The organism is Mesorhizobium sp. M0854, from assembly GCF_040319815.1.
Taxonomy (GTDB): domain Bacteria; phylum Pseudomonadota; class Alphaproteobacteria; order Rhizobiales; family Rhizobiaceae; genus Mesorhizobium.
Window position 1 is genome coordinate 55,261 of the sequence record NZ_JAMYOL010000018.1, and the last position, 41,435, is coordinate 96,695.

39 protein-coding genes (1 of these 39 running past the window's edge) are annotated in these 41,435 nt (G+C 62.7%); 23 read left to right on the top strand and 16 right to left on the bottom strand.

What is annotated here, in order from left to right; all coding sequences use genetic code 11:
- On the top strand, positions 1-24 hold the end of the coding sequence (locus NKH99_RS23290; protein ID WP_352470658.1) for an antitoxin Xre/MbcA/ParS toxin-binding domain-containing protein. It extends 348 nt beyond the left edge of the window; the window shows 24 of its 372 coding nt (coding positions 349-372); its start codon lies off the left edge, out of view; its stop codon occupies positions 22-24.
- Positions 25-78: 54 nt separating this feature from the next.
- Here NKH99_RS23290 and NKH99_RS23295 read toward each other — a convergent pair whose 3' ends face one another.
- The 4 genes from NKH99_RS23295 to NKH99_RS23310 form a co-directional block, all read right to left on the bottom strand.
- Positions 79-468, bottom strand: coding sequence for a type II toxin-antitoxin system VapC family toxin (locus NKH99_RS23295; RefSeq protein WP_023674128.1), 390 nt, complete (start codon positions 466-468; stop codon positions 79-81).
- Entirely contained in the window at positions 455-730 is a 276-nt protein-coding gene (locus tag NKH99_RS23300) for an AbrB/MazE/SpoVT family DNA-binding domain-containing protein (RefSeq protein ID WP_352449889.1), read from the bottom strand. The genes NKH99_RS23295 and NKH99_RS23300 overlap by 14 nt, the downstream gene beginning before the upstream one ends.
- Positions 731-881: 151 nt before the next feature.
- Positions 882-2,294: a metalloprotease TldD gene (tldD, locus tag NKH99_RS23305; protein WP_352501957.1), complete on the bottom strand. Its 1,413-nt coding sequence runs from the start codon at positions 2,292-2,294 to the stop codon at positions 882-884.
- Between the two features lie 127 nt (positions 2,295-2,421).
- Positions 2,422-2,946 (bottom strand): invasion associated locus B family protein, encoded by a 525-nt coding sequence (locus NKH99_RS23310; protein WP_352449887.1) that lies wholly within the window; start codon positions 2,944-2,946, stop codon positions 2,422-2,424.
- Between the two features lie 372 nt (positions 2,947-3,318).
- Here NKH99_RS23310 and coxB point away from each other — a divergent pair, with 372 nt between their 5' ends.
- The 11 genes from coxB (at position 3,319) to rnhA (ending at position 12,432) form a co-directional block, all read left to right on the top strand.
- The gene (coxB, locus tag NKH99_RS23315; protein ID WP_353015787.1) at positions 3,319-4,197 is read left to right on the top strand and encodes a cytochrome c oxidase subunit II; all 879 of its coding nucleotides are present in this window, start codon (positions 3,319-3,321) and stop codon (positions 4,195-4,197) included.
- A 38-nt stretch (positions 4,198-4,235) separates the two neighbouring features.
- Entirely contained in the window at positions 4,236-5,888 is a 1,653-nt protein-coding gene (gene ctaD / locus NKH99_RS23320; protein ID WP_352470655.1) for a cytochrome c oxidase subunit I, read from the top strand.
- A gap of 75 nt (positions 5,889-5,963) precedes the next feature.
- Complete coding sequence (locus NKH99_RS23325; RefSeq protein WP_353015789.1) at positions 5,964-6,908, top strand: heme o synthase; 945 nt, start codon at positions 5,964-5,966, stop codon at positions 6,906-6,908.
- Entirely contained in the window at positions 6,905-7,072 is a 168-nt protein-coding gene (locus NKH99_RS23330; RefSeq protein WP_023674135.1) for a cytochrome c oxidase system small membrane protein, read from the top strand. Before NKH99_RS23325 ends, NKH99_RS23330 begins: the two co-directional genes overlap by 4 nt.
- A 7-nt stretch (positions 7,073-7,079) precedes the next feature.
- Positions 7,080-7,712, top strand: coding sequence for a cytochrome c oxidase assembly protein (locus tag NKH99_RS23335; protein ID WP_352593359.1), 633 nt, complete (start codon positions 7,080-7,082; stop codon positions 7,710-7,712).
- 1 nt (position 7,713) lies between these two features.
- Complete coding sequence (locus NKH99_RS23340; protein WP_352449883.1) at positions 7,714-8,595, top strand: cytochrome c oxidase subunit 3; 882 nt, start codon at positions 7,714-7,716, stop codon at positions 8,593-8,595.
- Between the two features lie 82 nt (positions 8,596-8,677).
- Positions 8,678-9,064: a DUF983 domain-containing protein gene (locus NKH99_RS23345; RefSeq protein WP_352470653.1), complete on the top strand. Its 387-nt coding sequence runs from the start codon at positions 8,678-8,680 to the stop codon at positions 9,062-9,064.
- A complete protein-coding gene (locus tag NKH99_RS23350; protein ID WP_352501955.1) occupies positions 9,061-9,816 on the top strand; it encodes an SURF1 family protein in 756 nt (251 codons plus the stop codon). Before NKH99_RS23345 ends, NKH99_RS23350 begins: the two co-directional genes overlap by 4 nt.
- A gap of 107 nt (positions 9,817-9,923) precedes the next feature.
- A complete protein-coding gene (gene ispH / locus NKH99_RS23355) occupies positions 9,924-10,928 on the top strand; it encodes a 4-hydroxy-3-methylbut-2-enyl diphosphate reductase (protein WP_254818458.1) in 1,005 nt (334 codons plus the stop codon).
- A 5-nt stretch (positions 10,929-10,933) separates the two neighbouring features.
- Positions 10,934-11,896 (top strand): homoserine kinase, encoded by a 963-nt coding sequence (locus NKH99_RS23360; protein ID WP_353015791.1) that lies wholly within the window; start codon positions 10,934-10,936, stop codon positions 11,894-11,896.
- Positions 11,893-12,432, top strand: a complete 540-nt coding sequence (gene rnhA, locus NKH99_RS23365; protein ID WP_352768720.1) for a ribonuclease HI — start codon at positions 11,893-11,895, stop codon at positions 12,430-12,432. The genes NKH99_RS23360 and rnhA overlap by 4 nt, the downstream gene beginning before the upstream one ends.
- Positions 12,433-12,450: 18 nt before the next feature.
- On the opposite strand, the gene NKH99_RS23370 is transcribed toward rnhA, so the two are convergent.
- From NKH99_RS23370 to NKH99_RS23380, 3 genes are all read right to left on the bottom strand, one after another.
- Positions 12,451-12,930: a DUF2938 domain-containing protein gene (locus tag NKH99_RS23370; RefSeq protein WP_352768730.1), complete on the bottom strand. Its 480-nt coding sequence runs from the start codon at positions 12,928-12,930 to the stop codon at positions 12,451-12,453.
- Between the two features lie 130 nt (positions 12,931-13,060).
- Complete coding sequence (locus NKH99_RS23375) at positions 13,061-13,561, bottom strand: peroxiredoxin (RefSeq protein WP_353015794.1); 501 nt, start codon at positions 13,559-13,561, stop codon at positions 13,061-13,063.
- 82 nt (positions 13,562-13,643) lie between these two features.
- Positions 13,644-14,450 carry a protein-disulfide reductase DsbD domain-containing protein gene (locus NKH99_RS23380; protein WP_352456894.1) on the bottom strand — a complete coding sequence of 269 codons (807 nt, stop codon included), beginning with the start codon at positions 14,448-14,450 and terminating at the stop codon, positions 13,644-13,646.
- Positions 14,451-14,597: 147 nt separating this feature from the next.
- On the opposite strand from NKH99_RS23380, the gene NKH99_RS23385 reads away from it, so the two are divergent.
- Positions 14,598-15,206, top strand: a complete 609-nt coding sequence (locus NKH99_RS23385) for a YqgE/AlgH family protein (protein ID WP_031211061.1) — start codon at positions 14,598-14,600, stop codon at positions 15,204-15,206.
- 23 nt (positions 15,207-15,229) lie between these two features.
- Here the strand turns inward: NKH99_RS23385 and NKH99_RS23390 are convergent, their stop codons facing one another.
- Genes NKH99_RS23390 through thrC form a run of 4 tightly spaced genes read right to left on the bottom strand, consistent with a single transcriptional unit; the run spans position 15,230 to position 21,437 of the window.
- Positions 15,230-18,118, bottom strand: coding sequence for an EAL domain-containing protein (locus tag NKH99_RS23390; protein WP_352470648.1), 2,889 nt, complete (start codon positions 18,116-18,118; stop codon positions 15,230-15,232).
- A 2-nt stretch (positions 18,119-18,120) separates the two neighbouring features.
- Entirely contained in the window at positions 18,121-18,717 is a 597-nt protein-coding gene (locus tag NKH99_RS23395; RefSeq protein WP_352470647.1) for a GNAT family N-acetyltransferase, read from the bottom strand.
- A gap of 15 nt (positions 18,718-18,732) precedes the next feature.
- A complete protein-coding gene (locus tag NKH99_RS23400; protein ID WP_353015796.1) occupies positions 18,733-20,025 on the bottom strand; it encodes a M16 family metallopeptidase in 1,293 nt (430 codons plus the stop codon).
- Positions 20,026-20,039: 14 nt separating this feature from the next.
- Complete coding sequence (gene thrC, locus NKH99_RS23405) at positions 20,040-21,437, bottom strand: threonine synthase (RefSeq protein ID WP_352501950.1); 1,398 nt, start codon at positions 21,435-21,437, stop codon at positions 20,040-20,042.
- Positions 21,438-21,565: 128 nt separating this feature from the next.
- Here thrC and NKH99_RS23410 point away from each other — a divergent pair, with 128 nt between their 5' ends.
- Positions 21,566-22,264 carry a hypothetical protein gene (locus tag NKH99_RS23410; protein ID WP_352830703.1) on the top strand — a complete coding sequence of 233 codons (699 nt, stop codon included), beginning with the start codon at positions 21,566-21,568 and terminating at the stop codon, positions 22,262-22,264.
- 38 nt (positions 22,265-22,302) lie between these two features.
- Here NKH99_RS23410 and NKH99_RS23415 read toward each other — a convergent pair whose 3' ends face one another.
- Complete coding sequence (locus NKH99_RS23415) at positions 22,303-22,992, bottom strand: HAD family hydrolase (RefSeq protein ID WP_353015798.1); 690 nt, start codon at positions 22,990-22,992, stop codon at positions 22,303-22,305.
- 180 nt (positions 22,993-23,172) lie between these two features.
- On the opposite strand from NKH99_RS23415, the gene NKH99_RS23420 reads away from it, so the two are divergent.
- On the top strand, positions 23,173-24,306 hold the full coding sequence (locus NKH99_RS23420; protein WP_353015800.1) for a site-specific DNA-methyltransferase: 1,134 nt from the start codon (positions 23,173-23,175) through the stop codon (positions 24,304-24,306).
- 66 nt (positions 24,307-24,372) lie between these two features.
- On the opposite strand, the gene NKH99_RS23425 is transcribed toward NKH99_RS23420, so the two are convergent.
- Both NKH99_RS23425 and mutY read right to left on the bottom strand, forming a co-directional pair.
- Entirely contained in the window at positions 24,373-24,984 is a 612-nt protein-coding gene (locus NKH99_RS23425) for an HAD family hydrolase (protein ID WP_352788280.1), read from the bottom strand.
- 11 nt (positions 24,985-24,995) lie between these two features.
- Complete coding sequence (gene mutY / locus NKH99_RS23430; RefSeq protein WP_353015802.1) at positions 24,996-26,108, bottom strand: A/G-specific adenine glycosylase; 1,113 nt, start codon at positions 26,106-26,108, stop codon at positions 24,996-24,998.
- 49 nt (positions 26,109-26,157) lie between these two features.
- Between mutY and NKH99_RS23435 the strand changes: the two genes are divergently transcribed.
- The 8 genes from NKH99_RS23435 to nadE all read left to right on the top strand — a co-directional run bounded on the left by NKH99_RS23435 (position 26,158) and on the right by nadE (position 37,164).
- Positions 26,158-26,658 carry a DUF721 domain-containing protein gene (locus tag NKH99_RS23435; RefSeq protein ID WP_023674157.1) on the top strand — a complete coding sequence of 167 codons (501 nt, stop codon included), beginning with the start codon at positions 26,158-26,160 and terminating at the stop codon, positions 26,656-26,658.
- A gap of 129 nt (positions 26,659-26,787) precedes the next feature.
- Entirely contained in the window at positions 26,788-27,513 is a 726-nt protein-coding gene (locus tag NKH99_RS23440) for a DsbA family protein (RefSeq protein ID WP_023674158.1), read from the top strand.
- 117 nt (positions 27,514-27,630) lie between these two features.
- Positions 27,631-31,089: a chromosome segregation protein SMC gene (gene smc / locus NKH99_RS23445; RefSeq protein WP_352969318.1), complete on the top strand. Its 3,459-nt coding sequence runs from the start codon at positions 27,631-27,633 to the stop codon at positions 31,087-31,089.
- Between the two features lie 109 nt (positions 31,090-31,198).
- Positions 31,199-32,170, top strand: a complete 972-nt coding sequence (locus tag NKH99_RS23450) for an NAD-dependent epimerase/dehydratase family protein (protein WP_352470637.1) — start codon at positions 31,199-31,201, stop codon at positions 32,168-32,170.
- 184 nt (positions 32,171-32,354) lie between these two features.
- Positions 32,355-34,292 carry an asparagine synthase (glutamine-hydrolyzing) gene (gene asnB / locus NKH99_RS23455; RefSeq protein ID WP_353015806.1) on the top strand — a complete coding sequence of 646 codons (1,938 nt, stop codon included), beginning with the start codon at positions 32,355-32,357 and terminating at the stop codon, positions 34,290-34,292.
- 19 nt (positions 34,293-34,311) lie between these two features.
- Entirely contained in the window at positions 34,312-34,575 is a 264-nt protein-coding gene (locus NKH99_RS23460; RefSeq protein WP_352470706.1) for an acyl carrier protein, read from the top strand.
- 22 nt (positions 34,576-34,597) lie between these two features.
- Positions 34,598-36,160, top strand: a complete 1,563-nt coding sequence (locus tag NKH99_RS23465) for a class I adenylate-forming enzyme family protein (protein WP_353015808.1) — start codon at positions 34,598-34,600, stop codon at positions 36,158-36,160.
- Complete coding sequence (nadE, locus tag NKH99_RS23470; protein WP_353015810.1) at positions 36,157-37,164, top strand: NAD(+) synthase; 1,008 nt, start codon at positions 36,157-36,159, stop codon at positions 37,162-37,164. The genes NKH99_RS23465 and nadE overlap by 4 nt, the downstream gene beginning before the upstream one ends.
- Positions 37,165-37,444: 280 nt before the next feature.
- Here the strand turns inward: nadE and NKH99_RS23475 are convergent, their stop codons facing one another.
- Both NKH99_RS23475 and NKH99_RS23480 read right to left on the bottom strand, forming a co-directional pair.
- Positions 37,445-39,913, bottom strand: a complete 2,469-nt coding sequence (locus NKH99_RS23475) for an adenylate/guanylate cyclase domain-containing protein (protein ID WP_353015816.1) — start codon at positions 39,911-39,913, stop codon at positions 37,445-37,447.
- 81 nt (positions 39,914-39,994) lie between these two features.
- Complete coding sequence (locus tag NKH99_RS23480; protein WP_352969311.1) at positions 39,995-41,089, bottom strand: branched-chain amino acid ABC transporter substrate-binding protein; 1,095 nt, start codon at positions 41,087-41,089, stop codon at positions 39,995-39,997.
- Positions 41,090-41,435 lie beyond the last annotated feature (346 nt).

Here is a 41,435-nt window from a genome sequence, read left to right on the forward strand (position 1 = left end):
GTCCGCTCCGGCATCTATGCCTGAAACCAGGCTGACCCTGTGGCGCGCTTTTGTGCCGCGCTGGGCCGCTGTGAGCTGCTATGCTTCTTGCACGCGTTCGTATCCGGCCGCCTTCGCGGCCCTGACGAACTTGCGGTCAAAAGTCGCGAAGCCGGCGCAGTGAGCGGACTTGCCCAGATGCAGCGCATCAGCGAAATCCAACCCCTGTTCCGAGAGGTCGAGCGCGGACGACACGACCGCCCCGTCTTCCACCTCTACCGTGGGAAGCCCGCTAAACACCCGTAGCGTACGGGCGATTTCAAGCGGCGCAAAACCGTAGGCGCTGCGCAACACCCATTCGACTTCCAGCATCACCGTGACGGCGACAAAGACCGGCTGGCTATCGATCAGCGCCCGGGCGCGGGAAGACTGCGACGGGTGATCGCCCGTCAGGTAGCGGACGATCAGGTTGGTATCAATTGCGAGCATGGCGCCGCCGCGCTTCGGCGAGCACGCCCGCGTCCATTTCCTCCAACGTCTTCGGCCTGCCACTATAGCGCAGCGATCCAAACACGTCCTCTGGCCGTGTCTCGGCGAAGACTGGCGCAGGCTTCAGTAGCACGCCCTCCGGGGTATCCTCGACCAGAAGGCGTGTGCCGGCATGCCATTCCCTCCGTTTCCGGATCGCGCTGGGCAGGATGACCTGTCCCTTGGTCGAGACCGTAGTTACGAGCTTCTTTGCGGCAGCCATCTGCGCACGTCCTTAGGTGTAAGACGAATGTAAGATAGTCGAAGCTCTCCGCAAATTCAAGGCGCAAGCTACTCCTACTTAAAGCGATGACAAGGCAGTGGGCGACGGGGATTGGTTGTTCCGGAGCGGCGATAATTCGGCGTCAACTCCATCAAACCCTGGTGCCGCCGACTGTCATCTGGTTCATCCTGAGATGCGGCTGGCCGACGCCGACCGGCACGCCCTGTCCGGCCTTGCCACACATGCCGATGCCGGTGTCGAGCTTCATGTCGTTGCCGATCATCGCCACACGATGCATGGCATCCGGCCCGTTGCCGATCAGCATGGCGCCCTTGATCGGTTGCGTCACCTTGCCGTTCTCGATCATGTAGGCTTCGGTGCAGCCGAACACGAACTTGCCCGAAGTGATGTCAACCTGGCCGCCACCGAACGACACGGCATAGATGCCGTTCTTGACCGAGGCGATGATCTCGTCCGGCTCCATGTCGCCCGCTGTCATGTAGGTGTTGGTCATGCGCGGCATAGGCTCGTGCGCGTAACCTTGGCGTCGCCCGTTGCCGGTGGCTTTCATGCCCATCAGCCGGGCGTTCTGGCGGTCCTGCATGTAGCCGACCAGCTTGCCATCGTCGATCAGCACGTTATGGGCCGATGGCGTGCCCTCATCGTCGACGGTAAGCGAGCCACGCCGCTCGGGCAGGGTGCCGTCGTCAACGACGGTGACGCCTTTCGCCGCCACCTGCTGGCCAAGCAGGCCGGCAAAGGCCGACGTCTTCTTGCGGTTGAAATCGCCCTCCAGCCCGTGGCCGACGGCCTCGTGCAACATGACGCCCGGCCAGCCGCTCGACAGCACGATGTCGAAAGTGCCGGCAGGTGCTGGAACCGCTTCGAGATTGACCAGCGCTTGCCGCAATGCCTCCTTGGCCGCGTGCCGCCAGCTGTCCTCGATCAGGAATTCACCAAAATCCTTGCGGCCTCCCATGCCGTAGGAGCCGCTCTCCTGGCGGTCGCCGTCGCCGACCACCACCGACACGTTGATCCTGACCAGCGGACGGATGTCGCGCACCATCTGGCCGTCGGCGCGCATGATCTCGACATGCTGCCAGGAGGCGGCGAGCGACGCCGTCACCTGCCTGACGCGCGGATCCTCGGCCCGCAGCCATGCATCGATTTCCTGAAGCAGCTTGGCCTTGGCCTCGAAGGAAGGCGAGGGGATAGGGTTTCCGTCGCCGTAGAGGTGGCGGTTGGTGCGGGCAGGCGCTGCGGCAAGCGTGCCGGAATAGCCGCTCTTCACCGTCGAAACGGCATCGGCGGCGCGCAGCAGCGAGGCTTCGGAGAGATCGCTGGAATGGGCGTAGCCGCTGGCTTCGCCGGCGACGGCGCGCAGGCCGAAACCCTGGTCGGTGTTGAAATTCGCGGTCTTCAGCTTGCCATTGTCGAACATCAGCGATTCGCTTTCGCTATATTCGAGAAACAGTTCGCCGTCGTCGGCGCCGTTAATAGTCTCGGCAACGATTTGCTTGATGCGATCGTCGGAAATGTCAAATTGGCCGATCAGGCTGTTCATGGCAGGTCCATTCGCAGGAGGATTGTTTCCCACGATGTAGGCGCGAAGGCCCGCACAGACAATCTGAAATGAGATTTGCCGTGACCTCGGCCGGTCAACATCACTGGATCGTGCTACAAGACCAGTCTCAAGGCAGGGCGGCGAAGCCGTCGGCGAAACCCTTGAGGTCGACGGGAATGCCGATGCCCTCTTCCGGCGTCTGGAAGACGATGAAGGTGGCGGACGTACCGGTCTTCAGCGTGTCGAGCAGCGGCTTTTCCAGGATGACCTCGGCATAGCAGCCGTCCTGGAAACAGCGCACGAAATAGGCGCGGCCGATATCCTTGCCGTCGACATTGAGGCCGAGGCCGTTGGGCAACAGCACGCCGAGCGGCGCCAGCACACGCAGGATTTCGGCCTTGTTGTCGGCTGTGCGCAGCACGACGACGGAAAGACCCATTTCCGGACGGTCCTCGGCGACGACGTTCTGCATCATCACGCATTGTTCGGATGTAGCACCGGCGGGCGTATCGCAGATGATCGACCACGCCCCATGCGTCGACTTCACCGTGCCGCTTGGCTGCGCGGCATTGGCCAGGCCGGCACCGGACAAGCCTATTGCGGCGGCAACAAAGATGACCTTCGCCAAGGTTCTCGAAAGCCAAGGGTTCATGACGGCTCCATTGCGAATCACGGCACTTTAAGCCGCACTAAACCCAAGTAAAGGACGAGACCCCGGCGATCTGCCCCGACACAGGCGACAATGCGCTTTTCAGTGCCAATTTCGCCCTAATTGCGACGGCTCCGCACGCCGCGCGGCTCATTCTACCCGGATGCCGCTCTGGTGATTCGCGGCGAGCCGTCACCGCACGAAGCCAGCGCCGCGCTTGCGCGCAAAAATGCCGCACGGGTTCCGGCGCTCCTTTCTTGCGGAGGCAAATAGAGTATGGTTTGAACCAGCCTTGAATTGTCCGGGATTCCCGTCCCGGCCATTGTTCGACATTCTTGCGGTCCGATCGCGAGGAACTGGGAGATGACGAGGGCGATGAAAAAATTCCTGGCAACCGCCAAAATCGTAGCTAGTGCCGCCGCCATGTTGTTTGCCGCTGCATCCGCTCATGCAGCCCAGCCCCAACCTTGGGAAACCAGTTTTCAGCCTCCGGCGACCGACATTATGCGGCAGATCGAGTGGTTCGGGAACTACTCGTTCGCGTTCATCATTGTGATCACCGCCTTGGTGCTTTTCCTGATTGCCTACTGCATTTTGCGGTTCCGGGCGAGCGTCAACCCGACGCCGTCGCGCACCAGCCACAACACGCTGATCGAGGTCATCTGGACTGTCGGTCCCGTCGTCATCCTGCTCTGTCTCGCCATTCCCTCGTTCCAACTGCTGACCGCGCAATACACGCCGCCGGAAGAAGCCAAGCTGACCGTCAAGGCGACCGGCAATCAGTGGAACTGGGACTACGAATACCAGGTCGACAACACGCTTTCCTTTAATTCCGCGATCCTTCAGGATGCTGACAGGGCTGCTGCCGGCAAGGAAGATCGCGCCGCGTATCCGCGCCTGCTCGCCGTCGACAATGAGATGGTGGTGCCGGTCAGCACCATGACCCGCGTGCTGGTGACGGCGACCGACGTCATTCACGCCTTTGCCATGCCGTCCTTCGGCATCAAGACCGACGCGGTGCCGGGCCGCATCAACGAGGTCTGGTTCAAGGCCGACAAGGAAGGCCTCTATTACGGCCAGTGCTCGGAACTCTGCGGCAAGGACCACGCCTTCATGCCGATCGCCATTCGCGTCGTCTCCGATGCACAATACAAGACCTGGCTGGCGGCAGCCAAAACCGACCTTCCCGGCGCCAACAAGGCGCTGATGGCCGAGGTCGATGGCACGAACAAGGTAGCGGCCGCCGGCAATTGATGCCGCGACCAGAAAAGATTCAGGGAACGGAGCCGACCATGGCGCACGCTGCAGCTCACGACGACCACGACCACAAGCCGTATCATGGCTGGGTCCGGTGGGTGTATTCGACCAACCACAAGGACATCGGTACGCTTTATCTGATCTTCGCGATCATGGCGGGCTGCATCGGTGGCGCCTTGTCGGTCGTCATGCGCATGGAATTGCAGGAGCCGGGCATCCAGATATTCACTGGCCTGGCGCAGATGGTCTACGGCATGAATGGCGACGCCGCCATCGACGGGGGCAAGAGCATGTACAATGCTTTCACCACCGCGCATGCGCTGATCATGATCTTCTTCATGGTGATGCCGGCGCTGATCGGCGGCTTTGCCAACTGGATGGTGCCGATCATGATCGGCGCGCCGGATATGGCCTTCCCGCGCATGAACAACGTCTCGTTCTGGCTGCTGCCGCCGGCTTTCATCCTGCTGATTTTCTCGGCCTTCGTCCCGAGTGCGCCCGGCGCCTACGGCGTCGGCGGCGGCTGGACGCTTTATCCGCCATTGTCGACATCGGGCCAGCCCGGACCGGCCATGGACCTGGCGATCCTGTCAATCCACATCGCCGGCGCCTCCTCGATTCTTGGCGCCATCAACTTCATCACCACCATCTTCAACATGCGCGCGCCCGGCATGACCATGCACAAGATGCCGCTTTTCGCCTGGTCTGTGCTGATTACCGCCTTCCTGCTGCTGCTGTCGCTTCCGGTGCTGGCCGGCGGCATCACCATGCTGTTGACCGACCGCAATTTCGGCACCACCTTCTTCGCCCCGGACGGTGGCGGCGATCCGATCCTGTTCCAGCACCTGTTCTGGTTCTTCGGCCATCCGGAGGTCTACATTCTGATCCTGCCGGGTTTCGGTATCATCAGCCATATCATCTCGACCTTTTCGAGGAAGCCGGTGTTCGGCTATCTCGGCATGGCCTATGCGATGGTAGCCATCGGCGCGGTGGGCTTCATCGTCTGGGCCCACCACATGTACACGACGGGCCTATCGCTCGACACCCAGCGCTATTTCGTCTTCGCCACCATGGTCATCGCGGTGCCGACGGGTGTGAAGATCTTCTCGTGGATCGCCACTATGTGGGGCGGGTCGATTTCGCTCAAGACCCCGATGCTGTGGGCGATCGGCTTCATCTTCCTGTTCACTGTTGGCGGCGTCACCGGCGTGCAGCTGGCCAATGCCGGCCTCGACCGCCCGCTGCACGACACCTATTTCGTGGTCGCGCACTTCCACTACGTGCTGTCGCTGGGCGCGGTCTTCGCGATCTTCGCCGGCTGGTACTACTGGTTCCCGAAAATGACCGGCTACATGTATTCGCCGGTGATCGCGAACACCCACTTCTGGGTCACTTTCGTCGGCGTCAACCTGGTCTTTTTCCCGCAGCACTTCCTCGGTCTTTCCGGTATGCCGCGTCGCTATATCGACTATCCGGATGCCTTCGCCGGCTGGAATATGGTGTCGTCCTACGGCTCGTACATCTCGGCTATCGGCGTCGTCATCTTCCTGTTCGGCGTCTTCGAGGCGTTCCAGAAGAAGCGGGTCGCCGGCGCCAATCCTTGGGGCGAGGGTGCGACCACGCTGGAATGGCAGCTGCCTTCGCCGCCGCCGTTCCACCAGTGGGAACAGTTGCCGAAGATCAAGTAGGCGGTTGCCTCCTTAATACGGAACCGCCGGCCGGCCGGCGGTTTTTGCCAACGGAATGATGGACTTTAAGTACGCATGGCCCTTGCCGAAGACAGACTGATTGACGAGCCCGGCTTCCGCATGTCGGAAGCGACGGCGGGCGATTTCTTCGCCCTGCTGAAGCCGCGCGTCATGTCGCTGGTGGTGTTCACTGCGTTTGTCGGCATGGTCGCCGCCCCGGTGACCATCAATCCGCTGCTGGCGGTGATCGCGATCCTGGCTATTGCCATCGGCGCCGGCGCCTCCGGTGCGCTCAACATGTGGTATGACGCAGACATCGATGCGGTGATGACGCGCACCGCCGGCCGTCCCGTGCCGGCCGGCCGCATCCGGCCAGGCGAGGCATTGAGTTTCGGGCTCGTGCTGTCGGTTCTGTCGGTGATGACGCTCGGCGTGCTGGTCAACTGGTTGGCAGCATCGCTTCTGGCCTTCACCATCTTTTTCTATGCCGTCATCTATACGATGTGGCTGAAGCGCTGGACGCCGCAGAACATCGTCATCGGCGGGGCTGCCGGTGCCATTCCGCCGGTCATAGGCTGGGCGGCGGTAACCGGATCGGTCAGCCTCGAAAGCTTGGTGCTGTTCCTGGTCATCTTCCTGTGGACGCCACCGCATTTCTGGGCGCTCGCGCTGTTCAAGTCGGATGACTACGCCAAGGCAGGCATTCCGATGATGCCGAATGTCGCCGGCCAGGCCTCGACCAGACGCCAGATCTTTGCCTATGCGCTGGTCCTCGCGCCGGTTGGCGTGCTGCCCTGGGTTCTCGGGTTCACCACGCCGGTCTATGGCATCGTTGCATTGCTGCTCGGCGCCGGCTTCGTCTGGTATGCGTGGAGGGTGCTGCAAATGGCCGATGACGACCGGGCGATGAAGCCGGCCAAGGCCTTGTTCGGCTATTCGCTGCTCTATCTCTTCGCCGTCTTCGCCGCCTACCTTGGCGATTGTGTCGTCGCGCGCGCGCTGACCATTGGTGGAGCATGAGCATGGCCGAAAAGAAGCTTGAACTGGTCACGTTGACCGAACGTCAGCAGAAGGCCCGCCGCAATCGCTCGGCCGCAATCGGTTTCGCGCTGGCGGCGCTGGTCGTCATATTCTACGTCGCGACCATCGTGAAATTTGGTCACAGTTTCCCCGGCTCGATGTGAGCTTAACATGACCAGGCAAACAGTCACCGATCCTAAGAAGAAGAATACGAACCGCGTCGTCGCCGGCGTCTGCATCGCGTTCTTCGGCGGCATGATCGGCATGGCCTACGCCGCGGTGCCGCTCTACGCGATGTTCTGCCAGGCGACAGGCTACGGCGGCACCGTCAAACGGGCGACCCAGCAATATGCCGATCGGGTGCTCGATCGCGACATCACCATCCGCTTCGACGCCAACACCGCCGGCGTTCCCTGGCAATTCCAGCCGGTCGCCCGCTCGATCACCATCAAGATCGGCGAAACCGCCGAGGCGCATTTCAGCGCGACCAACAAATTCAGCCGTCCCATCACTGGACGCGCCACCTTCAACGTGCAGCCGGAACTGGCCGGACCTTACTTCAACAAGGTCGAGTGTTTCTGCTTCACCGACACGACGCTGAAGCCGGGCGAGACACTGGACATGCCGGTCGTCTTCTATGTCGATCCCGACATCGTCAACGCGCCGGAATTGAAGGATCTGACGACGATTACCCTGTCCTACACGATGTTCCCGGTCGACAAGACCAAGCCGGTCGCATCATCGGTGCCGGCCGACGGCCGCCGCAACAAGATTTCAGATACCGAAGCAAGCCTCGGGGGTTGATATGGCAGACGCACACGCAAAACCACAACATGACTACCACCTCGTCGACCCGAGCCCGTGGCCGTTCCTGGGCTCCGTCGGGGCGCTGGTGACCGCGTTCGGCGGCGTCTGTTACATGCAATACCTCAAGGGCGGCGATTTCCCGATCTTCGGTTTCAATGTCGCCAATCCATGGCTGTTCTTCATCGGCCTGCTGATCGTCATCTACACGATGTTCGCCTGGTGGTCGGATACGATCAAGGAGGCGCATGAGGGACACCACACCCGTGTCGTGTCGCTGCATCTGCGCTACGGCATGATCATGTTCATCGCCTCCGAGGTGATGTTCTTCGTCGCCTGGTTCTGGGCCTTCTTCGACGCCAGCCTGTTTCCGGGCGAGGTCCATCAATACGCCCGTACCGCCTTCACTGGCGGCGTCTGGCCGCCCAAGGGCCTCGAAGTTCTCGACCCCTTCCATCTGCCGCTCTACAACACCGTCATCCTGCTTCTGTCGGGTACCACGGTGACCTGGGCGCACCACTCGCTCATCCACGGCGACCGCAAGGGCCTGATCAATGGGTTGGTGCTGACCGTCGGCCTCGGCATGCTGTTCACCATGGTGCAGGCCTACGAGTACATGCACGCGCCGTTCGGCTTCAGGGATTCGATCTACGGCGCCACCTTCTTCATGGCGACCGGCTTCCATGGTTTCCACGTCATCATCGGCACGATCTTCCTGTTGGTCTGCCTGATCCGCGCCATAAAGGGCGACTTCACGCCCAAGCAGCATTTCGGCTTCGAGGCCGCCGCCTGGTACTGGCACTTCGTCGACGTGGTGTGGCTGTTCCTGTTTGCCTCGATCTACGTCTGGGCATCGAACGGCGCGATGATCGAACCGCACTGAGATCGAACTGAGGAAATCGACAAGGCGGCTGCGGCGACGTGGCCGCCTTATCTTTTGCGGCAAATGCTCCTAGGATGATCCCATGAGCGACGACAAGGCGATCTGGCCACCAATCGATCCGATCTCGGCCGGCTTGCATGGCCGCTGCCCCCGCTGTGGCGAGGGCAAGCTGTTCTCCGGGTTCCTCACGGTCGGCAATCGCTGCACCAATTGCGGCCTCGATTATTCTTTCGCCGATGCTGGTGACGGGCCGGCGGTGTTCGTTATCCTGATCATCGGCTTCATCGTCGTCGGCCTGGCGTTGTGGATGGAGGTGACGCTCAATCCACCGCTTTGGCTGCACCTGCTGCTGTGGATTCCGCTGACGCTGGTGCTTTGCCTGGCGGCGCTCCGGCTGATCAAGGGCGTGCTGCTGACGCTGCAATACCGCAACAAGGCGGCCGAGGGCCGGCTGGACCGCGGCGAATGAGCGAGGCATCAGGTTCGGTGGCCGGCCGGTCGCGGCCCAAGCGCGCATTGGCGCTCGGCCTGGGTATCGTCGTGTTTTTGATCCTGCTGGCGCTCGGCACCTGGCAGGTTCAGCGCCTGCACTGGAAAGAGGGCCTTCTCCAGACGATCGACCAGCGCACGCATTCGGCGCCCGTGCCATTGGCCGAGGTCGAAAAGCGGTTTGCTGCCGCCGGCGACGTGGACTACACGCCGGTGATAGTGACCGGCACTTTCCTGCATCAAGACGAGCGGCATTTCCTCGCCACCTGGGAAGGCCAGTCCGGTTTCGACGTTTTCACGCCGCTGCAGCTCGACGATGGCCGTTTCGTGCTGATCAACCGCGGCTTCGTGCCCTACGATTTCAAGGATCCAGCCAAGCGGCCGCAGGGGCAGGTAACGGGCAAAGTGACGGTGACGGGGCTCGCCCGCAACCCGCTGCCGGCCAAGCCCTCGATGATGCTTCCCGACAATGACCCGCAGAAGAACATCTTCTACTGGAAGGACCGTGACGCGATGGCCTCGAGCGCCGGCCTGCCGACAGGTGCGGCGCTGGTGCCGATCTTCATCGATGCGAACGCCACGCCCAACCCCGGCGGGCTGCCGGTTGGCGGTGTCACCGTCATCGACCTGCCGAACAGCCATCTGCAATATGCGATAACCTGGTACGGCCTTGCCGCCGCCCTTGCCGGCGTCCTGATCTCCTGGCTCCGCCGCCCGGCGAAAGACCAATGATCGCCGCCACTACCCTTGACAGGGCAGGGCCGCGCACCTCATTTCGCGCCTTGAGCTCAGAAGTCATAGTCCGATCAACCGGCCCACAATCAGCGTAAGATGCAATCATGCTTCACACAAAGCCGCCGCTGACCATCCGGCTCTGCCAGCCCCGCGGTTTCTGTGCGGGCGTTGACCGTGCCATCCAGATCGTCGTGCTGGCGCTGAAGAAATACGGCGCGCCGGTCTATGTCCGCCACGAGATCGTGCACAACCGCTACGTCGTCGAAGGGCTGCAAAGCCTCGGCGCGGTGTTCATCGAGGAGCTCTCCGAGATCCCGCCCGAGCATCGCCAGAGCCCGGTCGTCTTTTCGGCGCATGGCGTGCCGAAATCGGTGCCGGCCGACGCCCAGTCCCGCAACCTGTTCTATCTCGACGCGACTTGCCCGCTGGTCTCGAAAGTCCACAAGCAGGCGATGCGCCATCAGCGGCTTGGCCGCCACGTGCTCTTGATCGGCCATGCCGGGCATCCGGAGGTGATCGGCACAATGGGCCAGTTGCCGGACGGCGCGGTAACTCTGATCGAGACCGAGGCCGACGCCGCAAGCTTCGTGCCCGCAGACCCACAAGCGCTCGGCTTCGTCACCCAGACGACGCTGTCGGTCGAGGATACCGCCGGTATCATCCGCGCCCTGCAGCAGCGTTTTCCCGAGCTGCACGCGCCGGCGGCGGAATCGATCTGTTATGCCACCACCAATCGCCAGGAAGCGGTCAAGGAAACAGCGGCCGGCGCCGATCTCTTCCTGGTTGTCGGCGCACCTAACTCGTCCAACTCGCGGCGCCTGGTCGAAGTGGCCGAGCGCGCCGGCGCCTCGATGTCGCTTCTCGTGCAGCGCGCCTCCGAAATTCCGTGGAATGAGATTGCCGGCATTTCGACGCTCGGCCTGTCGGCGGGCGCCTCGGCGCCGGAGATCATCGTCGACGAGATCGTCGATGCGTTCAGGCAGCGCTTCGACGTGACCATCGAGCTGGCCGTGACGGCGACGGAGACGGAGGACTTTCCGGTGATGCGGGTGTTGCGCGATGTCGAACTGACGGCTGCCGACATGGCCTTCGTCAACGGGGCCGCGTAGCAACGATGGCGGTTTACACCGACGTCAACGAGGGCGAGCTCGGCGCATTCCTCAGGAACTATCCGGTCGGCGACCTCTTGTCCTACAAGGGCATCGCCGAAGGCACCGAAAACTCGAATTTTCTGCTGCACACCAGCAGCGGCTCCTACATCCTGACGCTTTACGAGAAGCGCGTCGACAAGGCTGACCTGCCGTTCTTTCTCGGCCTCATGGCCCACCTCGCCAGAAAGGGCATTTCGTGTCCGCTCCCGGTCACCGCACATGATGGCGGCGTGATCGGAACACTTGCCGGCCGGCCGGCGGTCATCATCACCTTTCTCGAAGGCCTGTCGCTGCGGCGGCCGACGGCTGCACATTGCGGCGAGGTCGGCAAGGCGCTGGCGGCACTGCATCTCGCCGGCGCGGATTTTCCGATGACCCGCCCCAACGCCCTTGCCATCGATGGCTGGCGCAAGCTGTGGAATGCCGCCCGCGCCCGCGCCGACGAGGTCGAGCCGGGACTGGCGGCCGAGGTCGATGCCGATTTCGCCGATTTCGAGCGGAACTGGCCGAACGGTCTGCCGCAAGGCATCATCCATGCTGATCTTTTCCCGGACAATGTGTTTTTCCTCGGCGAGAAACTGTCCGGGCTGATCGACTTCTATTTCGCCTGCAACGACCTCTATGCCTATGACGTTGCCACGTGCCTGAACGCCTGGTGCTTCGAGAAGGATTTTTCCTTCAATCTGACCAAGGGCACGGCGCTGCTTGCCGGCTACCAAAGCGTGCGGCCGTTGAGCAGTGACGAGAAAGCTGCGCTGCGGATGCTGGCGCGCGGTTCGGCGCTGCGCTTCATGCTGACCCGGCTCTACGACTGGCTGACGGTCCCGGACGGCGGCCTGGTGATGAAACGCGACCCGACCGAGTATATCCGCCGGATGCGCTTCCACCGGGCGATCAACTCTCCTTCCGAATATGGACTGACATGACCAAGCGCGTTGAAATCTTCACCGATGGTGCCTGTTCGGGCAATCCCGGGCCTGGCGGCTGGGGCGCAATCCTGCGCTTCAACGGCGCAATCAAGGAGCTCCATGGTGGCGAGGCTCTGACCACCAACAACCGCATGGAGTTGTTGGCGGCCATCTCGGCGCTCAATGCGCTCAAGGAGCCTTGCGTCGTCGATCTTTATACCGACAGTAACTACGTCAAGGACGGTATTTTCGGCTGGATCGACGGCTGGAAGCGCAACGGCTGGAAGACCGCCGCCAGGCAGCCGGTGAAGAATGCCGAGCTGTGGCAGCAGCTCGACGCTGCGCGCAACCGCCACCAGGTCACCTGGCATTGGGTCAAGGGCCATGCCGGCCATCCCGAGAACGAGCGCGCCGACGAATTGGCGCGGCTCGGCATGGCGCCATTCAAGACGAAGTCGGCGAAACCCGTGCTCGCGTCCGTGCCGCCGGAGGAAGGCACCCGCTCCAGGCAATCGGCGGCCAAGAAGGTTCGGCGCTCGACCCAGAGTTATTGATCCGGTTGAACTGGCGTGTCAGCGGATCAGAAGGGCGGTGCCGAACAGTCCGATGGCAAACACCGTATGCGATACAAGATTGAGGGCGCGGACCTGCATCGGATTGGGCCGCTTCGAAGCGGCCCAGCCGGCGCCCATGCCGGGCGCCAGCAGAAACCACCCGGCGCCGACGGTGACGATGCCGAGCATAAAAGCCGGCAGGAAGGTCGGCGCGGTGAGCCAGGCCGTTCCGGCCAGCACGACCAGTATGACGCCGTAGACGATGCCGACAGCATAATGAAAGGCCCACCCAAGTACTGATTCATGCGGGTAGGGCGAGGCCTCGCCAATGTCGTCATGGAAGACCTTGCCTTCCCTGAGATGCCAGACCCAGCGGCCGACCAGCCCCCAGTTCGGCCGCGGCTGAGCAAACGCCTTGTTCAGGAAAATCGCCCAGAGATCCATAAGCGCGGTTGCGCCGATGCCGATCGCGACGCTGCGCCAGACGATGTCAGACATAATCGAGGTCCCCAGAAGCAAGCAGTCCCGAAGGGCCGACGCATGGTCCCGAAAACCGGGTCGGCTTTCGGAAGGATCATGCGCCGATGCAAAAGTCAGCGTCCTTTGGACGCCCTTTGCCGTGCCTGGCCTAGGCTGTCGCCAGGACGGAAAGCTGTCCGAGAATGTGAGCCGCACCGGATTCGTCGACGCCGGGCTTTGTCTCGACATTGAGTGCGGTGACCTTGCCGTCATCGACGATCATCGAAAAACGCTTCGAGCGTAGCCCCATGCCGCCGCTGGAGAGGTCGGCGTCGAGCCCGACGGATTTGGCGAAATCGCCATTGCCATCGGCAAGATAAAGGATTTTGCCTTCACCGCCGCTGAAGCGGGCCCAGGCCCCCATAACGTGAACATCGTTGACCGAGACAACGGCGATAGTGTCGACGCCGCGCGCCAGGATGCTGTCGTAATTGTCCAGGTAGCCGGGCAGATGATTGTTGCTGCAGGTCGGCGTGAAGGCGCCCGGAACGCCAAACAGCACGACCTTCTTTCCTGAGAATAGCTCGCCCGTCGTTATCGGCTTTGCACCGTCGGCGGTCATTGTCTTGAAGGTCGCATCGGGCAGTTTGTCGCCAACGGAGATCGTCATGATGGTCCTCGCTTGGAAATGGAAGGGAGTGTCCTTGCGATAGCGAATTAAGGCGCGCCCGGCAACCGTCCAGACGTTGGCATCACGGGAATGGCAACAGGCCTTCGACCGCGCCTGCGGCACTTGTCAGTGTGTAGTGCAGGCCGCCATCGGTTGGCGTTGTCGACGGCCTGTCGAGGATCGGCACAGTAAAGATCAGCTTGCCATCCTTTTCGCTGCGTGCCGGGGCACCGAACATGTAGTCGCGTTCGCCGGCAACGAAGAAGTCGGCGCCCTCGGGGCTGCCCGGAAAGCTCGCTTCGACAATCAGCGTTTCGTGGTCGCCCGGCAGTACGTTTATGCCGAAATCGGGCGTTGCCGTGGCGGGCAGGGTGGCAAGGCCTGCCTTGACCAGTGCCGCGTCCTCGGCGTTGTCCGGATCGGCGCCGGGATCGACGGTCAGCCTTGTCTGCACCGGGATGCAGATGGTTTCGCAGATGCCGAGGAAAATGTCCGCATCGATGACGGCCGGCTGGCCGGGCGCGGCAAGCGTGAACGTCACCGGCAACGAAACGGGGTGGTCGTAGCCGGCCCATTTGCCGTAGCCGTCGTCGTGGCGCTGCGGCGGCGGAAACGAAAGCGTCGCGTCGGCAATGTTGGTGCTGGCCGAGACGTCGATCTGTGGCGGCACGCCCGCATCGCCCGGATCGCGCCAATAGGTCTTCCAGCCGGGCTTCAGCGCAATGTCGAGGACGCCCTGGAGACGCCCGGCCTCATCGGCCTTGCCGCTCGTCACCAGCCGCACCCTGCCGCCTTCGCTGTTGTACCAGGCCGATGAGGAGGCTGAGGCGGGGAGGCCGGTCGCCGATCCAATGGCTACGCCAAGCAGCAGGATTTTCAAGCTTTGCATGGCAATGATTTGATCGTCTGTTGATGGCCGCACAATGATTTCATGACGCCGCCGGCATCATATTTGCGTGACCTTCGATTTACGAGCCTGATCAAATCGGGCGCCGCCCATCTTTTCGACGCCCCGGAAACGCGTTACGCTGTGGCCATGGATTTGTTGCGCCATAAAAGGACGGCCGCAGGACCCGGCTTTCTCGACGATCAGTTCCTGATTGCCATGCCCGGCATGAAGGATGACCGCTTCACGCGCTCTGTCATCTACATTTGCGCGCACAGCGACGAAGGCGCGATGGGGCTGATCATCAACCAGACGCAGCAGATGCTGTTTCCGGACCTGCTCGTGCAACTCGGCATCATGAACGAGCTGGAGGCAATTCGCCTGCCGCCACCGGCGCGCGACTTCGTCGTGCGCAATGGCGGACCGGTGGATCGTAGCCGCGGCTTCGTTCTGCATTCGGGCGACTACCGGGTGGAATCCTCGCTCGCCGTGTCCGACGATGTCTGTCTGACCGCGACCGTCGACATATTGCGCGCCATCTCCTCCGGCCGCGGACCCCGGCGGGCTCTGATGGCGCTTGGCTATGCCGGCTGGGGTGCGGGCCAGCTTGAAAACGAGATCGTCGAGAATGGCTGGCTGACTTGCCCGGCAAGTGCCGAGCTTCTGTTCGACGCCGACATCGATCGCAAATATGACCGGATCCTCGCCTCGATCGGCATTGATCTCGCGCATCTCAGCCTGGCTGCCGGTCACGCCTGAACCTCATTACGTCCTGAAACTTGTCACGCTTGGGTCAACGGATACTGTTCCTTCAGCGTCTTCAGCACCTGGTCGCCCGGCATCGGCGCGCCGAACATGAAGCTCTGCACGTACTCGCAGCCCATCTGCCGCAACTCCAGCGCATCGCTCTCGTCCGAAATGCCTTCGGCGACAACCGACAGGCCGAGTTCATGCGCCATATTGACCATGGATTTGAGCAGCACCGCACGTTTCGGCGTCGCGTCGTCGACGAAGCTCTTGTCGATCTTGATGGTGTCGAATGGAAAGCGCGTCAGATAGGCCAGCGATGAATAGCCGGTGCCGAAATCATCCAGCGACAGGCCGATGCCAAGCTGCTTCAGCTTGGTCAGCACATGGGCGGTCTGCTCGGGATTGTCCATCACCAGCGATTCGGTGAGTTCGAGCCGGAAGCAGCGCGGTTTCAGGTTGGCTCGCGCGATCACCGAGCGGACGTCGCTGACCAGGTCGCGGCGGATGAGCTGACGGCTGGACAGATTGACCGAGACCGACAGCGGCGCATCGCCGATCTGCTTTTGCCATCCCGCCAGGTCTTCGGCAGCCTGTTGCATGGCGAACAGCCCAAGCTGCACGATCAGGCCGCAGTTTTCGGCGACCGGAATGAAATCAGCCGGCGGGATCATGCCGCGACGCGGATGGTCCCAGCGCAGCAGCGCTTCGAAGCCTGCGACGCTGCCGTCCTCCAGCCGCACGATCGGCTGGTAGGCAAGCGTGAATTCGCGTCGTTCGATGGCGCGGCGCAGATCGGACTCGAACTGCAGCCGGTCGGTGCCGACGGTGCGGAAGGCGGGACGGAATGGCTCGATCCGGTCGCCGCCGAAGCGCTTGGCCTGATGCATGGCAAGCTCGGCATCCTTGACCATGTCCTCGGCTGAGGTCTGCGTGGCGGTCCAGGTGATCAGCCCGATCGAGGCGGTCAGCACGATCTCGCGCTTGGCGAAGGTGATCGGGTTGTTGATGGCGTGCTTGATGGCATCGGCAATGCCCGCGATGCGAGCCGGATCCTGCTCCGACAAAAGCATCAGCGCGAACTGGTCGCCGGCAAAGCGCGACAGCGAATCCTTCGGCTTGAGCAGCCGGTGCAGCCGCCGCGCGATGGTCAAAAGGATGGTATCGCCGGCCGAGATGCCGAGCCCGTCATTGACCTGCTTGAAGCGGTCGATGTCGATGACGAAGACGGTCGGGCGCACCTTCTCTTCGGTGCGGGCGATCGAAATGATCGCCTCCAGCCGGTTCATGAACAACTCGCGGTTGGGCAGGCCGGTGAGATTGTCATGTACGGCGTCATGCAGCAGCCGTTCCTCGGACTTCTTCTGCTCCGTCACGTCGACCATGGTGCCGACGCAGCGGATGACCTCGCCGTCCGAGCCGATCACCGGCCGGGCGCGCAGCGAAAACCAGTGATAGTGCCCGTCGGCGCCGCGCAGGCGGAAGTTTTGCGACACCCGGCCGCGCCGGTGCTCGAGCACCACGTCGAGCGTCGTGCGAAACGTGTCGCGGTCGTCGGCATGCAGCACCGGCAGCCAGTTGCGGGCGGGCCCGCCGAGACTGTTGGGGGCAAGGCCGAGCTGAATGCTGACGTCGGGACGAGTGACGACGCGGTCGCGCAGCACGTCCCAGTCCCACACGGTATCGCCCGATCCGGCAACCGCCAGCGCCTGCCGCTCGAGATCGGAGAACAGGCCCTGATGCAGGGCGCCGCCGGCAAAAGCGTGCTGCATCACCGTGAAGCCGATCAGCAGGATGATGAGGATCAGCCCGCCGCCCAGCGCCGGCTGGGCGATATCGTTGTCCAGCATGCCGGTGATTGCCATCCACGATCCGCATAGCCACAGCAGAACCATCACCCAACTGGGCACCAGCATGATGGCGCGGTCGTAACCGCGGATACCGAGGAAGATGATCAGGCCGAGCCCGGTCAGCGCGGTGGCGGCGAAGGACAGCCTGGCAATGCCGGCGGCAACCGCCGGATCGATGATGGCGACACCGGCGATCAGCACCAGCCCGAGAATCCAGACCAGCGCGCCGTAGCTGAAATGGCCGTGCCACCGGTTGAGGTTGAGATAGGCAAACAGGAACACCACGAAGGTCGCCGCGAGCGCCACCTCCGTTCCGGCGCGCCACATCTGCTCATTGCCCGGTGAGATCTCTATGATCTTGTTGAGAAAGCCGAAATCGACGCAGATATAGGCAAGCACCGCCCAGGCTAGGGCCGCCGTTGCCGGGAACATCGAGGTCCCCTTGACGACGAAAAGAATGGTCAGGAACAGCGCCAGCAGGCCGGCAATGCCGATGACGATGCCACGAAACAGCGTGTAGGAATTGACCGAGTCCTTGTAGGATTCAGGGTCCCACAGATAGACCTGCGGCAGCTTGGGCGAGGCGAGCTCGGCGATGAAGGTAATCACCGTTCCCGGGTTCAGCGTGACCCGGAAGACGTCGGCGTCGGGGCTGGTCTGGCGGTCGAGCGCAAAGCCTTCGCTGGGCGTGATCGCGGCGATACGGGTCGAGCCGAGATCCGGCCAGAACAGGCCGGAATTTACCAGCCGGAAATGCGGTGCGACAATCAGCCTGTCGAGCTGCTGGTCGGTGGTATTGGCCAGCGCGAACACCGCCCAGTCACCGCTCGAGCGCGCATCATTTGCCTCGACCTCGATGCGCCGCACGATGCCGTCCGGGCCTGGCGCGGTCGACACCTGAAAATTCTCGCCCTGGTTCCGGTAGATCAAGACGGCCCCCGAAAGATCGAGCGCAACGTCGTCGCGGGCGATCTTGATCGGTTCTACGGCAAAGGCCGAGGACGCCGCGCAGAGCGTGACGATTGCCGCCAGCATAAAGGCAAGCAGCGACCCCTTGCGCAGAAAATTCGTCAAAATCAGCCCTTTGTTCCAACGCCCGGCGGATCGTCCGCGATTCGGGCGTATAGGTAATGGTCCTGCCAGATGCCGTTGATCCTGAGATAGGATCGTAGCAGTCCTTCGCGCCGGAATCCGGCTTTTTCAAGCACGCGGATCGACCGGGCGTTGTCGGGAATACAGGCAGCTTCGATCCGGTGCAATCGCAGCGTTTCGAAGGCGAAACGCGTCACCACTCTTACGGCATCGGTCATCAGGCCGCGTCCGCTGAAGCGCTCGCCGATCCAGTAGCCGATATGGCCGCTTTGGGCGACCCCGTGGCGGATATTGCCGAGGGTGATACCGCCGGCCAGCTTGCCGCTGCTTTTCTCGAAGATGAAGAAGGCGATCGCCGTCCCCTGCGCGTAGTCCTCGCGGTAGCGCCCGATACGATGCCGCCACGCCGTGCGGTCGAGTTCGTCAGGGGTCCATCGCGGCTCCCACGGCTCAAGGAAGGCGCGGCTTTCACTGCGCAGCACCGACCACTCGCGATAGTCGTTGGTCAGCGGTACGCGCAGCGTGACAAGCTCGCCCTTCAGTGCCGGCAGGTCGCGGCGAAAGAAAGGGAGCGCGAACACGAGGCTCGAGTAGGCTTAGACGGCGAGCTTGCGGGCAGTGGTCTGCGTGCCCGAAAGCGAATCGAGGATCGCCTCATAGGGCGCGAGCGTACCCACCGGCCCGACGGCTGTAAGCGTCGGCTTGGTCGAAAAAAGCCGCGACGACAGGTCCGTCAGCCGCTCGACCGTCAGCGCCGACAGCCGCTCCATCAACTCTTCCTTGGCGATCGGCCTGCCGAACAGAAGCAACTGCCTGGCGATCTGCGAGGCGCGGCTGGCCGGGCTCTCGGCCGACATGATCAGCCCGGCGCGGTACTGCGCACGCGCCCGGTCGAGCTCCTCCTGCAGGATGGTTTCACCGGCCTTTTGCAGCTCGTCGATGATCACAGGCACCAGCTCGGCAATATCGCTTTGTCCGGTCGCCGCATGGACCCCGAAGACGCCGGTGTCAGAAAAACCCCAATGGAAGGCATAGACCGAATAGCACAGGCCGCGTTTTTCGCGCACTTCCTGGAAAAGTCGCGACGACATGCCGCCGCCCAGGATCATCGACAGGACCTGGGAGGCATAGAAATCGCGGACGTGATAGGCGCGGCCCTCGAAACCCAGCACGATCTGCGCGTCCATCAGGTCGCGGTCCTCGCGAAAATCGCCGCCGACATACTGCGCATATTGCGGGATGGTGCCGTCGGCCTTGCCGCGGAAGCTGCCGAGACGCTTTTCGACCTCGCGCACGAAATCGTCGTGCTTGATATCGCCGGCCGCCACCATCACCATGTTCTCGGCGCCGTACTGTCGTTCGATGAAGTCGTGCAACTGCTTCGAAGTGAAGGATTTGACGGTTTCCGGCGTGCCAAGAATCGAGCGGCCGATAGTCTGGTGGCGGAAGGCGGTCTCGGTAAAGTGATCGAAAACGACGTCGTCGGGCGTATCGTGCGCGGCGCCGATCTCCTGCAGAATCACATGCTGCTCTCGTTCCAACTCCTGCGGATCGAATTCGGATTCCTGCAGGATGTCGGAAAGGATATCGACGGCCAGCGGCACGTCGTCGCTCAGAACCCTTGCATAATAGGAGGTCGTCTCGACGCTGGTGGCGGCATTGATCTCGCCGCCGACGTCCTCGATCTCCGAGGCAATCTCGAAGGCGCTTCGCCGACTGGTGCCCTTGAAAGCCATGTGCTCGAGCAAGTGCGCCATTCCGTGCTCTTCGTCACGCTCGTTGCGTGCGCCCGACTTGACCCAGGCGCCAAGGGCAACAGATTCGAGGCTTGGAAGGGTTTCGGTGGCGACTGTCAGGCCGTTCGACAGACGGCTTACCTCAACACCCATATGGCAATTACTCCCTAACGCGCCGCCCGCGTGTGGCGGCCGACATAATCTTCCACCATTTTCAGGTCGGATGGAAGTACCGTGTATTTTTCCTCGGCACTCATCAACCCGCCTAGCCATGCAGGCAGGGCAGGCGACACGCCGCTGGCGGCTTCGACGGCGGCGGGAAACTTTGCCGGGTGCGCAGTGCCCAGCACCACCATCGGCACCTCACCCGCAGCCTTGCCGGCGGCCACATGCACGGCCGCGGCGGTATGCGGGTCGAGCAGATAGCCGCTCGCCGCAAGTGTGGTGCGGATGGTGGCGGCGACCTCGTCCATGGTGGCGCGGCCGGCGTCGAATTCGGAGCGGATCTTGGCGATTTCGCCGGCCTCGATGGTGAAGGCGCCGGACTGCTTGAGCCCGTTCATGTAGCGCCGCACGGCCGAGGCATCGCGGCCGGACGCTTCGAACAGCAAGCGTTCGAAGTTCGAAGACACCTGGATGTCCATCGAGGGGGACGTGGTCGAAAAGACCCCCTTCATGCGGTATTCGCCGGTTGCCAGCGTGCGCGCCAGAATATCGTTGTCGTTGGTGGCGATGATCAGCCGTTCGATCGGCAGCCCCATCTTCTTGGCGGCATAGCCGGCGAAGATGTCGCCGAAATTGCCGGTCGGCACGGTGAAGGAAACCGGCCTGTCGGGCGCGCCGAGCGACAGCGCGGAGGAGAAATAATAGACGATCTGGGCCATGATGCGGGCCCAGTTGATCGAGTTGACGCCGGACAGCGATACCCGGTCACGAAAACCGTGGTCGTTGAACATGTCCTTTACCAGGCTCTGGCAGTCGTCGAAATTGCCTTCGATCGCCAACGCATGGACGTTTGCGGCGGTCGAGGTCGTCATCTGCCGCTGCTGTACCGGCGAGACGCGGCCGTGCGGGAAAAGCACGAAGATGTCGGTGCGGTTGCGCCCGGCAAAGGCATCGATGGCGGCCCCTCCGGTGTCGCCGGAGGTGGCGCCGACAATGGTGGCGCGCTGGTCACGCTCGGCCAGCACATGGTCCATCAGCCGTGCAAGAAGCTGCATCGCCACGTCCTTGAAAGCGAGCGTCGGGCCGTGGAAGAGCTCGAGCACGAAGCTGTTCGGCCCGGTCTGCACCAGCGGGCAGACGGCCTCATGGCGGAAGGTTGCATAGGCTTCGCGCACCAGCCGTTCGAACACCGGCGCCGCGATCTCGCCGCCGAGGAACGGCGACAGCACGCGGATGGCAAGATCGGGATAGGCAAGGCCGCGCATGGCGCGGATCTCGGCTGCGGAAAAATGCGGCCAGGCGCTCGGCAGGTAGAGCCCGCCGTCGCGCGCCAGTCCGGCCAGCACCGCGTCGGAAAATCCAAGCGCGGGCGCTTCCCCGCGGGTACTCACATATTGCATCGTCACGTTTCCATTGCTGCCGGGAATTTTCGCCCGCCGCGAGGTGGTGGATTTCTGCGCTGGATCAGTCGCATTTTTGCCGCGCGGTTGATATACGTCACCGGCTTTGCGAGAGGGAAGTGCAGTTCATGGCGTTTCATTCATTCAACGGTCGTTTTGTCGCGGGTGTGGCGCTCACCGGCTTTATGCTTGCCGCCGCAGGTTGCCAATCGAGCGACAATGGAATTCTCGGCTTCGGCAAAAAGGATGCGACGCCGCCACCGCCACCCGATCCAAAGGTGCTTTCCAGCCAGTTGCAGGCCTATTGCCCGAAAGTGACGTTGCGTGACGGCACCGCCTTCTTCAATACCTACGCCAAGAGCGGTCCGAAGCCGAAGAAAAAACCCGATGTTGCCGCCGAGGAAGCCGCCCAGCCGGCAGTGGACGCGGCAGGCGTCGATCAGCCGGACGATTCCGCCAAGATCATCTATCAGGCTTCGATCACCGATGTGACCCGCGACTGCAGCCGCGCCAACGGCTCCTTGTCGATGAAGATAGCCGTCGCAGGCAAGGTCGTGCCTGGCCCGATGTTCACCCCCGGGACCATCACCATGCCGATCCGCATCGCGGTGATGCACGGCACCGAAGTTCTCTATTCGCAGCTTCACTCCTATCAGGTCCAGGTTACCGATCCTTCAAGTGCCACGCAGTTCGTCTTCACCGATTCCAACGTCGTCGTTCCGGAGCCGACGGCGAAGGACTACCAGGCATATGCCGGGTATGACGAGGGCGCTCCGAAAGTAGCGACAGACAAGCCGAGGAAGAAGAAAGCCGCCGCGACCAACTAAGCCGCTGCATTCGTGCCACGGCGGTTGGAGGCGGCCTCTCAGGCGTCCGCCGACCATTCCGACAGCGCGGCGATCACGCTTTTCAGCTCCGCCCAGCGGCGGATGACCGTTTCCGCGCCGGCCTCGGTCAGCGCATCGGCGTGGCCGGGATAGCTGTGCGCCGCGCCGGTGAAGCCGATGACGCGCATTCCCGCCGTCTTGGCGCCGGTGACGCCATGCACCGAATCCTCGATGACAAAGGTGTTCGCAGGATCGGCCTTGAGCTTTTCCGCGGCGAACCGAAACACGTCCGGCGCCGGCTTGGTTTTCCCGGTCGGGGTTTCCAGCGAGGAAAAGATACGGCCGGCAAAGAACGGCAAAAGCTGCACCTTCTCCAGCATGAATTCGATTCGCTCCGAACGCGAATTCGAACAGACGCAGCGCGGCACTGCTACCGCGGCGACAGCCTCGTGCGCCCCGTCGATGGCACGCACGTCGCTGCGCAGCCGACGATCGACCAGCTGTTCCTCCTTGTCGATCAGCGAGGCCTGGAACGGGATCCGGGACTTTTCCTCGACCTGCATCATGATGTCCTTGAAAGTCAACCCGGCATACACCTCGGAAATCTCCTCGGCCGATATCTCGTAGCCGGCCGAGGTCAACAGCTCGGCATCGATCCGCGCGGCGATGATTTCGGAATCGACGAGCACCCCGTCGCAATCGAAGATGACAAGGTCTGGCTGGGGCATGGTGATCCGGAAAGCGGGATGAGGGGAATGCCGAGGGCCCCTTGGTCCAAACGGCTCAGGCGGCGCGGCATACACCAACAGGCCGGGCTTCGCAAATTCGGCGGGCTGCTTCACTGAATATTTACGCTGATCGGTAACCATAACGGACAGTAAACAGTAACGCGTGCCTTGGGTGTCACAATGTCTGCCGTGCGTCTTCTCGACGAGCTTTCCGATGCTCCCCAGCAATCCGAGTGGCTGGATACGATCCTGAAGGGCGACTGCGTCGCCGCGCTCGAACGGCTGCCGGAAAAGTCGATCGACGTGATCTTCGCCGATCCGCCCTATAATTTGCAGCTCGATGGCGATCTGCACCGGCCCGACCAATCCAAGGTCGATGCCGTCGACGACCATTGGGACCAGTTCGACAGTTTTGAGGCCTACGACGCCTTCACCCGCGCCTGGCTGCTGGCGGCGCGCCGTGTGTTGAAGCCCAACGGCACGATCTGGGTTATCGGCTCCTACCACAATATTTTCAGGGTCGGGGCAAAGATGCAGGACCTGGGCTTCTGGATCCTCAACGACGTCGTCTGGCGCAAGACCAATCCAATGCCCAATTTCCGTGGCCGCCGTTTCCAGAACGCGCATGAGACGATGATCTGGGCATCGCGCGACCAGAAGGGCAAGGGCTACACTTTCAACTACGAGGCGCTGAAGGCATCGAACGACGACGTCCAGATGCGCTCGGACTGGCTGTTTCCGATCTGCACCGGCGGCGAGCGCCTGAAGAACGACAATGGTGACAAATTGCATCCGACGCAGAAGCCGGAAGCGTTGCTTGCCCGCGTCATGACGGCATCGACCAGGCCGGGCGACATCGTGCTCGACCCGTTCTTCGGCTCAGGTACCACCGGGGCTGTCGCCAAGCGGCTTGGCCGCCACTTCGTCGGCATCGAGCGCGAACAAACCTATATCGATGCCGCCATGGAACGTATCGATGCGGTCCGGCCGCTGGAAGGCGCCAATTTGACGGTACTGACCGGCAAGCGCGCTGAGCCGCGCGTCGCCTTCGTCACCCTTCTCGACAATGGCCTGGTGGCGCCAGGCGCCACGCTCTACGATGCCAAGAAGCGCTGGGCGGCAAAAGTGCGCGCCGACGGCACGCTGGCGATCGGCGACAGTGCCGGGTCGATCCACAAGGTCGGCGCCGAGGTGCAGGGGCTGGACGCCTGCAACGGCTGGACCTTCTGGCATTATGAGCGCAGCGGCGGCCTGACCCCGATCGACGAGCTTCGCCGCATTGCTCGCCTGGGCATGGAACGGGCAGGGGCCTGAAGCTCCTGAACTTTCGGCAAATCGCGTTAAAGCGACGTCTCAATCAGTCTTTCGAAGTGATTCAAATCACACCTTGATCCCAAGCCGCTCAAGGTCTGCCTTAAGCGTCTGGGCGTCGGTGAACAGCACCGATTGCCAGCCCGCCGCCTTGGCGCCGTCGACGTTCTTCTGGCTGTCGTCGATAAACAGTGTGGCTGACGGTTCGAGGCTGAACGCGGCGACGTGGTGGTCATAGATGGCGCGGTCCGGCTTGATCTGGCGGATGTCGCCGGAAACGGTGACGCCGCGCGGCCGATTGAGGAAATCGAAGCGCTCGCGGGCCTCGGCGAGCGTATCCGCAGCGAAATTGGTGAGCATCGTCACGTCATGGCCGCTGTCGATTAGGCCGATCATGATGGCGACGCTGTCCTCATAGGCGTGAGGCACCATCTCGTGCCAGTGCCGGCGGAAATTGCGGATATTTTCGGCGTGCTCGGGATATTGCGCGATCGCCAGCGCTTCGGCCTCTTCCCAACTGCGGCCGCGATCCTGCTCGATGTTCCAATCATGCGTGCAGACATTGTCGAAGAACCATTTCCGTTCGTCGGGATCGGGGATCAAGCGACTGAAGGGCAGGTCCGGATCATAGTGGATCAGCACTTTGCCGATATCGAAAACGATGTGGCGGATTTCAGTCATTCTTCTCTCTTTCAACGCGGCCGCTGCTTTTTCGTCGCGCCCGGTATCGCCGCTTCGATTACCTTTTTCATGACGCTCGGCAGCGCTTCCCCGGAAATTTCATGGGCCAGCGACCAGAAATGCCCGACCGGGGCGGCACTGTCGGTGTCCGCCTTGAACACGTCGAGTTCAAGCGCAAAATGGGTGAAGACATGGCCGATGCGTCCGGCCTGCCGCCAGTTGCCGGGGAAGGGGGCTGCCGCTTCCGTGGTGGCGCCGTCTATGCGCGCCGTCCAGCCGGTCGTCGGCACCTCAGTCATGCCGCCGAGCAGGCCTTTGTCCGCGCGCTTGCGCAGAAGGATGGCGCCGTCGCGCCTGACGGCAACGAAGGCGGCACCGCGGCGTAAGGGTCTTTCGGCCTTGGGCAGGCGGACCGGAAAGCGTTCGGGGTCGCCCGAGGTCGTGGCGCTGCAGCCCTCGCGAACGGGGCACAGCATGCAGCGGGGCTGGCGCGGCGTGCAGATCGTCGCGCCCAGGTCCATCATCGCCTGCGCGAAGTCGCCGGGCCTTGTCGGGGGAACCATGCGTTCGACCTGGCCGCGTATCTCGCCCTTGGCTTCGCCCAGCGGCGTGGCGATCGAAAACAGCCGTGAGACGACCCGTTCGACATTGCCGTCGACGACCGCGGCTGGTCGGTCGAAGGCGATCGCTGCGATCGCCGCCGCCGTATAGGCGCCGATGCCGGGCAGTTCCTTCAAGCCGGACTCGCTGTCCGGAAAGCGGCCGCCTTGCCGCGCGACGAGATCGGCACAGGCTTTGAGGTTACGGGCGCGGGAGTAATAGCCGAGCCCGGCCCAGGCCTTCATGACGTCTTCGGTCGGTGCCGCCGCCAGCGCCTGGATCGTTGGCCATTTCTCTGCGAACGCCCGGAAATAGGATTTTACCGCCTCGACCGTGGTTTGCTGCAGCATCACCTCGGAAAGCCAGACCAGATAGGGATCGGGCCGCGCCCCGCCCGCCAGCGCGCGCGGCGAAACGCGCCAGGGCAGGTCGCGGTGATGCGCGTCGTACCAGCCAAGCAGCCGGGAGGCGATCTCGACATTGTCTCCGGATACGGCCTTGCGGATCTGGTCGTGCAGTGCCATTGATCGAGGGTCGGCCCTAATCCATTGGTGCTGAAGCTGGAGAACGCACATGGCAGGGAAAAGGCCCTTCGGCAATCCCGTTCCGGTGAGCGATCTCGCAACCGAGATCCTCGACCCGGTGCTGCGCAAACGGGCCGGTATGTCGATCGGACTGGTCCAGTCATGGGAAGAAATTGCCGGGCCGCGGCTTGCCGGCCGCTCGCGCCCGGAAAAGATCCAGTGGCCGCGCCGCATGCATGAGGACGATCCTTTCGAACCGGCGGTGCTGGTGATTGCCTGCGAGGGTGTAGCGGCACTGCATCTGCAGCACGAGACCGGCGAGATCATCAACCGGGTCAATGCCTTCCTCGGTTTCAATGCGATCGGTCGGATCAGGATCGTGCAGAAGCCGGTAATGGCGGGCAAGGACAAGCCGAAACCCAGTTTGCGGCCATTGACTGCGGCCGAGAAAGCGAAGCTGTCGGGCACCGTTGGTTTGATCGAGGACGGCGGGCTGCGCGCCTCGCTAGAGCGGCTTGGCGCCACCATTCTCGGTCAAAAGAAACCGTGATCTCGCGCTATCGTGATGGTATGCCCGGATTTGGCGATTGGAATAGGGGCGGTAATGCCTTAATTCGCGCCAACTCTCGCTTTTTGTAGACTTTGCATTGCAAAATCCAACTATTGCCAGGTGATTCGTATGATCCGTTCCTTGTCCCGCAGAAACCTTTTGACTTCGCTGGCCGCAATACCAGCGGTGGCGCTGCTTGCCGCCTGCAGCGACTCGGGCGAGAAAGCCGAGGCGCAGGATGTGAAGCCTGCGGCTCCGGAACCTGCGAAGCCGGCCGCTCCGGCCGCCGCGGCGGCGCCGGAGGCTCAGGGCACGGTCGATATGGCGGCACTGCTGAAGCCCGGCGCATTGCCCGACATGCAGCTCGGCAAGGACGATGCAAAGGTCACTATCGTCGAATATGCATCGATGACCTGCCCGCATTGCGCGCATTTCGCCGAGACCACTTTTCCGGAGCTGAAGACGAAATATATCGATACCGGCAAGGCCCGTTACATACTGCGCGAGTTTCCGTTCGATCCCAGCGCCGAGGCCGGTTTCATGCTGGCGCGCTGCTCCAAGGACAACTATTTCCCGATGGTCGACGTGCTGTTCAGGCAGCAGGCGAACTGGGTTGGTGTGAACAATACCAAGGACGCACTGCTGCAAATCGCCAAGCTTGCCGGTTTTACACAGGAGTCCTTCGAGGCCTGCTTGACGGACCAGAAACTTCTGGACGATGTGAGATCCGTCCAGAAGCGTGGCGCCGACGAATTCAAGGTCGATTCCACACCGACCTTTTTCATCAACGGAAAGACCTACAAAGGGGCGATGTCGATTGCGGAAATGTCGGCCATCATCGACCCTCTGCTCTGACGTTTCGGCAGCGCCGAAGCGGCGTCGCTTCGGCGTGCGCACTTCTTTGTCTTGCCGCGGGGTCTCCTTGCAAAACCGCGGAACAGCGTTGCGAAACTTGGCTATGGGCCGGCGCGAATGAAGTTCTCGCGCCTTCGCCTGCTCGGCTTCAAATCCTTCGTCGAACCCGGCGAGTTCGTCATCGAACGCGGCCTGACCGGCGTCGTCGGGCCGAACGGCTGCGGCAAGTCGAACTTGGTCGAGGCGCTGCGCTGGGTTATGGGCGAAAGCTCCTACAAGAACATGCGTGCGTCCGGCATGGACGACGTCATCTTTTCCGGCTCGGGAACGCGTCCGGCCCGCAACACCGCCGAAGTCACGCTGTTCCTCGACAATAGCGACCGCACCGCGCCGTCCGCCTTCAACGACGCCGATGAGTTGCAGGTCTCGCGCCGCATCGAGCGCGAGGCCGGCTCGCTCTACCGCATCAACGGCAAGGAGGCTCGCGCCAAGGACGTTCAGCTGCTGTTCGCCGACCAGTCGACCGGCGCCCGCTCGCCCTCGATGGTCGGCCAGGGCCGCATAGGCGAGCTGATCCAGGCAAAGCCGCAGGCGCGCCGCGCGCTGCTGGAAGAGGCGGCCGGAATTTCCGGCCTGCATACGCGCCGCCACGAAGCCGAGCTGCGGCTGAAGGCGGCGGAACAGAACCTCGAAAGGCTGGACGACGTCGTCGGCGAGCTGGAAAGCCAGATCGAAAGCCTGAAACGCCAGGCCCGCCAGGCCTCGCGCTTCAAGAACCTGTCGGCCGACATCCGCAAGGCCGAAGCGACGCTGCTGCATCTGCGCTGGACGCTGGCCAAGACGCAGGAAGGCGAAGCGCGTTCGGCGCTGGCGATTGCCACCGCGCTGGTCGGCGACCGTGCCGCCGCCCAGATGGCTGCCGCCAGGGAACAAGGTATCAACGCCCACCGGCTGCCGGACTTGCGCGATGCGGAAGCCGCTGCCGCCGCCGCCTTCCAGCGTCTGTCGATCGCCAAGGCGCAGATCGAGGAAGAGGCGGGCCGCATCCGCGCCCGCCAGGCAGAGCTCGACCGCCGACTGCAACAGCTCGATGGCGACCTTGCCCGCGAGGAGCGCATGGTCCGCGATAATGCGGATATCCTCGAACGCCTCGCCGCCGAAGAAGCCGCGCTCAATGCCGAAAACGCCGGCGCCGCCGAGCGCGAAGCCAGCACCCGCGCGGCTTTCGAGCAGGCGGCATCGACGCTTGCCTCGAGCGAGGCCAGGCTCGCCGCGCTGACCGCCGAACGGGCGGAGGCTGCCGCCTCGCGCAACCAGATCGAACGGACGCTGCGCGACACCGCTGAGCGCCGCGACCGCTTTGCCCGCCAGCTTGCCGATGTCGACCGCGAACTGTCGGAGATCGTCTCCAGGGTCGCCGGCCTGCCCGATCCCGCCGAGAAGCGGCTACTGGTCGATCAGGCGCTGGCGCTGCTCGAAAAGGCCGAGGCAGCCGCCATTGCCGCCGAACAGGCGGTCGCCGAGGCGCGTGCAGACGAAAGTGCTGCCCGCCCACCGGTTCAGGACACAAAGGCCGAGCTGGCGCGGATCGAAACCGAGGCACGCACGCTGGCCAAGATCCTCAACGCCGCCAGCGGCGATCTATTTCCCTCGGTGCTGGAGCAGATCAGCGTCGAGCGTGGCTACGAGACGGCGCTGGGTGCGGCGCTTGGCGAAGATCTCGACGTGCCGCTCGACCGCAGTGCGCCGGTGCATTGGGGCCAGAGCGAAATCCAGCCTGCCGACGCCGCATTGCCCGAAGGCATAAGGAGCCTCGCCAGCGTTGTGCGTGCGCCGGCACAGCTGGCCCGCAGGCTGGCCCAGATCGGCATTGTCGAAGCCGCCGACGGAAGACGGCTGCAGACGCTGCTTGCTCCCGGTCAACGGCTGGTCAGCCGCGAAGGCGCGCTCTGGCGTTGGGACGGCTTCACCGCCAGCGCCGATGCCCCGACCGCCGCCGCGCAGCGGCTGGCGCAGAAAAACCGGCTGGCCGAGCTCGATGCCGAAGCAGTCCATGCCACGCGCGCCCTGCGCGAAGCTGAACAAGCCCTTGCCCGGGCCGAACAGGCGCGTGCCCAGGCGAGCGAGGCCGAACGCAACGCCCGACAGGCCGGACGCGACGCCCAGCACGGGCTCGACGCTGCCCGCGATACGCTGGCCGAGGCCGAAAAAGCCGGCGGCGAGCTGTCGAGCCGGCGTGCCGCACTTGACGAGGCGCGCGCACGCATTGTCGACAGCCATGAGGAAACGGCGGCGGCATTCGTCGAGGCGGAAATGCTGCTGCAATACGCGCCCGATCTCGGCGACCTGCAGTTGCAGCTCGAGCAGTCGGCGGCCAATGTCGCCCGCGACCGCGCCGCCCTTGCCGATGCGCGTGCCGTTCACGAGGGCCTGAGGCGGGAAGCCGAGGCACGTGCGCGTCGGCTCGATGCCATCGGCGCGGAACGGCGCAACTGGATGGAGCGCGCCGAAAACGCCTCGACACAGATCGCGGCGCTCGGCGAACGCAAGGCGGAGGCCGAGGCCGAGCGCGAGCAACTGGCCGACGCCCCCGACGAGATCGACGCCAAGCGGCGCGCCCTGCTGTCGCAACTCGCCGAGGCCGAAAGCCTGCGCAAGGCAGCGGGCGACCGCTTGCAGGAAGCGGAGAACCGCCAGTCCGAGCTGGACAAGGCTGCGACTGCTGCCATCCAGTCGCTGGCCGAGGCGCGCGAATCCCGCGTTCGCGCCGAAGAGCGGCTGACCGCCGCCGACGAGCGTCGGCTGGAAGTCGAGGCGCGCATCCAGGAAACGCTGAACACGCCGCCGCATCTGGTGATCCGCCACACCGGCCTCGAACCCGACAGCCCGATGCCCGAAATGGCCGAGATCGAGCGTCAGCTCGACCGGCTGAAGGTCGAACGCGAACGGCTCGGTGCCGTCAATCTGCGCGCCGAGGAGGAGCAGAAGGAACTGTCGGACCGGCTGGAGACCATCGTCTCCGAGCGCGACGACATCATCGAGGCGATCCGCAAGCTGCGGCAGGCGATCCATAGCCTGAACCGCGAAGGCCGCGAGCGGCTGCTCGCCGCCTTCGAGGTGGTTAACGGCCATTTTCAACGGCTGTTTTCGCATCTGTTCGGCGGCGGCACCGCCGAGCTGCAACTGATCGAGTCCGACGATCCGCTCGAAGCGGGGCTCGAGATCCTGGCGCGTCCGCCCGGCAAGAAGCCGCAGACGATGACGCTGCTGTCCGGCGGCGAGCAGGCGTTGACGGCGATGTCGCTGATCTTCGCCGTGTTCCTGACCAACCCGGCGCCGATCTGCGTGCTCGACGAAGTCGACGCGCCGCTCGATGACCACAATGTCGAGCGTTTCTGCAATCTGATGGACGAAATGGCCGCAACCACCGAAACGCGCTTCGTCATCATCACACACAACCCGATCACCATGGCGCGCATGGACCGGCTGTTTGGGGTGACCATGGCCGAGCAAGGCGTCAGCCAACTGGTGTCGGTTGACCTGCAGGCGGCCGAAGCCATGCGCGAGGCAAGCTGACGCATCAGCTTAATGGTGGTCTCCACCTCGGCTTTCGACTATAGCACGACAAAATGGGCCGGATCTGCCGCTCCAGATACCGGCCCGGCTATGCGCGTGGAGAAGCTTGTTGCCTATACTTGTCACCGGAGCCGCGGGGTTCATTGGCAGCCACGTTTGCCACCATCTGCTCGACCGGGGAGAAGCGGTCGTCGGCGTCGACAACATGAACGACTATTACGACCTGGCGCTCAAAAAGGGGCGGCTTGCCGGCCTTCTGCCCCATAAGGATTTTTCGTTCCACCAGATCGATATTGCCGAACAGGGCGCGCTTGCAGCCGCTTTGGCCGGGCAAGGCATCGTTAGGATCGTGCACCTTGCCGCGCAGGCGGGCGTGCGCCACTCACTCGACAATCCGCGGCTCTATATCCGCTCCAATGTCATGGGCCACCTCGAAGTGCTCGAATTCTGTCGCGCCGAACCGGCATTCGAGCATCTGGTCTATGCCTCGTCGAGCTCGGTGTATGGCGGCAACCGCAGCGTGCCGTTCAGCGAAGCCGATCAGGTCGACAAGCCCGTTTCGCTTTACGCCGCCACCAAGAAAACCGATGAGTTGATGAGCCACACCTACGCCCATCTGTTCGGCATACCGCAGACCGGCCTGCGGTTTTTCACGGTCTACGGTCCCTGGGGCCGTCCCGACATGGCCTATTGGATGTTCACCCAGGCGATGCTCAAGGGCAAGCCGATCCGGGTCTTCAACAATGGCGAAATGTGGCGCGATTTCACCTACATAGACGATGTTGTGAAGGCGGTTGTCGCCGTGCTCGACAAGCCGCCGGCGGCTGACGTTCCGCCGAACAGGCTCTACAATGTCGGCAACAACCGGCCGGTGCGTCTGGGCGACTTCATCGACATTCTGGAAAGGCTGCTCAAGGTCAAGGCAATCCGCCACAACGAGCCGATGCAGGCGAGCGACGTCGAGAAGACTTACGCCGACATGACCGCGCTGGAGCGGGATTTCGGCTTCAGGCCTAGCGTTTCGATAGAGGACGGGCTGAAGAAGTTTGTCGACTGGTACCGGCCGTACTCGAAGCAGTGATTTGCACCGCTCGCCGTGATGCCGTCAAGCTGACATCTGAAGTGGGGCGCAAGTCGGTCCGCAAAAGCATCATTTTGTCCTAACATCCTGTTAACCACATGCTCGCTGAAACGTATCCGATTAACCTTTGAGGCGCTTATGACCGCTATGTTTCGTGGCTTGCTGTTCAGTATGAGCTGTGTGGATGTGCGGATTCGGGGGCTATTTCGGTTCAGTCCGGGATGCGGAAGCTTTGCTTGCGCGCATGACGTCTGCGATCGCCCATCGCGGGCCGGATGAACAAGGGAAATTCGTAGCGCCCGAGGCTGGACTTGGGCATGCGCGGCTGTCGGTGATTGGGATTGGTGATGGCCAGCAGCCGATGTCCGACGAAACCGGCAATTTGACGGTTGCGTTCAACGGCGAGATCTTCAACTACGTGGAATTGCGCGAAGGGCTGCTGGCCAAGGGCCGACGCTTCCGCACCTCGAGCGATACCGAAGTTCTCCTGCAGCTTTATGACGAGATGGGCGAAGACTGTCTGTCGCTCCTGAACGGTGATTTCGCCTTCGCGATTTGGGATAACCGGCGGCGGCGGATGGTGCTTGCAAGAGACCGCATGGGTGTTCGGCCGCTGTTCTACACCAGCAAGGACGGGGTGCTCTACTTTGCGTCGGAGATAAAGGCCCTGCTGACGGTACCCGGCGTCTCGGCCGAAATCGATCCGATTGCACTCGACCAGATCTTTACGCTGTGGGCGCCGATCGCTCCCCGCACGGCTTTCCGCAACATCCACGAGCTGGAGCCGGCAAGCGTGATGATCGCGACACAGGGGCAAGTCACGGTCAAACCATATTGGCACCTAGACTACCCGTATCCGGATAGGCCATCGAAGATCACCAATGAGGACGACGCGGCCGAGGAACTGCAGGCCCTGTTGACCGACGCGGTGAGGCTTCGCATGCGCGCCGACGTGCCGGTCGGTTCTTACCTTTCGGGCGGGCTCGATTCATCCCTCGTTTCGGCACTCGCGGCCGGCATGACTCCTCTTAAGCTGCAGACATTTTCCGTGACGTTCGACAGCGCCGAGCATGACGAAAGCGCCTTCCAGACCGAAATGGCGTCAGCACTTGGCACGCGCCATCGAACCATTGCGTGTCGTGCCGGCGATATCGCCGGTGTGTTTCCCGAAGTCATCCGCTTTACCGAGCGGCCGATCATCCGCACGGCCCCAGCCCCCCTCTATCAACTGTCCGGCCTCGTTCGCCAGGCCGGTTTGAAAGTAGTGCTGACAGGCGAAGGCGCCGACGAGCTCTTTGCCGGCTATGATGTCTTCAAGGAAGCGCGGGTTCGCCGTTTCTGCGCGCGACAGCCGGCATCGCGCATAAGGCCACAACTGTTCCGCAAGCTTTATCCCTATCTGCCGGGCCTGCAACAGCAGTCCGTGGAATACCTGGCTGCGTTCTTCGGAACCGGCAGCGCTGCCCTGGACGATCCGCTGTTCTCGCATCGGCCGCGTTTCAAGACCACATCAGCGGCGAAGATGTTCTTTTCCGGTGACCTGCGCGCGACATTGAAGGGGTATGACGCGGCCGAGGACCTGGCCAGCCGGTTGCCTGAGGCGTTTTCCCGGTGGCATCCGCTGCATCAGGCGCAATATCTAGAAACCCGCTTCCTCCTGCCGGGCTACATCCTCTCCAGCCAGGGCGATCGCATGGCCATGGCGCACGGTATCGAAGGGCGGTTCCCCTTCCTTGACCATCGCTTGGTGGAGTTTGCGACAAGACTTCCGCCGGAGATGAAGCTGAAGGGACTGGTGGAAAAACACATATTGCGCAAAGCTGCCAAGCACCTGCTTCCGACGGCCATCCGCGATCGCACCAAACAGCCTTACCGGGCGCCGGAAGCCCGCTCCTTCGTGGGAGCCGGAGAATTGGACTACGTACGCGACTCGCTGAGCGAGGCGAGTATCGCCTCCGGAGGACTATTCAACGCCAAGGCGGTGGCGAACCTGCACGAGAAATGCCGCTTGCAGCCAGCGTCCGGATTCCGCGACAATGCGGCTTTCGTCGGCATTTTGTCGGCGCAACTGTGGCAGAAGATTTTCACCGGCGAAAAGGTCGGTGAAGCACGAGCGGCCTGAGAAATCGAGGGAATGAAAAATCATGGTAGCAATCAAGGACAAGGTCAAAACCTTTATCGTCGACAACTTCCTGTTCGGCGACACGTCCTACGAGCTTGCAGACACCGCATCACTGATCGAGAACGGCATCATCGACTCGACGGCCGTGTTGGAGCTAGTGGCATTCATAGAGGATGATTTTGGCATAGCCATGGTCGATGCCGACATCGTACCGGCCAATCTGGATTCGATTGACCGTATCTCAGCCTTCGTCAAGGCAAAAGCAGAAGCGCTGGCAGCATAGGCGCCATCGGTGAGGAGCGTCCGTGCGGATCGAACATTTTCTGACGGCGAAGGCCGCTGCCCATCCAGCCAAAACGGCATTGATCACCGAGCACAAAAGGCTGTGCTACAAAGAGCTGGACGATCTCTCGAGCCGCTTGGCCGCCGCCCTTTTTTTGAATGGCGTCAGGCGCGACGACCGGGTGCTGATCTTCATGGACAATTGCTGGGAGGCTGCGGTTTCGATTTTCGCAGTTCTTAAAGCAGGCGCGACTTTCAGTCCGATCAACGCATCCACCAAGGCCGAAAAGCTAGCCTACATCATCGCCGATTGCGATGCCGCCGCGATCCTCACGCAAGCAAGACTGATGCCCGTGGTCGCCGAGGCGTCCGGATCCTCCGGCAAGACGTCCTCCGGCAAGACCGGCATCTTCGTGGCTTCCACCGTTGCTGCCGATAGCCAATGCCCGGCAGGGGCCACATCCCTGGCGGAGTGCTTGACGGTCCAAGTCAGGGAGATTGACCATCGCGGCGTTGACGTCGATCTTGCGATGCTGATCTACACCTCGGGCTCGACCGGCCGGCCCAAGGGTGTGATGATGACGCACCGCAATTGCGACGCGGCGGCCGACTCCATCACCAACTACCTGCGCAACTCGCCCGACGACATCATCTTGAATGTTCTGCCCCTCGCTTTCGACTACGGCCTCTATCAATTGCTGATGGCCGTCAGGCTCGGCGCCACGCTCGTGCTCGAGAAGTCCTTCGCTTTTCCCCAGGCGGTCTTTGAACGCATCCGCCAGGAAGGCGTCACCGGGCTTCCGCTCGTGCCCACGATGGCAGCGATGATTCTGCAGATGAGGGACCTGGCGCCGGGCTTCCTGCCCAGCCTTCGCTATATTTCCAACACGGCGGCTGCCTTGCCGCCGCCTCACATAGAACGCCTTCAGTTCCTTTTCCCCGGTGTCAGGCTCTATTCGATGTATGGCCTGACGGAATGCAAGCGCTGCACCTATCTGCCGCCCGAGGAGCTCGAGCGCCGGCCGGGCTCGGTCGGAATAGCCATTCCGAACACCGAAGCCTTTGTCGTCGACGACGAGGGGCAACGGGTGCCGCCGGGCGTAGCGGGTGAGCTGGTCATTCGCGGGCCGCACATCATGCAGGGTTATTGGCGAAACGAAGCTGCGACGGCACGAGCCCTGCGCCCGGGTCCGAACCCTTGGGAGAAGGTTCTCTACACCGGCGATCTTTTCAGGGCCGATGAGGAAGGCTTTCTTTATTTCGTCGGCCGCAAGGACGACATCATAAAGTCGCGGGGAGAGAAGGTGGCGCCCAAGGAAGTGGAAGCCGTGCTTCACGCTCATCCGGGCATCGCGGAAGCGGTGGTTGTCGGTGTGCCGGATCCCGTGCTCGGGCATGCGATCGGCGCAGTTATAGTACGGTCCGACCCGGCGCTTACCGAAAAGGATATCATACGTCACTGTGCACGCCACCTTGAGGACTTCATGGTCCCCAAGGTCGTCGAGTTCCGCCGCGAGCTGCCGAAGACCGATACCGGCAAGGTCAGCCGTCGGCTTGCGGCAGAAACCATGGAGGCCGCGCAATGAATGTTCGCCCGACCGAGGATGCGCGGACCTTTCTGGCGCAGGCTCTGGCAATCGACCTGATCACCGAAACGGACCGTATCGTAACGGCCTTGCGCCAGCAGTTGCGCGGGCTTCGCAAGCGGGGCCTTGTGCTCGGTCTTTCGGGCGGGATCGATTCGAGCGTGTCGGTCGCGTTGGCGGTACGAGCCGTTGGCCCCAAGAATGTGCTTTGCCTGTTCATGCCGGAAAGCGATTCCGATCCTGAAAGTCTGCGGCTCGGCCGCCTCGTCGCCGAAACTTTCGGTGTCGAGGCTGTGACGGAGGATATCGGGCCGATCCTGCGCGCAATGGGCTGCTACAGGCGTCGCGACGCCTTCATCCGCGAATTGGTCCCGGAATACGGCGAAGGCTGGGCTTCGAAGATCGTGATCGCGAACGCCCTTGAGGGCGGGGGCTACAATATCTCGTCCCTGGTGGTGCAAGACCCGGAGGGCAAGCAGACGAAACTGAGAATGCCGCTGCCTGTCTATCTCGGCGTCGTCGCCGCTACCAATATGAAGCAGCGCACCCGCAAGCAGATTGAATACTATCATGCGGATCGCCTGAACTTCGCCGTTCTTGGAACCCCGAACCGGCTGGAATACGATCAGGGTTTCTTCGTGAAGAACGGTGACGGCGCCGCGGACGTCAAGCCGATTGCCCACCTCTATAAAACACAGGTCTATGCGCTTGCGGCCCATCTCGGTATTCCGGAAGAAATCCGCAACCGGCCTCCGACCACCGATACCTACTCGCTGGCGCAGACCCAGGAGGAGTTCTACTTCTCGCTTCCCTATGACCGTATGGATCTTTGCCTTTACGGTCTCAACAACGGCGTGGCGGCTGAGGTGGTGGGGCAGGCGGCGGGGTTGGCCGCCTCACAAGTGGAACACGTCTGGGCCGATATCATCGCCAAACGCAAGGCGACGCGTTATCTGCACATGCGTCCGCAACTCGTCGAGGAAGTCGAAGAACTCGGTACCTGACCTGCTTCGAGACCGGCCACGTCCCAGGCCGCCGTCATGGCCGAGATGGGCGGGAAGTTGCCGTTCGTCTCATCTGCGAGAACGAGCACGTTGCGCCATATCCGGACCCGTGCCAGTGATGCCGTGAATGTTAAGTCTCGGCTCCGATGCCGACGTTCCGCCCGAGTTCGAAGACTGACCGCGACCGTTCTGCGGCCTTCGCATCGACAGCGCCAATGAGCGGCGTCCCACATCCCACTCCTTGTGTCCATTGGGAGGGGTCGTTGTGGACCAAGCCCTACTACCCAGGCTTGTGACGAAGCCGATCCAGCGCGTCTCGAAGTGCATTGGCGGCATCGCCACGCTCGTCAGGGGACATCAGCTCAGGTTCAAGTTCCAACCTGAAGTGCGGCAGCTCGGTTCGAACAGCACGACGAGCGGCCGCCAAATTGGCCTTCAGATCGATGACGCGGTAGGTGGCGACGGGATAGGCGATCCCCTTGACCTGGACTTGCCCCAGTTCTTCACAGTCGATTGCGTCCTTCACTTGCGCAAACGTCTCGTAGGAAATGAGGATTGTCCCCGGCGGCGCCTCCTGCTCCAGGCGCGAGGCGAGATTCACGGCGCCGCCGATTATCGTGTAGTCCATCCGGTCCTCGCTGCCGAAGTTACCGACGGTGCAGTAGTCGGTATGGATGCCGATGCGACACCGCAGCGGTGTTTCGATCCCCATGTCCCGCCAGACTTCGGCAAGCTCGCCAATCCGCTTTTGCATTGCAAGTGCCATCTGCGCGCAAGCCAGCGCGTCCTCCTTGACGCCGCGAGTCTCGGGATCGCCGAAAAACATCAGGATCGCGTCGCCGACATATTTGTCGATCGTAGCGCCGTGATCCGAAGCAATTTTCGACATTTCCGTCAGATAGTGATTGAGGAGTTGGGTGAGATCCTCGGATTCCATTTTGTCAGTGGTCTCGGTAAAGCCCGCGATATCGGAGAAGCATATTGTCAGTTTCTTCCGCTGGCTGGCGATCCTGACCTCCTGGCGGCCGGTGAATATCGAGCGATACACTTGGGGCGCCAGATACTTCGCCAGCTTGCTGGAAAGCGCCTCCAGAATCACGGATTTCTCGGCGAGGTTCTCCTCCCTTTGCTTCAGCTCAGTGATATCCGAATAGACGGCGACCGTGCCGCCGGCGCTGATCCGCCGCTCGCTGATCATGACCCATCGCCCGTCGCCTCGCCGCTGCACCCAAGGTTCGCCAGGGTTGCGGTGCCGCGAGAGGCGCTCGGCGACCCACTCCTCGACCCGCCCCTCGGCGTCCCTGATGTAGCCGCGCTCAGCGGATCGGCGAATGATTTGCTCGAATGTCGTGCCGGGCGTCAGTTCGGTCTCCAGACCGGTGTAGAGCAATTCGCGGTAGCGGCTGTTGCTGAGGACGAGCCGGTCCTCCCCGTCGTACAGAGCGAATCCTTCGGAGATGCTTTCGATGGCATCGATGAGCCGCTGACGAGCTTCCGCAACGTCGCGCAGGTTCTTTTCCTCGACCTCGACAGCAGTATCCCGGAAAAGTCTCAGCGCTTTGGCCATACGCCCGATTTCGTCGCTGCCCGCGGCTGGCAGCGGCGCACGAAGGTTGCCCCCCGCAATCGCGAGCATGCCCTGGCTCACGGCCCCCAGTCGGGCGAGGAGGCTGCGGTCGACATAGAGCCAGACAACCAGAACCGAACTCAGGAGGCTGAGGAAGGCGGAGCCGAGCACAACCGCGGTGCCGTAGCGCTGGACGAGCGCGGCTTCGCGACCGGACGCAGCGATCTCCTGGTCTGCCGTGGCGACCAGCCGATCGACGCCAGCGGTGAGATTGCGCGACAGTCGATTGTTCTCGGCCAGAAGCCTTTCGCCCTGTGCCAGGACAGCAAACTCGTCCTCCCGCGCCTTGGGGATGCTGTCCTCGCCGTCGGTCAAGCCCTTGAACTCATCGACACGCTGCCGAAAGCGGGTCCGCAGCTTTTCGTCGATCTCCGTGGAGACCTTTTCAAGAGCAGTGAGCGAACGGCGTAGCGGAAAAAGGATCAACGCCAGGTCGCCCGGCGTCGGCGCGTTCGCGACCTTCACCAGCGCGTCGTTGACTGCCGAGATCTCCAGCTGCGCCTTCTGCTGGGGGATGTAGGCCGCAATCGCCTGGACCAGGTCGGCCATCGCCGCTGCGCGTCGATCGGGCGACAGCGACGTGTCGGCCGCGACCGCCCGCCATTGCGGCAGCCTGGAATCCATCACTAGGATGCCGGTGGCGACAAGGCGCTGGCTTCCGGTTGTCGTCGCGGCGAGGCGGTTCAGGAGCTCCTCCTTGCGGGCGACCACGTCGAGCCGGGCGACAACAAGAGAGTCGAGCTCCTTCAGGTTGCGCCTCAGAACAATCGCGGCTTCCTCAATCTCGGCCAAAGGCACTGTGCCCAACGTGGCATCCCGGAGGTCCGTGCGCAGGGCCTCGAGGCGGGACATCTCGAGCGCGACGGCAGCCGAGACCTCGCTGTGCTGAGCCCTGCTTGTCGCTGCCAGCACCGATGGCGCGGCAGCAGCGACCCGTTCGGCTTGGCGCGACAGCTGGAGGGAGGCGAGCGCCGACGGCACTCGATCCGTGGTAATTCGGTCCACGACGTCGCCAACCTGGAGGAAGGCATAAAGCGCCGCAGCGGTTGCCAGCACCGCAAGGGCGCTGATCCCGAAAAAGGCGAGCAACAGCCGGCCGCGTATGCCGAGGCGTTCAAGCATCTCGGCGAGTCGGAACAGTCCGGCCACACTGGTCTGCATCAGACTAGACATCTCAGCCGGCACGCCGGCGATCAGCGAACCCTATTCAACCGGCACGTACTCTCCGCCGCGCCAGACGTACCAAACCCAGCTCTGCTTGGTGAGGTCGCCCTTGTCGTCGAAATCGACCCGGCCGATCACGGTGTCGAATTCCTGTTCGTGCAGTGCCGCAATGACGGCCTTCGGCTCCAGCGAACCTGCCTTCGAGACCGCCTGGGCCCAAACCTGGACCGCGCAGTAGCTCAACAGCGTGTAGCCCGCGGGTTCGAAATTCTCCGCACGGAACTGCTCAACGACCGCGGCCGCTTCGGGGCTTCGCCTCGCGTCCGCCGGGAACGTGAAGAGGGTCCCCTCCGCGGCGGGGCCGGCGATCAGGGCAAATTCCTCGGTCGCCAAAGCATCTCCGGATATGAGCTGAACCGTGTAGCCACTGTCGTGTGCAGCGCGAGCAATCAGCGCAACCTCGGCATGATACCCACCCACATATAAGGCGGAGACGCCGGCGGTCTGCAACGTAGCGACCTCGGCCGAATAGTCGTCCTTCCCGGGAATGTATGCGTCGTAAACGGCCTCAGTCACGCCCCGCTTGTGCAGCTGCTTCCTCGTCTCGTCGGCGAGACCCTTCCCATAGGTCGAGTTGTCGTGGAGGATCGCAATCTTCTTGTTGCCCCAGCGATCGGCAAGGTAGTTGCCAGCGATGAAACCTTGCGCGTCGTCGCGGCCAATGGTGCGAAAGACATTGGCACGGCCCTGTTCGGTCAGCTGCGGATTGGTCGAGCCTGGGGATATCTCAACGACGCCCGCCTCCTCGTACACTTTTGATGCGGGGATCGAGGCCCCGGAGCAATAATGCCCGACGACGAGCACGACCCCGTCAGCCACCAGCTTTTTGGCGGCCGCCACAGCTTGCTCGGGATCGCAGAAGTCGTCGACCGAGATGAGCCTCACCTTCTGGCCGAGCACGCCGCCCGCCGTGTTGACGTCGGCCACTGCCATCTCCGCGCCGCGCTGTCCCTGCTCGCCGATCCAGGCGAGCCGTCCCGTCATCGCAGACGAGACACCGATCAGCACCTCCGCCCGCGCGGAACTGAACGCGGCCGCGAGAACTAAGATCGCTATGGCGATGATGCGGTGCATGTGTGCACCCCCTTAACTGTAGCTTACGCCAATCCCGTCAAAGCCGACAGCCCCTTCGGCAAGCGCGGCTGTCTCGGGCTGATATTGCAGCGCACACCCCAATTTGGCGAAGCAATCATACACTGGAATGGCGTGTCACAACTTCGTTCGCTGAGGTCGGAATCGCGCGCCAAATCCGGACGTTACCACTGACCGGAGTGAGCGTCGTGATTGGGTCAGATCGCGTCATGCGACGCTCCCAACTGGATGACGGCAAAGGGTCGATAGTGTTGAAAAAGTCCGGGTTGCAGCAGTCCTGAAGCACTGATTCAATCTTCGTCGTAAGAGGAGATTGAGTCGATGATGG

Bases quoted from the DNA above. Each gene is read 5' to 3' on its own strand.
- NKH99_RS23295 (WP_023674128.1), bottom strand. From the start codon at position 468: ATGCTCGCAATTGATACCAACCTGATCGTCCGCTACCTGACGGGCGAT.
- NKH99_RS23300 (WP_352449889.1), bottom strand. From the start codon at position 730: ATGGCTGCCGCAAAGAAGCTCGTAACTACGGTCTCGACCAAGGGACAG.
- tldD (WP_352501957.1), bottom strand. From the start codon at position 2,294: ATGAACAGCCTGATCGGCCAATTTGACATTTCCGACGATCGCATCAAG.
- NKH99_RS23310 (WP_352449887.1), bottom strand. From the start codon at position 2,946: ATGAACCCTTGGCTTTCGAGAACCTTGGCGAAGGTCATCTTTGTTGCC.
- coxB (WP_353015787.1), top strand. From the start codon at position 3,319: ATGAAAAAATTCCTGGCAACCGCCAAAATCGTAGCTAGTGCCGCCGCC.
- ctaD (WP_352470655.1), top strand. From the start codon at position 4,236: ATGGCGCACGCTGCAGCTCACGACGACCACGACCACAAGCCGTATCAT.
- NKH99_RS23325 (WP_353015789.1), top strand. From the start codon at position 5,964: ATGGCCCTTGCCGAAGACAGACTGATTGACGAGCCCGGCTTCCGCATG.
- NKH99_RS23330 (WP_023674135.1), top strand. From the start codon at position 6,905: ATGAGCATGGCCGAAAAGAAGCTTGAACTGGTCACGTTGACCGAACGT.
- NKH99_RS23335 (WP_352593359.1), top strand. From the start codon at position 7,080: ATGACCAGGCAAACAGTCACCGATCCTAAGAAGAAGAATACGAACCGC.
- NKH99_RS23340 (WP_352449883.1), top strand. From the start codon at position 7,714: ATGGCAGACGCACACGCAAAACCACAACATGACTACCACCTCGTCGAC.
- NKH99_RS23345 (WP_352470653.1), top strand. From the start codon at position 8,678: ATGAGCGACGACAAGGCGATCTGGCCACCAATCGATCCGATCTCGGCC.
- NKH99_RS23350 (WP_352501955.1), top strand. From the start codon at position 9,061: ATGAGCGAGGCATCAGGTTCGGTGGCCGGCCGGTCGCGGCCCAAGCGC.
- ispH (WP_254818458.1), top strand. From the start codon at position 9,924: ATGCTTCACACAAAGCCGCCGCTGACCATCCGGCTCTGCCAGCCCCGC.
- NKH99_RS23360 (WP_353015791.1), top strand. From the start codon at position 10,934: ATGGCGGTTTACACCGACGTCAACGAGGGCGAGCTCGGCGCATTCCTC.
- rnhA (WP_352768720.1), top strand. From the start codon at position 11,893: ATGACCAAGCGCGTTGAAATCTTCACCGATGGTGCCTGTTCGGGCAAT.
- NKH99_RS23370 (WP_352768730.1), bottom strand. From the start codon at position 12,930: ATGTCTGACATCGTCTGGCGCAGCGTCGCGATCGGCATCGGCGCAACC.
- NKH99_RS23375 (WP_353015794.1), bottom strand. From the start codon at position 13,561: ATGACGATCTCCGTTGGCGACAAACTGCCCGATGCGACCTTCAAGACA.
- NKH99_RS23380 (WP_352456894.1), bottom strand. From the start codon at position 14,450: ATGCAAAGCTTGAAAATCCTGCTGCTTGGCGTAGCCATTGGATCGGCG.
- NKH99_RS23385 (WP_031211061.1), top strand. From the start codon at position 14,598: ATGGATTTGTTGCGCCATAAAAGGACGGCCGCAGGACCCGGCTTTCTC.
- NKH99_RS23400 (WP_353015796.1), bottom strand. From the start codon at position 20,025: ATGGGTGTTGAGGTAAGCCGTCTGTCGAACGGCCTGACAGTCGCCACC.
- thrC (WP_352501950.1), bottom strand. From the start codon at position 21,437: ATGCAATATGTGAGTACCCGCGGGGAAGCGCCCGCGCTTGGATTTTCC.
- NKH99_RS23410 (WP_352830703.1), top strand. From the start codon at position 21,566: ATGGCGTTTCATTCATTCAACGGTCGTTTTGTCGCGGGTGTGGCGCTC.
- NKH99_RS23415 (WP_353015798.1), bottom strand. From the start codon at position 22,992: ATGCCCCAGCCAGACCTTGTCATCTTCGATTGCGACGGGGTGCTCGTC.
- NKH99_RS23420 (WP_353015800.1), top strand. From the start codon at position 23,173: ATGTCTGCCGTGCGTCTTCTCGACGAGCTTTCCGATGCTCCCCAGCAA.
- NKH99_RS23425 (WP_352788280.1), bottom strand. From the start codon at position 24,984: ATGACTGAAATCCGCCACATCGTTTTCGATATCGGCAAAGTGCTGATC.
- mutY (WP_353015802.1), bottom strand. From the start codon at position 26,108: ATGGCACTGCACGACCAGATCCGCAAGGCCGTATCCGGAGACAATGTC.
- NKH99_RS23435 (WP_023674157.1), top strand. From the start codon at position 26,158: ATGGCAGGGAAAAGGCCCTTCGGCAATCCCGTTCCGGTGAGCGATCTC.
- NKH99_RS23440 (WP_023674158.1), top strand. From the start codon at position 26,788: ATGATCCGTTCCTTGTCCCGCAGAAACCTTTTGACTTCGCTGGCCGCA.
- smc (WP_352969318.1), top strand. From the start codon at position 27,631: ATGAAGTTCTCGCGCCTTCGCCTGCTCGGCTTCAAATCCTTCGTCGAA.
- asnB (WP_353015806.1), top strand. From the start codon at position 32,355: ATGTGCGGATTCGGGGGCTATTTCGGTTCAGTCCGGGATGCGGAAGCT.
- nadE (WP_353015810.1), top strand. From the start codon at position 36,157: ATGAATGTTCGCCCGACCGAGGATGCGCGGACCTTTCTGGCGCAGGCT.
- NKH99_RS23475 (WP_353015816.1), bottom strand. From the start codon at position 39,913: ATGCTTGAACGCCTCGGCATACGCGGCCGGCTGTTGCTCGCCTTTTTC.
- NKH99_RS23480 (WP_352969311.1), bottom strand. From the start codon at position 41,089: ATGCACCGCATCATCGCCATAGCGATCTTAGTTCTCGCGGCCGCGTTC.